Genomic DNA, 56916 nt, shown 5'->3' with positions numbered 1-56916 from the left:
GAAACAATGTAGAAGCCACTATTTTTCAGTTTGTGGTAAACATCAGAAATAAAAAGACTAAATACCGTGGTCTTATTAAAAACCGGATGTGGGCCTTTGCCCGCGGAATGTGGATAAATCTAGTGAGGATAGCCAAAAATATGGAGAAAATGTGTCCATGGAGTCCGGGTAAAGGCCAAAACTCCGCATTTTCTGTGCTTTTTCACCTTTTAAACATCAAAGATTGTTTGATTTTCTCGTTTATCATGGAGCAAACAAAAAACCCCGAATTTGAAGACAAATATAAACTTCTCAGAGCTTAATAAAAATAGGCTTTTTAGAGGTGACTCAACCTTGAACTTTAAACCTGGAACCTTAAACCAGTTCCGCTTCAAAAAGGGCAGAAAAATGCTTCTTTATTTTTTCCTTCACCTCGTCTACAGGAACCTCTTTTACGCCCAGTTCAACATTCAGTGAAGTAACTGCCTTGCCTTTGATTCCGCAGGGAACGATGTTATCAAAATATCCGAGATCTGCATTGACATTAAAAGCAAATCCGTGCATGGTTACCCAACGACTGGCACGAACGCCCATGGCACAAATTTTTCTGGCGAAGGGTGTATCGATATCAAGCCACACCCCCGTTTCACCCTTACTACGTCCAGCTTCAATACCATATTCCTTGAGAGTAAGAATAATGGTCTCTTCCAGAAGCCGGAGATATTTATGAATGTCTGAAAAGAAATTCTCAAGATCGAGAATGGGATAGCCTACTAATTGTCCGGGGCCGTGGTAGGTAATATCCCCTCCCCTGTTGATCTTATAAAAAGTGGCGTTTTTCTGCTTTAGCTGTTCCTCATTAATTAGGAGATGAGAGATATCCCCACTTTTTCCAAGGGTATACACATGAGGATGTTCAACAAACAAGAGGTGGTTTTTTGTTGCATCTGAAGTGCCTTCCCGGCGGTTTCTTATCTTCTGATCCAGGATCTCCTTAAAAATTTGCTCCTGGTATTCCCAGGTCTCTTTATAATCCCTTAAACCTAACTCCTGAAAATTTATGCGTTTGTTCAAATCTTAGTAGTATTGAGTATTGAGATCTGGATCTCTCCTATCTTTTATTATTCAAAATGATCAAGGCCGCGATCACTCCTGGAATCCAACCCGCGAGTGTAAGGATCAAAACAATAAGAATAGAACCACAGCCTCTGTCAATGACAGCCAGGGGCGGAAAAAGAACAGATAATATTACTCTCCAAATACTCATAAGCAGGTACAAAGATATTAAATTCTGCGGCAATTCTCAGGCGATCCTCTCCCCTAAAAAACAATTGATTGGTTGCCCATTAGTCTGTATCTTTGCCAGTCGAATTTTGAAATAAAAACAATGCATTTATCTGAACAGGAAATTATTCGCAGGGAAAAACTGGAATCTCTCCGAAAACTCAATATAGATCCATATCCCGCGGCACTTTATCCCGTAAATCACACCACTGCCGACATTAAGGCTGAATTTGAAGAGGATAAGAAGGTGGTCATTGCCGGAAGGCTAATGTCCCGCAGGATACAGGGGAAAGCTTCTTTTGCCGAAATTCAGGATTCTACCGGAAAGATCCAGGTATATTTTAACCGTGATGAGATCTGCCCCGGAGACGATAAAAGCAAGTACAACGACGTTTACAAAAAGCTTCTCGATATAGGAGATTTTATAGGAATTGAGGGTAAGCTTTTCAATACCCAGGTGGGAGAGAAAACCGTAATGGTTGAGAACTTCACCCTTTTAAGCAAGTCTCTAAAGCCTCTTCCGCTTCCAAAGACAGATAAGGATGGGAAAACTTATGACGAATTCAATGATCCTGAATTACGTTACCGCCAGCGCTATGCAGACCTGGTGGTAAATCCTAAAGTAAAGGAGATCTTTGTCAAGAGAACGAAGCTTTTCAATGCGATGCGGAATTTCTTCAATGACAAAGGCTATTTTGAAGTTGAAACTCCAATATTACAATCTATCCCCGGAGGAGCTGCAGCAAGGCCTTTTATTACTCATCACAACGCACTTGATATTCCGCTTTACCTTAGGATTGCCAATGAGCTTTACCTAAAGCGTCTTATTGTAGGAGGTTTTGACGGAGTGTACGAGTTTTCAAAGAACTTCAGAAATGAGGGAATGGACCGCACACACAATCCCGAATTCACTGCAATGGAAATCTATGTAGCGTACAAGGACTACAACTGGATGATGGAATTTACAGAGAATCTCCTGGAACATTGCGCAATTGCCGTAAACGGTACTACCGAAGCTACCTTCGGAAAGCATCAGGTGGACTTTAAAGCTCCATATGAAAGAGTGACTATGACCGATGCGATTAAAAAATTCACTGGATTTGACATTACAGGTAAGTCTGAAAAAGAACTTTTTGAGGCAGCTAAAGGCATGGGGATCGAAGTAGATGATACCATGGGGAAAGGAAAATTGATCGATGAGATCTTTGGTGAAAAATGCGAAGGCAGATTCATTCAGCCGACATTCATTACAGATTATCCTAAAGAGATGAGTCCGCTTTGTAAGGAACATCGTGAGAATCCGGAATTGACGGAAAGATTTGAGCTCATGGTCTGCGGAAAGGAGATCGCTAACGCCTATTCTGAGCTGAATGATCCAATCGAGCAGCGAAACAGGTTTGAAGAACAGCTGAAGCTTTCTGAAAAAGGAGATGATGAGGCCATGTTCATTGACCACGATTTCATACGCTCCCTGGAATACGGGATGCCTCCAACTTCGGGCCTCGGAATTGGAATGGACCGCTTGATCATGTTCCTTACCAACAAACAATCTATCCAGGAAGTGCTTTTCTTCCCTCAAATGAAGCCCGAAAAGAAAGCTGCAACTCCAAAACCTGAAGATTTTATTAAGATTGGGGTACCTCAGGAATGGGTGGATACAGTTATGCACGAATTTGGAACAGTTACAAAACTAAAAGAGCAGAAACCCACGCAGGTTCATCAAAAATTGAACGGACTGCGTAAAAAGAATAAACTTCCCGTAGCTGCCCTGCAGCTGGACGAGGTAGAAAAATGGTTTGAATAAAAACCCGGAAGGAATATCCAAATTACAAATCCCAAAAGTCTCTTTTAATAAGGGCATTTTTGGGAGGTATAAAAAAGGCTGTCTAAAAATCTAATTGATCGTCATTCTGAATTTATTTCAGAATCAATAATCCGATCTTCAGGATTAGAACCTGAAACAAGTTCAGGTTGACGCTATTAAAAAAATTTTAGACAGCCTTTGCTTTCCACTTTGGAAGCTTTATTTTTTTCTAGATTATTCCGCCGAGTTTTCCGGTTGTATCAGATATTCCTCCACCACCTCCTTCGGAGTCATCTTTGAGGTAATTGTCCATCTGCCCCGCCAATGCCGGAGGCATTCTATCCTTAAGAAATCCGGCTACTGTATCTACAGCGGTTTTAGCCTGAGCCTGAGTGATCCCGGCTTTTTCGGCAACTAAGTTTACGATCTTTTCCATTTTTCTTTTTTTAATTATTCCCTTAGAAGATAGAAATTCTAAAGGCCTTTAAAAAATGTAAAAGCCGGATTAACTTTAGGTTAACCTGAAGTTGTTTTCTAATTTATCGCTGGACAACCACAATGATATCTTGCTCTTGGAGCTCCAAAATTGTACCCAAGAGTGAGCTGATGAAATCCGCTGTTGCTCAATACAATTTCATTGAACTGCTGTGAATAAGTATATCCAATTAAAAAACTTCGGAATTCCACACCTGCAAAAGGTGTTACATACCTAATGTTCTCCATGCCCTCCTCCATCTTGTCCAGCCCCTGCCTGTAGGACAGGCCTGCCCATATTTGTCCGAAGTCAAAATTTCTGTATCCTTTCAGGTTAACATCGATTGCTTTTTCTCCTGTCTCCTCTGCCAGCTGAAGCATAACAGAAGGCTCCACAAACCAGTCATATGAAGGAGAAATGATATAACCTGCCGTGAGAAAATATTTCCGCTGGTTAACAGCAATATTTTCAGAATTAAAGAGCTCTCTCGTTACCGGCAGCAAATTCTTTGCAGAAAAATGTACGTAAAGATCCTTTTTAAAATAGGACATGCCGACGTCCATATTGGCATAAGCTGCAGATGTTTCTTCCTGTCCAACAATAGGATCGGGTTGCGTAAAGCTACTTTGATCCAGCCGGTGCTGAATCACCCCTGCACTTATTCCGAAGCTTAACCTGTGCAACTCCAGGTCTCCCGCCGGCAATCTCGAATGGTAAGCAAAAGTTCCGTAAGCTCCTGTTTTAGAAAAATTTCCGTTATGATCATTAAAAATTATAGCTCCAATCCCCTCTCTGTTACCCAATCTGCCATTAATGGTGAATGTCTGCATTCCCGGGGCATCATCAACATCAAACCATTGCTGACGCGCCGTGAGTCGCAGCTGACTGCGATTTGCCGCGCCGGCTAAAGAAGGATGGAGCAGATAAAGATTGTCGGTTAAATAATCGGAATAGGTAGGAATGATCTCCTGTCCCCGCATATCAAAAACATTTAGACACAGGAATAAAGTAAGTACCCAAAAAAGCGATTTTGGAAAGAAATTTATAAGATTATATGGTTTTAAATTTATCATTAGCGAATCAGGGAAAAATGACCTTTAATAGGTTCGTAACCATCTATAAAAATGTGGTACCAATAATCTTCTGCGGGTAGCTCTCTGCCATTAAAACTTCCATCCCATGAAAAACCTGCTCCTGTCCCCGTTGCCAGTAATTTTCCATACCGGTCATAAATCCTGATCTCTGAGTTACTGAAATATTCTACTCCTTTCAGCTCAAATTGATCGTTGAATCCGTCGCTATTGGGAGTGATGAATTGCGGCAGCACAATATGAGGAAATTCTTTGCTGACAGTATTACATCCTTCCAGATCTCTGACATAGGCAGTGTAAATTCCGCCGGGAATATTCTCAAATGTACCGGAGCTTTGAAAGTTGATTCCGTCCAGAGAATATTCAAATTCCCCGGTGTGTGCAGGCTGGATGATCACAGTTGTACCTTCGGAAGTGATTTTGGAGATTCCGGCGACATCAACCGCCCTTACCTGGAATTCTTTTACGGCACTACATCCATTTGCATTGGTAAGAACAACAGAATAATTCCCGGGCAGATTCACACTAATCTCCCGGCCGGAAGCTCCTGTACTCCAGTTATAACTGAAATTTCCCGCCCCTGCATCCAGATTTATCTCACCGCCGGAGCATAACTTCCGGATTTCATCTGTCACCTGCGGACTGGAAAAAACTGTCAAAGTCACAGCAGTACGGGGGCCGGGTTCACAGCTAAATCCTGTTTTTATAGCCTCTGCGTAATAAGTTCCTGCAACTTCAGGAACAAACCTCTTACCTGTCGCCAGTTGATTCCCTCCGGTTGCATTGTCAAACCAGAAAACCGTCTCATCTGCCTCTACTGTCACTTCCAGCGGCGGTATCATATCTCCTTCACAGGCTTCCCGGTCCCCAGGACTCAACGGTGCTTCAGGCGTAGTAACTATAATGACCTCAAAAGGTTCAGACGCCGAACTGCAGAGATCGTCCAAAAGGTTTACTGCATCTTCAGCTATTTTTATCCGGTAATATGTCGTGGAGCTTATTTGCGGGGAAGAAAAATCTCTGCCGGTTTCACCGGCTAGATCTACCCAATGCTCTCCATCTGCACTTTCCTGCCATTGAAAAGCATGACTGGTGTAAACGGTATTGTTGGGGGTAGCAGTTAACTCTACTGATACAGGCGAGTCGGGTTCACAAACTTCCAGCGAATTTCCGGCAGTTACTTCCGAAGATATTTCGGTAAGATCTCCACACGACCTGAAAATGATGTCATCAATAGCAAGATCATTTCCGCAGCCACCTACTCCATTATTGAACATGCGCAGGATCACGTCAGACTGGCCCACCTGGGAGCGAAACACGAGTGCATATTGTTCCCATTGGGGATTTGAGGTGCCATCAATATCGCCTGTACTACCACTGGCAAGGAGAACCGTATCTGTTTCATCCCAGATTTCGAAGCGAACGTTGATTGGAATACCAGTGCCTTCACATACATTTACACTTGCCGCATTATAAACATTCATTAAGAAGGCCGAGAATTCATATGTCGTAGCTTCACAGAGTCCGGTAATGCCCGTTTCATAGAACATTCCCGCTGTATTATCATTCGCGTTTACTATTAAAGCTTTTCCATTAGAAATAGTTCGCTGAGGAAGCGCCTGATGCCAGCTGCCGTTATTTTGACCTATTCTGCTTGAAATTGTGTATTGCCCATCATCTGGATCACCGGTAACATAATCGTAGGTAGTGATACCGGCAGGCAAAGCAGCTCCCGTTCCTAACCCGGTGCCGAAATCTTCATGAAAAATAGGATCTCCCTTACTACCCGGACAAAAGCTAAGCTGGGAAAAAGCCTGTCCGAAAACAAAGAGAAAAACAAGAAAATAGGGAACTCTCATCTTCCTTCAAAGGTACAGGAAAGCGGGGTTCTTTAAGATAATATTAGCATTTTCTTTCTATGACTTTAATCACGATTTTAAACCTTTTGCTCCTTCTACTGTCAAAGAATCAGCAAAATGCACCTCTTTTTATTTTAACAGCTTCCGGTTAGGTAACGGGAATCGGTTTTTATAAATTGGGCAATTCTTAACTAAAATTTAAATTTTAATGAACAACCGATTATTGTTCCGGCTGGTTATTGTTTTCTTTTCTTTTTCAATAACAAGCTGCGCAGTTTTTCAACCCGAAAAGGACACTAAAACTGCTGCCACAGCCAAACCCGCTGAAAAAGACAAAAATGGTATCAAACCTTACGACAAGGTAATTACCAAAAAAGCAAAAACAGATCCAGGTCTTTTTACAGTTCATCAAATTGATGACGACTATTACTACGAGATCCCGGACAGCCTTTTCAACCGCGAAATGCTAATGGTTACCAGAATTGCTCAAACTGCAACGGGCATTGGTTTTGGTGGTGGAAAACAAAATGAAAAAGTACTACGTTGGGAAAAAAAGAATAAAAATGTTCTTCTTCGTGTAGTTTCTCACAACAATTTTGCAGCCGATTCTCTTCCTATTCATGAGGCGGTAGTAAATTCCAATTTTGAACCCATACTTTTCTCTTTCAACATTGAAGCGATTCGCAAGGATTCCGTGAACAATGCTACAGTGATCAAAGTGACAGATCTTTACAAAAAAGATGTACAGGCACTTGGTTTTCCTGAAAGGAATCGTAAGAATTACAAGATCACCCGTCTTGACGACAGCAGGTCTTATATAGATACCATTAGAAGCTATCCTGAAAACATTGAAGTACGCCACGTCAAGACCTACCTGTCTTCTGAGCCGCCTTCTAATGCGAGTACTGCTTCTATTTCGGTAAAAATGAGCAACTCCATGATCCTGCTTCCTAAAGTACCAATGGAAAGAAGATATTTTGATGAGCGTGTAGGCTGGTTTACTTCCAGGCAGACAGACTATGGTCTTGAAGTACAGGAAAGTAAAACCGTTCGTTACCTTGACCGCTGGAGACTTGAAGTAAAAGATGAGGATATCGAAAAATTTAAAAGAGGCGAACTCGTTGAACCCAAGAAACAGATCGTTTATTATATCGATCGTGCTACTCCCAAGCAATGGGTGCCTTACATCAAACAGGGGATCGAAGATTGGCAGGTAGCTTTTGAGGCAGCAGGTTTCAAAAATGCGATCATCGCCAAAGATCCTCCTAGTGCAGAAGAAGATCCAGACTGGAGTCCTGAAGATGCACGTTATTCTGTAGTGCGATACCTGGCTTCACCAATTCCAAATGCAAACGGACCTCACGTAAGTGATCCACGTTCCGGAGAGATCCTGGAATCTGATATCAACTGGTACCACAACGTAATGACCCTTTTGAGAAACTGGTTCTTTGTACAGACTGCTGCTATCAATCCTGATGCTCAGGGAGTAGCTTTTAAAGATGAGATCATGGGCCGTTTAATAAGGTTTGTATCTGCTCATGAAGTAGGACATACTCTTGGACTACCACATAATATGGGAAGCAGTGTTGCTTACCCTGTAGAATCATTGAGAGATCCTGAATTCACTAAAAAATATGGAACTGCGCCTTCAATTATGGATTATGCCCGTTTCAATTATGTCGCTCAACCCGAAGATGGAGATGTAGCTCTAATGCCAAACATTGGCCCTTATGACAAATTTTCTGTGATGTGGGGTTACAAGCCAATCCTTGATCTCGAAGGCAAAGAAGAAAAGCCGGTTCTCGATTCATGGATCCTTGAGAAAGCCGGAGACCCAATGTTCAGATTCGGCGGACAGCAAGGTAGTGTGATCGATCCTACTTCTCAAACCGAAGATCTTGGTGATGATTCTGTACTTGCAAGTCAGTACGGAATTAAGAACCTTAAGAGGATCATTCCAAATCTTATTGAGTGGACTGCCGAAGACGGTAAAAACTATGATGATCTGGAAACTATGTATGGACAGGTGCTTGGGCAGTATAACAGATACATGGGTCATGTAGCTGCGAACGTTGGTGGTGTGATCAAAGAAACAAAAACCTACGACCAGGAAGGTCCGGTTTTCTTCCACGTAACTGCCGATAAGCAGAAGAAGGCAATGAATTTCCTGCAGGACGAATTATTCTCTACTCCGCAGTGGCTTATTGACCAGGAGATCTTTAACAAGATAGAGTTTGATGGCAATGTAGAGCGTATAAGAAATACGCAGGAGCGAACGCTAAACAACCTGCTCGACTTCGGAAGAATGCAAAGACTCATTGAAAATCGTGAAGTTAACGGTAACAGTGCCTATTCACTTCTCGATATGATGCAGGATCTTAGAAACGGAATCTGGAGTGAGTTAAGAAGAGGGCAAAATATTGACACTTACCGCAGAAATCTTCAGCGTGCCTACATCAACAGGATGGAATATCTAATGACTCAGGAACAATCATCGGGACGTTCGTGGGGAACACGGTCTGATGTTGATGTCGCTCAGAGTGATATTCGTCCCGTTGTAAGGGGAGAACTAAAGAATCTTCAGCGTGACCTGAGAAACAGCATTGGCAGGAGCCGTGATACCCTTACCAGGTATCATCTTGAGGATGCTTTGGAAAGAGTGAATCTTATTCTTGATCCAAATAGCTAAGAAGCATTTTTTCTGAAATATCAAAAAAGAGCCGGACGATCGTCCGGCTCTTTTCATTTTAATACCTCTCAAAAAAGAAATTTTAAGCTAGCCTATTTCAGCTCCTCTTAATCTCAGCGCATTCGCAATTACAGATACTGAACTAAAACTCATAGCCAATGCCGCGATCATGGGTGACAGCAAAATTCCGAAGAACGGGAATAAAACTCCGGCGGCAATTGGTACACCAAGCGTATTATAGATCAAGGCAAAAAACAGGTTCTGTTTGATGTTCCTCATCACCTTTTTACTCAGGGTTTTCGCCTTAACCACCCCGTGTAGATCTCCTTTTATAAGAGTGATCTCTGCGCTTTCAATAGCGACATCGGTTCCCGTACCCATGGCAATTCCAATATCGGCTTTTGCAAGAGCCGGGGCATCATTGATCCCGTCCCCGGCCATGGCAACTTTTTTTCCTTGCTGCTGAAGTTTCGTAACCTCCTCCATTTTGTCCTGTGGCAGCATTCCGGCTCTAAAACCTGATAAGTGTAATTCCTTCGCAACGGCCGAAGCTGTTACCTCATTATCCCCGGTAAGCATTATTACCTCAACTCCTGCATCAATAAGATCTGAAATAGCTTGCCTGCTGGTTTTCTTGATAGGATCTGTGATAGTTACATAACCCGCGATCTTGCCTTCCACGGCGATATAGGAAACTGTTTTTCCCTGTTCCTGTGCTTTCGTTACCTGCTGCTGAAGCTTTTCATCCACCTCAGCATTGATCTCCTGCATAAGCTTTTCATTCCCTACCGCTAGGTTTTTTCCTTCGGAAATTCCTGTAACTCCCTTTCCTGTAACCGCATCAAAATCTGAAGCTTCAGCAAACTTCACTTTCTTGTCTTTTGCGAACCGGACAGTTGCCTCTGCCAGCGGATGCTCACTCTGCGCATTTATGGAAGCCAGATGGCTGATAAGTTTTTCTTCTGAAATCTCTCCTGAAGCAACTACCTTTTCAACCGAAGGTTTTCCTTCAGTAATGGTTCCCGTCTTGTCAATGATGAGCACATCGATCTTATCCATTTGCTCCAGGGACTGGGCATTTTTGATCAGTACTCCATTCTGAGCCCCTTTCCCGACGCCCACCATAACCGACATAGGCGTCGCCAATCCCAGGGCACAGGGACAGGCAATGATCAATACAGCAATGGCATTAATTAAGGCGTACACATAACTCGGGTCGGGACCAAAAGCTGCCCATACGAAGAAGGTAATAACCGCTATGATTACTACTACCGGAACAAAGTAAGCTGAGATCTTATCTGCCAGTTTCTGAATTGGCGCCTGTGACCTGCTGGCATCATTCACCATCTTGATGATCTGGGCAAGCAGGGTCTCATCTCCTACCTTTTCAGCTTTCATGGTGAAGCTCCTGTTGCCGTTAATAGTACCCGAAGTCACTTTGTCACCTTCAGCTTTTTCTACCGGTACAGGTTCCCCTGTGATCATAGACTCGTCAATATTGGTCTGCCCCTTTTGAATGCTTCCGTCCACCGGGATCTTATCTCCGGGTTTCACCCTCAGGATATCCCCAACCTTGATCTCATCTGTATGGATTTCCTGTTCTTCACCATTGACTACTATGGTAGCTTTGTTGGGTGCCAGTTTCAGCAATTCCTTGATAGCAGAATTCGTCCGGCTGTGCGCTCTTGCTTCCAGTAACTGCCCCAGCAAAACCAGCGTAAGGATTACTGTTGCGGCTTCGAAATAAACGTGAACAGTACCATGATGGCTTAGAAACTGCTCCGGAAACCAGCCCGGGAACAGCATGCCGAAAACACTGAAAAGCCAGGCGACTCCGGCACCAATCCCAATCAGCGTGAACATATTTAGGTTCCAGGTCATTACAGACCGGTAGGCTCTTTCAAAGAACATCCAGGTGGCATAAAAAACCACCGGAATAGAAAGCACTAGCTGTACCCAATTCCAGGCCTCCATGCCCATCCAATTATAGATGGGATTGCCGGGAATCATTTCCCCCATGGCAATAAGGAAGATTGGGATGGTAAAAGCCACAGCTATTTTGAACTTTTTGAGCAGCTTATTGTAAGACTTCTTCTCAGCCGAAAGTTCGGGTTCCATCCGCACCAGATCCATTCCGCAGATGGGGCAGCTTCCCGGCTCATCTTCCTGAATTTCGGGGTGCATGGGGCAGGTGTATAGAGGTTTTTCAGCTTTGAGACTTACCTCCTCCACCAGGTCCATTCCGCAAACAGGGCAATCTCCCGGTTTGTCGTAGGTTTTATCACCCTCACAGTGCATGGGACAGTAGAAAGTGCCTGTGCCCTTACCCTTTGGTTTTTCAGGCTTTGGTGGGGCCGTAATGTCCTGCCCCGGAAGATAAATATTATAAGTACTTCCGTCCTTTCTCAGCGCTTCCTGATAAATTGATACGGGAATGGGTTTATCTGAAGTTATCACCGCCTCCGCCTTTTCAAGATCAACAGAGACATACTGCACTCCATCCACTTTATTAAGGGTTTCTTCAACATGCGACCGACAACCACTACAGGTCATTCCCGTCACCTGGTACTTTTCCTTTGTTCCCGGGGAATGAATGTGGTACCTGCCGCCGTCCTTTTGCAGCGCATCTTCAAAAACGCCTATAGGAATATGCTTTTCCATCACCACCTCAGCTTCGGCTTTTTCAAGATCTACGGCAGCATTTTTAACTCCGTCAACCTTCCGCAGAGTTTCTTCCACATGCGAGCGACAACCGTTGCAGGTCATACCGGTGATCTTGTAGGTGTGAGTCATGCCGGAATTATTCGAGTCAACTTTTCCAAAGTTTATATCATCAGCAGCAGTGGTATCTTCAGAAACCGAATCATCATTACTTGGAACTTTGGGAAAGTTCGAGTCTGCTTCAGACTTTTCTTCAGAAGTACCCGGAGCGAGAATGTGATAATTCCCACCACCTTTTTGAAGCGCTGTTTCTAGAATATCCCAGGGAATATGCTTCTCCATTTCGATCTCAGCCTCGCCCTTCTCCAGATCTACAGAAGCAGATGTTACACCCTTCACATTTTGAAGCGTTTCTTCTACGTGAGAACGGCACCCATTACAGGTCATACCGGTGACCTTATAGGTGTGAGTCATACCTTTCTCAACTTTGCCAAAGTTTTCATCATCAGCGGCAGTATTAGCCTCAGAAACCGAACTGTCTTTTTGTGGAACTTTGGCAAAGTTTGAATCTTCTCCTTCTTCCCTCTCAAAAATGTGATATTTACTGCCATCTTTCTGAAGTTCTTTTTCAAAAACCTCAATTGGTATATGTCGTTTCATTTCGATTTCAGCTTCAGCTTTCTCGAGATCCACAGCAGCATTTTTAACTCCGTCTACCTTCCGCAGAGTTTCTTCCACATGCGACCGACAACCGTTACAGGTCATACCGGTGATCTTATAGGTGTGAGTCATCCCTGGATCAACTTTGTCAAAGTTTTCATCATCAGACGCGGTAGTATCATCGTGATTCTGATCCTTCTCTTTAGGAACTTTGGCAAAGTTTGAATCTGCTTCAGACTTTTCTTTAGAAGTCCCGGGAGCAAGAATATGATAATTCCCACCACCTTTCTGTAAGGCGGTTTCCAAAATATCCCATGGAATATGCTTTTCCATTTCGACAACAGCCTCTCCTTTTTCGAGGTCGACTGCAGCATTTTTCACTCCCTCAACTTCCTGAAGCGTCTTTTCAACATGAGAACGGCAGCCATTGCAGGTCATGCCGGTGATTTGATAGGTATGTTTCATTTCTTACACTTTTACATCCCAAAGTTCGGCAGGATTCAAAGCGGAAATGTTATACAATTCTGGAAATTTGTGGTAAGATTCTAAAGCTTGTCCAGAGGAATGCGTTTGTTTTCCTTTACCTGCTTAAAATGGGTGGGAGTCAATCCCGTTACTTTTTTGAACTGCTTACTCAAATGTGAAACACTGGAATAATGGAGTTGGTGTGCGATCTCGCTGAGGGAAAGTTCGTCGTAAACCAGCAGTTCCTTTACTTTTTCGATCTTTTGGGTGATCACGTATTGTTCAATGGTCACGCCCTGCACTTCAGAAAATAGCTTGCTGAGGGCAGAATAATCCTGATGGAACTTCTCAGAAAGATGCTCCGAAAATGTCATTTTTGGAAGCTCAGCAGAATTGTGGATCAATTCCACTACAGTATTTTTTATGCTCTCAATGAGCCGGGTCTTTTTATCATCAATGAGCTCAAAACCAAAATTTTGCAGGCGTACATTCAGCAGCTCTTTTTCTTCTGCAGAAAGTTCCCGCTCCACTTCGGCCATCCCCAGCTCAACTGTAAGGGGGTGAAGTCCGAACTTCTCCAGTTCAGACCTCACCATCATGTTACAGCGGTTACAAACCATATTTTTGATAAAAAGCTTCATCTACTTCACCCTGAAAGGTATAATTATCTTTTTCTTTTCCCAGGAAAATACAATATCTCCCGTTTTTTCTCCCGTCTTATTCACCTCGTATTTAAGCACCTCTTGTGGTTCTTTTGATTCCTGAGGAGTAACATTGAATCGAAGCACGTCTTCAGCTTCATTATAATCATCCTTGCCATGTTGTTCCCAGCGGGAATTAAAGATCACGCTCCATTCATCCTGTTTTCTGGGAATTAAGAAAAATCCATATTTCCCGGCAGGTAAAATGCTTTCTCCAATCTCCAGGTCTTTATCGGTTTCAATCCAGGTGGCGTTATGTGCTCCTGCCTGCCAAACCCTGTCGAAAGCTACGAGACCTCCAAAGATAATTCGATCCCGTACACTGGGGGCCGAATAATCGATGTGTACATGCGCCCCGTCCACTATGGCCATTGCTTCGGTGTGAGGGCTAAGGCTACCACTCCTGTCTTTGACAGGTGCAGTTTCATGTTCGTGTATCTCTTGTCGCTCCTCTTTCTTCTCTTTCGACGATTCGCAAGCCGCAGTAACAGCACTAACCGCCAATAGAAGAAATAATTTATTTTTAAATTTCATAGGCCTTATATAAGATTCTGCCGGACCTAAACAGGACCGGCAGAATCTTTCTGATTACTTTAAAGTTTCTCTCACGCTACCGCACTTCAGCATCTTATCGCCGTAGTAAGGATTTCTGATCTCTTTTGAAGCCGAAAGCCATGCACCTCCCTGTCCGTCAAAGGCCATTGGGCAGTACTGCTTGTACAATTCTCCTGAACTGATAGATCCGCTTACCAATCCTTCCATAGCTGCAGAAAGGTCCAAAAATGCTGTTCTCTGAACGTTCACATCTTCAGTATTTGCAATAGTCTGCGCCGCCTTAAGTGCATCGGTATTGTTCTCTACTCCCTCAAGAGCCTCTACGAGCATCTCTCCGCCATTTTGCGCTTCCTCTGCATTAGTATTGACCAATGCAGATCTTACATGGTTATAATGTCCGTAAGCAGCTGCAATACGCTCATCACTGAACTCTACTTCGGCTTCCTGCCCGTCATCCAGGTTTCCGGCCATATCACCGGTTCCACTCATTTCATCTGTGTGTTCCTGGTGCATTTCATTCTGCATTGGCAATCCCGGTTCTTCGGCATTTTCTTTTTTAGTTTCTCCACAGGAAGCAAACATAAAAGCTCCTGCAAGTGCGAGCACTGTCATTTTTGTGTGTTTCATTTTTCTGATGTTTATAGTTAAGGTATTAATTAAGTTGTTCTACTATTTCCCCACATTTAAGCATGGCATCGCCATAATACGGGTTCCTGATTTCGGCTGTGGTGCTAAGCCAGTAAGCTCCCTTGTCGGAATTTGCCATAGGACAATAATCCACATACAGGCTTTCGCCTTTTACTCCAAAGGCCGCAACCGTTTTGATAAGCGCTTCAGAAACATAGACAAAATTTTCTCTTTGCTTCTGAATATTTTCTGCTTCCACACCAACCTCTGCATGCTGAAGCAGAAATTTCTGCTTTTCTTCCCAAAAGGCTTTCGCTTCTCCGCTTAAGGCTGAAGCTTCTGTCTTCTGAATAGCATCCTGGAACTTCTTTGTCAAATTTAAGCTTTCTTTCTCTTTTTCTTCCACCAGCGCGTCCTTAAGCTGAAGGTACACGGACACTACATTTCCCAGTTGCGCCTGGAATTTTTCTGAAGCCTGCCCGCTAAAGTCATACCCGCTATTCTGAAGATACTGTCTCACATCTTCCTGCGCAGGAGCCGAAGCTGCCACCGCCGGATTCATCATGCTGGGTTTCCCCGCAAGTTGTGCTGCCGCGTCTACAGTGAAAGTTCCATTTACCACGATCTCCTCTCCTGCTGTAAGTCCTTCCTGCACTACATAAGAATCTCCGAGCGACTGCCCCAGCACTACTTCGCGCATCACGAATGACGGACTCGTAGCTGTACCTTCATTGACGTAGACAATACTGCGTTTTCCGGTCCATAGCACTGCCGACTTTGGAACAGTTAATCCTGAAGCAACTTCAGATCCGGATGTAGTTATCACTCCCGTAACAAACATTCCGGGTTTTAATCTGGTGTTTTTGATCTCAACCCTTGCAGTGGCTACCCGGGTTTGACTGTCCAAAATTGGATCTATAAAATCAATGGTACCTTCAAAAGTTTCTCCGGGAAGAGAAGCTACAGTGAATTCAACCTTGTCACCTTTTTCAACCAGTCCTATTGTCCTTTCATAAAGATCGAATAAAACCCACATTTTTGACAGGTCAGCGATCTGGTATAGCGGCATTCCACGCTCTACGTAATCTCCGAGTTCAACCAGTTTCTCGGTGACCACTCCGCCTACATCGGCAGTGATGGTGAACCGGTCTGTTGCCTTTCCGCTTTCGAGGATGCGGTTGATCTGGTTCTCGCCGATTCGCCAGTTACGGAGCTTTTGTTTAGCGGCTTCAAAAAGTTCGGGTTGTGAATTGCGAATTGCATAAGCCTGTAAAAGTTCTTCCTGGGCAGTGATGAGTTCGGGAGAATAGACCACAGCAAGGGATTGTCCTCGACGGACTTCCTCTCCCGTGAAATTCACCAGTAACTGCTCGATCCTGCCAGGCACATGGGTTGACTGGGTATATGCATTGCGTTCGTCCACACTTACTTTCCCGTTCAACCTCAGCTCTCTTTCGCCGGCTCCACTGCCTACGGTCTGTGTCTGCACATTTGACAATTTCATGGCGTATTCGCTCATTTGTACTGCATTCGGGTTTTCACCAACATCAGCACTTTCCAGCGGAATAAGATCCATGCCACAGATTGGACATTTTCCAGGCTCCCCAGATCTTATTTGAGGGTGCATGGAGCAGGTCCATATCGTTTCCTGTCCGGCTTCGGCACTGTGATCATGAGCCGGTGCTTCTCCGCTTCCGCCAAAGAACAGCCAGCCCAATAGCATTCCAACTACCAGTGTGCCGGCGATAATGAGTATATTTTTAGTTTTTGTTGTCATAGTCAAATGTTTTACCCGATAAATAATCGATCCTTGCCAGCGCAGTGAGATAAGCAGCTTCTGCCTCTGCCACTGCCAGCTGATATTTTAAAAGTTCCTGCCGTACGCGCAACACCTCTTCAAAATTGGAGGAAGCATTGCGGTAACCGGACAGTAACAAATTGAGTACCTGTTCAGAGCTTTCTACCTGTCTTTCGTAAAGCGCTAACATCGCCTGAGCTTCCCGCACCTGAAAAACTGCCGCTTCCATTTCAGCCGATAGCTGGTTCTCCAGGCCAATCCTTCGCTGCTCATAACTTTCCGCCATAAAAGCTGCCTGCTTCCTAGCCGCTTTATACTTCCCGCGGAAGATAGGAAGGCTTACCGAAATCATTGGCATGATAGCATCCCGGCCACTGTCTTCGACGGCCATGTCCATTCGCTCTCCGATTATTACATAATCTACTCCAAGCCCTACATTGGGGAGACCTTCCTTTTGCGCCAGTTTCTCGCGGGCTTTTGCTGAGGCTTCCATTCTTTCAAGCTCTGCCAATCGGGGATTCCCTGAGACAGGGGTGTCAAAAATGACATTTTTGGCACCTGTTTCAATTTCCTGCGGAAGGATCACCTCTTCAGTTCGTGGCCTGTTCAACAGCGCATTGAATTGCACCACCAGCGATTCCTTTTTTAGTCGGAGAATATCCAGTCCGGTTACAGATTCATTCCGCATCAAATCGGCCTGCAGCACGTCAGAAAGGGCTCCACTTCCGGCGCTGACACGGGAGAGGGCGAGATCTTTGTAATTCTGAAGTATACCCAGGTTCTCCTGTTGATAGCTCAATTGTTGCTGAAGAGCATAGAGTTCATAATACTGCCGGCTTACTTCCAGAAAAAGTTGATTCCGTTCATTGAGGAATGCCTGAAATCTTGCCTCGGCCATCAGGCTGGCGACATCTTCCCTGGCTGCAAGAGTTCCAAACCATGGAAACATCTGCATCAGGGAGAAACGAGCTTCCTGTGGCCCGAGCCTTGTCTCTACCATGCTGCCGAAAGCCGTCATAGTAAGCGTAGGATCGGGCAGACTTTTGACCTGAGGTGCCTCCTGCATGGCTGCTTCAAATTCGGCGTAGGCCGCCTTTACTTCCGGATTATTTTCCGCAGCGATCTGCAGATAATCTTCCAGGGTTTGTGCTTTTATGCTTCCGAAGAAGAGAAAAAGCAGACCTGTCAAAAATGATATTTTTACAGAGTTTTTCATTCTTCAATTTTTTTAGCTTCTCTTGTAACCACAGTTTCCCTCCAGATCGCCTGTAAAACGGGCACCACAAAAATGGTCATGATCTGGATGACCATTCCACCCACAATAGGGATAGCCATGGGCACCATGATATCTGCTCCCTTTCCGGTGGAGGTCAAAACAGGATAAAGTGCTATAATGGTTACTGCAGTCGTCATCATTGCAGGTCTCACCCGTTTCTTCCCCGCTTCAAGAACTGCAGCTCTTACTGCCGGTACAGTTCGCGGATCACGTTTTTCAAAAACCTGGTGAATATATGTTCCCATAAGTACCCCATCATCGGTTGCTATTCCGAAGAGGGCTATAAAACCTACCCAAACCGCTACGCTTAAGTTGATGGTGCCCATCTGGAACAGGTCGCGCATATTCATTCCTGAAATGCTGAAGTCCATGAACCAGGGCTGCCCGTATAGCCAGATCATGATGAATCCACCGGCAAAGGCTACAAACACTCCGGAGAAGTGAATCGTAGAGGCGATAACGGTTTTGAACTGGAAGTACAGCAAAAGGAAGATAATGATCAGCGAGATAGGAATAACAATTGCCAGTCTTTTTACCGCCCGCACCTGGTTCTCATAATTTCCGGAGAATTCGAAACTGACTCCCTGCGGCACCTGTAGTTCACCGGTATCGATCTTTTCGGCGATCAATGCCTGCGCATCATTCACAACATTGACTTCGGCGTAATCCTGTTTCCTGTCAAAAAGCACGTATCCTACCAGGAAGGTGTCCTCACTTTTGATCATTTGCGGTCCCTGCACATAATTCACATCGACCAGCTGTCCAAGTGGAATCTGCACTCCGGTGGGAGTTGGTACCAGTATCTGCTCAATTTGTTCGGGAGAATTCCGCAATTCCCGTGGATACCTCACCCGCACCGGATAGCGTTCCCTGCCTTCAACGGTGGTGGTGATTTCCATTCCGCCTATAGCGGTTTCGATTGTTTGCTGTACCTGCTCAATGCTAAGGCCGTAGCGGGCGATATTCTGCCTGTTGATATCCAGCTCCAGGTATGGTTTGCCCACGATCCTGTCGGCAAAAACGGCTTCATGTTTTACTGAAGGCACCTGCTTAAGCAGCTCTTCCAGTTTAAATCCGAATTCCTGTATGGTTTGCAAATCTGGTCCGTAAACTTTAATTCCCATAGGGGCCCTCATTCCTGTTTGCAGCATCACCAATCTTGTTTCAATTGGCTGCAGTTTTGGAGCCGAAGTTACTCCCGGCAATCGGGTGACGCTTACAATCTCATTCCAGATATCATCGGGACTATTGATGTGATCCCTCCAGTTTCTGAAGTATTCCCCATCCTCGTCGGGCACCAGGTCCCGGGCAGTAAGATTACTTAGAATAGCTTCTTCGTGAGCCAGGGCTTCTCCTGATTTTAGAATAAAATTTCCATCATCATCAACTTTAAAGCGCTGCATTCTGCCTTTTTCATTCAGCATGTATTCAGGCTTGTAGTTGATCACGTTCTCGTACATGGAGATCGGTGCAGGATCAATTGCGGTTTCGGCCCTTCCCAGTTTTCCAACGGCGACCTCAACTTCCGGAATATTGGTCACAGCCATATCCAGCTTTTGCAATACCTCTTTACTGCCTTCTATTCCCATGTGAGGCATAGCAGTAGGCATCAGCAAAAAGCTCCCTTCATTTAAAGTAGGCATGAATTCTTTTCCTACTCCGGGAAATGTTTCTGAAGCTGCCTGCCAGCCTGAAGATTCCCTCATATCCCATCCGATCTTCTCAGCACCATCTGCCACGAATCCGAAGATCTTTGGAAAACCCTGCCAGATCAAAAGCCCAATTAGAATGGTTACAATTGGCAGCGCAAGAAATGTTTTTTTGTTTTCCAGACACCAGTTAAGGATAGACTCATAATATCTTACCACCGCCAGTAGTGCTGCAAGGGTGATTACCAGCAGGATGATCACGAAGAGATAATTCTCTATGATTGAATTTCGCACCCCGAGCGGCATCCAATGCGTGGTGAGGAAAAAGATCGTCACTGCAAGGATAATGAAAAGGGAGATCTCCTTTGAATATCTTCCCAGGAAACCACGGCTTTGCGGCTCCAGCAGTCTTAAGACTCCAATTACTGACAAGGCAAGTGGCAGCCACATTCCGAAAATGATCGCCAGTACAATTCCGCCGGCAATCAGACTGTAGTTCCAGATGCGGTTTGTTCTTTCTTTATTCAATTTAAAGGAGAAGAAATAATACGACAGCATAGGCAGCACGATCACCCCGAGCAAAAAGGCTGCGATAAGAGCAAATGTCTTGGTGAAAGCCAGTGGCCGGAAAAGTTTACCCTCTGCATGTTCCATAAAGAAGACCGGAAGGAAACTCACTACTGTCGTAGCCAAAGCGGTTGTCACTGCAGGTCCCACTTCAATGGTGGAATTCCTTATCACCCGCAGCAGCTTTTCCCCTCTCGCATTCCTGTTTTCATCAAACTCCAAATGCCGCAGCGTATTTTCAACAAAGACAATCCCTACATCTACCATTACCCCAATAGCGATTGCAATCCCTGAGAGTGCCACCACATTGGCATCCACTCCAAAATAGCGCATGGCAATAAAGGTCATAAGCACCGCAATGGGAAGTAAACTGGAAATAAGAATGGAGGCTCTGAGATTTAGAACCAGGATGATCACTACGATGATGCTGATGAGAATTTCATCGGAAAGTGCATTTTCCAAAGTTCCGAGAGTTTCCTGGATGAGCTGGGTTCTGTCGTAAAATGGAACTATGGTTAATTTGCTCACTGTACCATCCTGCAGCACTTTAGTCGGCATTCCGGGAGCAATTTCGGCTATTTTATCTTTTACATTGTTGATCACCGCCAGCGGATTGGATCCATAGCGGGCAACCACCACTCCGCCGGCAACTTCGGCTCCTGCCTTATCCAGCACCCCTCGTCTTTCGGCAGGTCCCAGGGTGACTACAGCAAGATCTGAGATGAGTATGGGGGTATTGTTATTTACGGCTACGACTGTATTTTCGATATCCTCCAGAGATTCTATATAGCCCAGACCTCGCACGAGGTATTCAGCTTTATTGATCTCAATGGTCTTCGCACCTATGTCCCGGTTAGAATTCCGCACTGCCATCATCACCTGATCTATTCCCAGGTTATAAGCCCTCAGCGCATCGGGATCAACATCGACCTGGTACTCCCGCACAAAACCACCTACCGAAGCAACTTCCGAAACTCCCTCCACTCCGCTTAAACCGAGTTTTACGTAATAATCCTGTACAGATCTTATTTCGTGCAGGTCCCAGCCACCGGTGACATTACCATCGGGATCACGGCCTTCAAGGGTGTACCAGAAAACCTGGCCCAAAGCAGTTGCATCGGGACCTAAAGTAGGCTGCGCGTCCTGCGGCAGCAGATTGGATGGCAGAGAGTTGATCTTTTCCAGGATTCGGGTACGGGACCAGTAGAATTCCACATCTTCGTTAAAGATGATATTGATACTGGAAAACCCGAACATCGAAGTGCTACGAATAGATTCTACTCCCGGGATACCCAGCAGGGAAGTAGTAAGAGGATATGTGATCTGATCTTCAATGTCCTGCGGCGAACGGCCGGGCCATTCGGTAAAGACGATCTGCTGGTTCTCTCCCAGATCGGGGATGGCATCCACCGGCACCGGATCTCTGGGAAGAAGATCAAAATCCCAGTCAAAAGGAGATGTGACTATTCCCCAACCTATCATAAAGATAAGCAGCAGCATGGTGACCAGCCGGTTATAAAGGAAATAATGAATTATTTTGCTAAGCATTCTTTGATATTAAATTGATTAAATGTGAACAAACACAGCAACCCCGGCGTGCAGGGTCTAAAAAATCAATTTAAAAATCAAATAAGGAAGGTCTCGTCCAGTAACTGTATGTCGTAGACGAGCAAAGGCGGTTTGTAATGAAAGAAAGGAGTTTCAGCTTGCGGCTCTCCAATAAACAACTCAAGATAGGAATAAGTAAATCCGGCAAGAAAAACCTGTTGTTCCAGGTCGAGATCATCAAAGGAGACCTTTAGTTCCTTCTGACCTTCAACCAGAATTTTTTCTTCATCACAGCATTCATCTTCAGAAGAAGTGGGCACATCGCCGTGCATTCCGCAGGTCTTAGCTTCAGAAAAAACAGCCTGATCTACCAGGATTTCTCCACAGAAATGCTTGTCCACCGTAAAAGACACGGTAGAGAACAGCACTAAAAGTGCCATTGCAAAAGATGCGGATTTCTGAAAAAACTCCTTCATACAGGTTGCTAAAATACTAAAAAATTAAATACGTGCAGTTTTTCTACTTTTTGACACCTGCAGAAAGCCTGTAATAATAGAATGCCGGCAGCAAAATAAGGATCAGCAGTGGATGTGCAAGGAATCGGCGCACGTAAAAGGCTGCCAGGTAATCCTGCGGTTGTACGTGATGCATGAGGTAAACGAAAAGCGGAAAAAGGACCACAAAGAATCCGGCGTAAATAAGCGCAGCAAATTTGATGATCCCCCTGTTTTGAAATGCCACCCATAGAATTAAGAGCGAAAGGAATGTATTTATAAGGAACCTCAGGAAAACATTAAAAAACATTCCGAAGGAATAATTTATTGTTTCACCACTTTGATACGCCCTTTCAAAAAAATACATGAAAGGATCATAAAAGAACCGGTATTCATAAAGTCTTACCAACGCCAGCACCCCTACCAGGACAATGATGATCGCGATCTTAGTGACTGCTTTCATAACTTATCTGTTTTGAATAAATAGAGATCCACAGTACCCACAGCATAAAGACTGCGCCATAGATGACAAGCGGAAAAGCTATACTGTGTAAAAAATGAGCATGCCACGGGTATTCCACAATTCCAATGGCCATAAGTGCAATCCTGAGAATGTTTGTAGCATAGATAATCACTACGCCGGCGAGAGTATATAAAAAAGTAGTTTTGGGTCTCCCCGCAAAGGCGAGCATAAAAGCGACAAAAAGAATTATAATACTGGCGGCATTACAACCCTCAATAATTCGCGCTGCAAACTTTCCGTTTACTATGAGATGCATGGTGGCTTCGGGATAACCCGACTTCAATTGTGTTTCATACCCAAGGGTAGAAACTACGGCCTCACTTTGTATTGCTACCAGGTGAGTTAAATAATCGGGATAGTGAACGGTAGATTGAAAATTCTGAAGGTAGAGATTGTAAACCAAAGCCAGCAAAAGATAGGTGCCTAAAAAGGTAAAAATGAATTTAATTACCGAAGCATATTTTTGAATGAGCTGGCGCAAAATCTGACTTATGGTTTCATCAAAAGTATTTATTTAAAACGATTCAGATAGCTGAATTTTTAAATACTTTTGCTCAAAATTGTGAACAATGTCTTTCGAAAAACTAAGAAATGAGGTCCCTTTGATCCTCGCCAATGATAAAGCTTCTGTGGAAGCAAGGTTAACCGAACTTTGTGAATTACTCAAAGCTGAAGTCGACTATTACACCTGGGTAGGTTTCTACTTTAAGAACGGCGATAAAAATGAATTAAAACTGGGTCCTTTTGCCGGAGAACCCACAGATCATACTATAATTCCCTTCGGAAAAGGCATCTGCGGACAAGTAGCTGTTTCAAACAAGAACTTCGTAGTCCCCGATGTAAGTGCACAGGACAATTATATCGCCTGCAGCATTCACGTAAAAGCCGAAATTGTAGTGCCTTTGTTCAAGAATGGAGAAAACATCGGACAGATAGATATCGATTCCAATGTGCCCGATCCATTTACTGAAGAAGATGAGCGGTTTTTGGAATTTGTGAATGACAAGGTAGCGGAGATCCTTTAAGTATTCACTCTTAGTTTCCCAAAGAAACAGGAGGTTTGGAAGCGTATAAAATAAAAGGTGCCAAAAATGACATTTTTGGTGCCTTTTATTTTTGTCTTTGCTCCAGCTCTTCCGCTTCTTTTACCGGGATAACAGTTTCATTTCTCTGCTTATTTACCTCAGAAAAACTTGATCATCCTTTACATCCCGGTCCTGATCGCTTCTACAGGATCCAGTTTAGAAGCCGAAATGGCGGGCACTATTCCGGAGATAAGACCGATAACTGCAGAAACCGCAGTTCCAATAAACATATTCCATGGAGAGAGAATGAATTCAAAGCTGCCCGTAAATTGCGAAGCAATTATTGAAGCAATCCATACAAGGAACAAGCCGATAAGACCCCCAATTACTGAAAGAATTACCGCTTCAAAAAGGAACTGAAAAAGGATAAATCTATTCTTGGCTCCCAGTGATTTTTGAATTCCAATGAGATTTGTACGCTCCTTCACACTCACAAACATAATGTTAGCGATACCAAAACCTCCTACCAGCAGCGAAAACCCACTAATGATCAATCCGAAGAAATTCATTTGGCTGGTAATGTTATCAATGAAATCGGCAAAGCCCTGTAATTGATTAACAAAAAAGTTATTGATCTCTTCTCTTCTCAACCCTCTAAAGTTTCGTAGTTGCTGAGAGAGATATGCAATATATTCGGCGTTGTCCACTCCCTCTTCAGGTTTAATGATCACCTGTGGAAAAGTATTACGATTGCTGCCGCCATAAACACGTCTTACGATATTTACAGGAACAAAAACATTAGAATCATGACTGCCTCCAAAAAGTCCGGAGCCTTTTTTCTTTAAAACACCAATCACTGTAAATTTTCTTCCGTAGAGACGAACCTGCTCTCCCATAGGATTGGCAGTTCCAAAAAGATTTTCATAAACATCATGTCCAAGAACTATCACAGGACTTCCACTCACAGATTCGGCCATATTAAAAAACCGCCCATCTTCGATCTCCAGAGCCTCTATGTCGTAATACTCGGCCGTCACAGCTCCAATTCCCACATTTGAAGCAGTCTTATCATTGTATTTTATGGATTCTGAAGATACATTAAGTCCATAAGACATCGCTTCTGTATTGGGAACGGTACGGGTTAGATATTCATACTCCTCATATGTAACATCGGGGAACTGTTGTCTTTTCCACTGGGGTACTTCTGTGGGCCCAAAGGAAAAACGGGTTAGAATAATGGTGCTGTTATCAAGTGCGCTTAAACTTCCCTTGATTTCCTTCTCTAAAGATTCAACTGCAGCAAGGACAGCAATGATAGAAAAAATACCAATGGTCACACCCAATAAAGAAAGCATGGTGCGCAACTTATTGTTTTTGAGTGCATTTATAGCAAAAATAAAGCTCTCTTTTAGGAGCCGGAGATAAATTAGCATATACCTTTGTCTCTGATATTACAGACCTGTATTTCATAAGACGCAGACTGCAAAAATTCGTTACAAAATTATTCAATAAATAAAAGGTTCAGGATTTAAATTTTATGCTGAAATGGTTACTTTTGAAACCTCAACAAAACCAACATAATGAGCGACTTAAAATCGGCAGGATCTGCACTTATTTCAGTATTCAGTAAAGACGGGCTGGAGCCTGTGGTACAGAAACTTAATGAACTGGGTGTAACCATTTATTCTACCGGGGGAACAGAAACTTTTATCAGGGATCTTGGAATAAACGTAACACCTGTTGAAGACCTTACTTCATACCCTTCAATCCTCGGGGGAAGAGTTAAGACCCTGCATCCAAAAGTTTTTGGGGGAATTTTGAACCGCAGTGAAAATGACGATGATCTCGCGGAACTTGAAAAATATGAGATCCCGCAAATTGATATAGTTATTGTTGATCTCTACCCTTTTGAAAAGACGGTTGCTTCGGGAGCTTCAGAAGAAGATATTATTGAAAAGATCGACATTGGCGGCATTTCTCTTATAAGGGCAGCGGCCAAGAATTTTAAGGATGTGATCTGTGTTTCTTCTGTTGAAGATTATTCTGAATTTCTGAAGATCATTTCCGAAGGGAATGGCAAGACAAGCCTGAAGGACCGCAAAAGATTTGCTGCAAAAGCATTTAATGTTTCTTCCCACTACGATACCGCCATTTTCAATCATCTAAATTCCGAAGAACTTGCTTTCAAAGTGAGCTTCAACGGCGGGATGGAATTAAGATACGGAGAGAATCCCCATCAAAAAGGACATTTTTACGGAGACTTTTTGGCAATGTTCGATAAGCTTCACGGTAAAGAATTATCATATAACAACCTTCTTGATGTAGATGCCGCTGTGAACCTGATGAATGAATTCCAAAATGAAGCTCCTACTTTTGCTATTTTAAAACACAATAATGCCTGTGGATTGGCCCAACGGGAAACGCTGCATGAGGCATATAAAGATGCTTTGGCAGGAGATCCTGTTTCGGCTTTCGGCGGAATATTGATCAGCAATTCCGAAATAGATGAAGCCACAGCCACAGAGATACATGAATTGTTCTGTGAAGTTGTCATAGCGCCGGGATATTCTGAAGCAGCCCTGGAAATCCTGAAAGGAAAAAAGAACCGGGTACTTTTGGTTCAAAAGGAAACAAATCTTCCCGGAAAACTGGTACGCACCTGTCTAAACGGAATTCTTGTTCAGGACAAAGATGCTAAAACCGATTCTAAAGAAGATTTAACGTACGCTACAAACAATAAACCTTTAGCCAAGGAGTTATCTGACCTGTTGTTTGCTTCAAAAATTTGCAAGCATACCAAATCAAACACCATCGTCCTGGTAAAAAATAATCAATTACTCGCAAGCGGCACAGGCCAAACTTCACGCGTAGATGCGTTAAGGCAAAGTATTGACAAGGCAAAGTCCTTTGATTTTGATTTGCAGGGAGCAGTAATGGCAAGTGATGCTTTTTTCCCGTTCCCTGACTGTGTGGAAATTGCCGGAAATGCGGGAATTACAGCTGTTATTCAGCCGGGAGGATCAATAAAAGATCAGCTGAGTATCGACTATTGCAATGAAAATAATATTGCAATGGTAATGACTGGTACGAGACATTTTAAACATTAATTTTATTACATTTACCAAACCTCAACTAATTGACTTAACATGGGATTTTTCGATTTTCTCACTGAAGAAATAGCTATAGATTTAGGAACTGCCAATACTCTTATAATTCATAATGACAAGGTTGTAGTTGACAGTCCTTCAATCGTAGCACGTCACCGCACCACCGGCAAGATCATCGCTGTGGGTAAGGAGGCAGCCATGATGCAGGGGAAAACCCATGAGAACATCAAGACCATTCGTCCTCTCAAGGATGGGGTAATCGCAGACTTCGACGCATCTGAAAAGATGCTAACAATGTTTATTAAAGAAATTCCTGCACTAAAGAAGAAGATGTTCACGCCGGCCCTGAGAATGGTGATCTGTATTCCTTCAGGAATTACCGAGGTGGAAATGCGTGCAGTTAAAGAAAGCGCGGAAAGGGTGAATGGAAAAGAAGTTTACCTGATCCATGAGCCCATGGCTGCTGCCATAGGAATTGGTGTGGATATCATGCAGCCTAAGGGAAATATGATCGTGGATATAGGTGGGGGAACTACCGAGATTGCTGTTATAGCTCTTGGAGGGATCGTATGTGACAAATCGGTAAAAATTGCCGGAGATGTTTTTACGAATGACATTGTTTATTATATGCGTACGCAGCACAACCTTTATGTTGGGGAGCGTACTGCTGAAAAAATAAAGATTCAGATTGGTGCCGCTACCGAAGACCTTGAGGTACCACCAGATGAAATGAATGTTCAGGGAAGGGATTTACTTACTGGTAAACCTAAGCAGGTCAATATCTCCTACAGGGAAATTGCCAAAGCCCTGGATAAATCCATCCTAAGGATCGAGGACGCAGTGATGGAAACTCTTTCACAAACTCCGCCTGAACTTGCAGCCGACATTTACAATACCGGAATCTATCTTGCCGGTGGTGGATCAATGCTGCGGGGGCTGGACAAAAGGTTATCACAGAAGACAGATCTTCCGGTTTATATTGCCGAAGATCCATTACGGGCAGTAGTGCGCGGGACGGGAATTTGCCTAAAAACCCTTAGTCGCTATAAGGGCATCTTGATAAAGTAGGAGTAGCTTATGCAGCAAATAATAAATTTTCTTATTCGCAATAAGAACAATATTCTATTCTTATTGCTGCTAACCTTTTCCCTGTTTTTGACCATTCAGTCGCACTCCTACCAAAAGAGTAAATTTATAAGTTCTGCCAATTTTCTTAGCGGTGGTATTTATAGCTGGACAAGCAACATTAACAGCTACTTTAATCTGGAGCAGTATAATCTAAGACTACTCGAGGAAAATGAGAGGCTGCGTACGCGGCTTGCTTCATATGAAGACACGCTTAACGTTAAATCCTTTACAGATACCTCTTCCTTTGAGGCAAGTTATATCTTCAGAGCTTCTGAAGTGATCAATAATAATTACGCCAAAGTGGACAACTATCTTACCTTAAAAAGCGGTGCCCGCGATGGCATAGAAAGAGACATGGGAGTAGTGACCAGCAGGGGTATAGTGGGAATAGTAGAAAATGTTTCCCCTAATTATTCCACAGTAATTTCTATTCTTAACTCAAATTCAAGGATCAATGCGCAACTTAAAAAATCCAATCATTTTGGGAGTCTCGTATGGAACGGAGAGGATCCCAATGTTGTGCAGTTAACCGATGTACCATCTGTCGCTCCAATTGCCGAGGGAGACACTATTATTACAGGAGGGCGCTCTCTTATTTTTCCAAAAGGGCTGCTCATTGGTTACGTGAAGAATTACTCCCTGGACCAGAGTGAAAGTTATTATAACATAGACGTCCAGCTATTCAATGATATGACTAATATCGGGTACGTGTACATCATAGAAAACACGCAACAAGCCGAAATCAGGGCCCTTCAAGATCTCTCAAAAGATGAATAGCATTGTCCTCACAAATAGCCTCAGGTTTATTATCCTGCTTTTGCTCCAGGTGCTGTTGCTTAATAACATAAACTTTCTTGGGTATATCAACCCTTACCTGTATGTGCTATTCCTGATCCTTTATCCCTTTAATGGCAATCAAACCCTGTTTATTTTTCTAAGCTTCCTTTTAGGATGGGGAGTGGATATTTTTGAAGACAGTGGCGGAATAAATGCAGCAGCCTGTCTCGTCGCAGCATATATAAGACCGGCACTTCTCAGGTTTTCCTTTGGAGTGAGTTATGATTACCAAACAATAAAATTCTCCAGCACCCAACCGGGTTCACGAATAAGCTATGTAGTAATAATGGTGCTTGTGCACCATTTTGTACTCTTTTTACTGGAATTTTTCAATTTTGCACATTTCTTGCTACTTCTTAAAAAAACATTTTTTTCTGCACTTTTTACAATAATTCTGGTGTTCCTGACGCTTGCATTATTTAACAGGAAATCAACAAGATGAGAAAAATTTTACTCTACTTAATTGTCATTACCTCCGGCCTGATCTTTCTGGCCCGGCTTTTCTATCTACAGGTACTGGACGACTCCTTCGTGGGGCGTTCCGAAAATAATGCCATTAAAGTAGTGTACGACTACCCACAGCGGGGTTTTATTTTCGATCGTCATGGAGAGCTGCTGGTGTCTAATCAGCCTTCATATGATGTTATGGTGATACCGCGCAATTTAAAACCTTTCGACACCACCGAACTCTGCAACATATTAAGCATTACTCCCGAGCAGCTGGTTAGCAGGCTTGATAAGGCGAAAATATATTCACCGCGTTTGCCTTCGGTTGTGATCCCTCAACTCACCAAGAGCGAATACGCCTACCTGGGTGAGAAAATGCGCAATTATGAAGGTTTCTACATTCAGAAGCGTTCTTTGAGGGATTATTACACAGAAAATGGGGCTAACGTACTGGGATATATTACAGAAGTCAATCAGCGAATAGTTAATGAGAACCCTTATTACCTTTCCGGTGACCTTATTGGGAAACAAGGGGTGGAAGGTTATTATGAGGAACTGCTGCGCGGGATAAAAGGGGTAAAATATATTCAGAAAGACAGATTTAACCGGGATATAGGAGCTTATAAGGATGGGATATATGATACCCTTCCAAAAAAGGGAAAAGATCTCACCATTACTATAGATGCAGAACTCCAAAAATATGGAGAACTGCTTATGGAAAATAAAAGAGGTGGTATTATAGCTATTGAACCGGCTACGGGAGAAATTTTGGCTATGGTGACAGCTCCAAACTATGATCCTGCAGAACTTGTGGGACGACAGCGTTCTGCAAATTTCACAAAGTTATATTACGACACCATAGCAAAACCGCTGTATGACAGAGCCCTTTTAGCAGAATATCCGCCGGGCTCCCCATTTAAGGTTGTAAATGCCCTGATAGGATTACAGGAGGGAATTGTAAACACTCATGAAAGATTTTCCTGCCATGGGGGATACTTCTATGGAAGAGGACGTAAAATGGGATGTCACCCTCATGCCAGTCCGCTGGATATGGTACCCGGAATAGCTCAATCCTGTAACGCCTACTTTGCCAACGTCTACAGGCGTATTATAGAAAAATATCCAACTCCCCAGGAAGGTGTAGATACATGGGCCAATCATCTGAAAAGCTTCGGCCTTGGTGATTATCTCGGATCTGATCTCTCTACTGGAAGACCGGGTAAGATCCCAACCTCGAAATACTACAATGCCATTTATAATTATCCTACCTACAAGTGGTTCTCTACAGCTACTATTTCGAATGCCATTGGACAGGGAGAGGTTTTAATGACCCCTATACAGTTGGCGAATATGACAGCAGCGATTGCGAACCGCGGGTGGTTCTATACACCACATATTTTAAAAGAGATAGATGGAAACCCGATAAAGATCAAGGAGTTCACCGAGAAAAAGTACACTACTATTGACGCAAAACATTTTGATCCTGTTATAGAAGGAATGCACCAGGTTTACAAAGCAGGTACAGCTTCTGCACTACAGATCCCGGGAATTGAGATCGCCGGTAAAACGGGTACGGCTGAAAACTTTACCAGGATAAATGGTAAAAGAGTTCAGCTCACAGACCACTCTATTTTCGTTGCCTTTGCTCCAGTTGATAATCCTAAGATCGCTATGGCAGTATTTGTTGAAAATGGTTATTGGGGTGGACGATATGCAGGACGGATCGCCGGACTTATGATAGAAAAATATCTCAAAGGAGAAGTCACCCGAACAGATATGGAAAAGTGGATCCTCACCCACAGCCTGGAAGAAGAATATGCCAAACCATACAGCGGGGAACCATTTAGAATTAACCAGTAATTATGTCCAAGACGATTTCCCAGTTCGACTGGCTTACCATTTTCATTTATATTTTACTGGTGACCATTGGATGGGTAAATATATATTCGGCCTCATTAGACGATACAGCAACTTCATTTTTTGATACCAGCCAGATCTACGGAAAACAGTTTATGTGGATCATGCTGAGCATTTTCCTTATCGTGATCCTTCTCTCCCTGGAAGCGAAGTTCTACGAACGTTTCTCCAGTGTTATTTATATCTTTTCGCTGATCTCTATCCTCGGGCTCTTTTTCTTCGGAAAAACGATTAACGGGGCTACTTCCTGGTATGTATTTGGCGGATTCTCAATTCAGCCGGCAGAATTTGCCAAAGTTGCTACAGCTCTGGCATTATCAAAATTCGTCAGTGACATTCAAACCAACATTCAGAACATAGGAGATCAGTTTAAAGCTCTGGTTATAATCGCCTTACCTGCCCTCATTATTCTACCCCAACCCGACGCCGGAAGTGCCATGGTTTATGCCGCTTTCTTCTTTCCGCTTTACAGGGAAGGACTTTCGGGAGTTTATCTGTTAGCAGGAAGCCTTGGGATCCTGGTGTTTGTGATGACATTGGTCTTTAGTCCTGTTTGGGTGTCAATAGGTGCTACTGTCATGGTTATTTTATCTTACTTCTTCAGAAAAAAGAAACGGCCGGGAGCGATAGCTTATTTAAGCATTCTTCTTATGGCAGTAGCCATCTCCTTTTCGGTTGATTATGTGTTTGAAAATGTTTTTGAGCAGCGCCACAGGGACCGGTTCAATATTGTACTGGGAAAAGAAGTTGACAATCGCGGAATAGGTTATAACACAAACCAGAGTGAAATTGCAATTGGTAGCGGAAGCTGGTTTGGAAAAGGCTGGACCGAGGGAACTCAAACCAAGGGGAATTTTGTGCCCGAACAACATACAGATTATATCTTTAGTACTGTTGGGGAGGAATGGGGTTTCGTGGGTAGCACTGTAGTCGTCCTTCTCTTCGTATTTCTCATTTTACGGATCATTCACCTTGCCGAACGGCAGAAATCTCAATTCAATCGTGTTTATGGATATAGCGTTGCCGGAATTCTCTTCGTTCATTTCTTTGTGAACATTGGGATGGTAATAGGTGTTTTCCCGACAGTAGGAATTCCGCTGCCCTTTTTTAGCTATGGTGGTTCCGGTCTCTGGGCTTTCACAATTCTCCTCTTCATCTTTATCAAACTTGATGCAGACCGGATGTCTTTCTGGTAGATTAGTATTGAGAAGTGAGATATGAGTAGTGAGATATGAGACGTAAGATCTCAGATCTGAGACCTTAGACCATTGTTGGCAGATTAAGAGGAGCCTTTCTACCCCTTGATCGTCGGGGCCCTATATATTTTTAGCTAAATAGTGAGGTAGAGAATTTCAGGTAAGCTTTATGTTTTTTCAAACGGGAACAACCGGTTACTCATTTTCAAGTACAAAAAAGTCTTGGCTCTTGACTCTTGACTCTTGGTCACTTCTTGCTTCCTGCTTCAATCTACTTTCTTAGGACCATCCTCTACCTGGTAACCTACAGAGCCTACATCAAAATTGCTTCTAAAGCTCCCACTACTCCGTACTCAATACTCAAAACTCAATACTATATACTAGAGAGCACAAAAAAAGGGCTTTCGAAAAAGCCCTTTTTGACACCTTATAATTTCAGGTTCTAATTTTTGATATTCGCCATACCGGATTTCTTGATGTTATTCATTTTCATGTCTTCAAGTACATGAACTGCTTCTTCCATATAGATATCACTGCTAAGGCTCTTATGCCATCTCTTTCTCTTCTCGGCAAGAACGGTATCTACTGCAAACAGATCTAATTCATAAGGGAGGGATTGGTAAGTTAGATTAGACTCATATTCTGAGATCTTATCAAATCTCTTAGCCTGCTCTTCATTCTGCTCCATCTCTCTTCTATATTCTTCAAAATTCAGAGGATAAATTGTATTATTTCTCTGATCTCTTATCCATTCAGCATTTTCTCTGATAAGATCAATATGCTCATTGTTTGCCATTCGTTTTTGACTATTTGAAAGAGTTTCCTCAAAGTCAATATATCCTTCCCACTCCTTAAAAGATGCTGCCTGGATCTGGTCCCACGGCAATGGGTTATTCATGTCCTTTTCCCCAATGTCTATAAAAGAATACCTGTCTGGCACCACTACGTCACTTTTCACACCTTCTAACTGAGTTGAACCTCCGTTCACCCTGTAGAATTTCTGAGTGGTGATCTTTAAGGCTCCAAGGTCTCCAAGATCACTATTCCTAACCCAGCGATTAAGGTCCAGTACATTTTGAACAGTACCTTTCCCATAAGTTTGTTTGCTACCAATAATTACAGCTCTTTTATAGTCCTGCATTGCTGCCGCTAGAATTTCTGAAGCAGATGCAGATAATTCATTTACGAGGATAACAAGAGGTCCATCCCAAAGAATTGAAGGGTCGTTATCCTTAAGTACTTCCTGTCCTTCTAATTTGGATTTTACCTGAACAATAGGACCTTCCTTAATAAACAATCCGGCAATGTCTACAACGGTTTTAAGGGAACCTCCTCCGTTATTTCTCAGATCGAGCACCAGCCCGTCCATTCCTTCTTTTTTAAGTCTAATGATCTCCTTCTTAACGTCTGAAGCTGCATTCCTTTCAGAATAATTTTCCATATCAAAATAGAATTTTGGCAGGTTGATCACTCCGTATTTGCGGGCATCTTTTTCAACCACTGCAGCTTTTGCATAAGTCTCTTCAATTTCAACTACATCCCGCGTAATCTCTACTTCTTTAAGCGTACCATCTACTTTTTTAAGAGTTAAGGTCACCTTAGAACCTTTTGGTCCTTTTATAAGATTTACGGCATCATCCAGGCGCATACCAACAACGCTGACTGCTTCTTTTTCATCTTCCTGTTTTACCTTAATGATCTCATCACCAACTTCGACTTCCTCACCTCGCCAGGCAGGTCCTCCCGAGATCACCTCTACAATTTTTACATTGTCGTTTTTCTTTTGAAGACGGGCTCCAATTCCCTCCAGCTTTCCACTCATGGCCATATCAAAACGATCTTTATCCTGTGGCGCGAAATAAAAAGTATGGGGATCAAATTCCTCTACTATAGCATTCACGTATACAGAGAACCAGTCTTTACGCTCAAGATCTGAACTAAAATCAAAATATTCCTCAAGTGAATTAAGAGTCAGTTCCCGGGCTTCTTTTTCAAGTTCGACATCAGATTTAGCAGCATAACCGGGGTCATTTTCTAACTCTCTTTCCTGTTCCTTCTTTATATCATAAAAGTTGGAAATAGCAGAAAATTTTAATTGCTTTCTCCATCTTTCCTTCATTTCTTCTTTATCCGTTGCATATCCACGTTTGCTGTAATCTGTATCCAGCTCTTCCTTTGCATTAAAATCAAAAGGTTGCTTGAGGATCTCCCTGTACATACCTTCAGCTTCGGCCATACGCTCTACAAGACGGGCATGTGTAAGATCAAAGAAATTGATCTCACTATTCTTAATTTCATCATCAATAAGAGTCTCATATTTCTGAAACTCCTCAACATCACTGGCATAGAAATATCTTTTTAAGGGATCTATAGCATTGAGATAATCTTTATATACTTCAGCAGAAAAGGCATCGTCTACTTCCCTGGCATCGTAATGGCCATTCTGCAGAACATAGGTAATGAGCTCAATTAAAGTCTTGTCTTTATTGGGATCATTAAATGTTTTGGTCGTAAAGCTGCAGGAAGCTGCGGCAAACAGCAACACCAGCACAAGTAGTTTATAATTCCTTTTCATTATGCTACGTATTTTCATCATTAGTATACTTCTACTACAGTAAAAACTATGCCAAGTTACATAGTATATCTCCTTTTTGTTAATTTACGAATATAAGGCTTTCCTCAGGATTTTAATTTATTTTAGCGACCATAAAATTTTCACAAATGTCTCAGAAAAAACCGCTCATTTTAGTAACTAATGACGACGGAATAACGGCTCCGGGAATACGGGCTCTAATAGAAGTAATGAAACAATTGGGAGATGTGGTGGTTGTAGCACCCGATAGCCCTCAAAGCGGAATGGGACATGCCATTACAATTAGTGATACCTTGTTTTGTGACCAGGTGACAGTAAAAGAAACGTATAAACATAAAGAATACAGCTGCTCGGGCACTCCGGCCGACTGCGTAAAAATAGCCACCCAGGAGATCCTGCACCGCAAACCCGATCTTTGTGTAAGCGGCATAAACCACGGCTCAAATTCCTCTATAAATGTGATCTACTCAGGCACCATGAGCGCAGCAGTAGAAGCAGGAATAGAAGGCATTCCGGCAATAGGTTTTTCTCTGCTGGATTATTCCCTAAACGCCGACTTCGAACCTTCTAAGCCATTCGTGAAGCGTATTACCCGGCAGGTCTTAAAACACGGTCTTCCAAAGGGGGTTGTCCTAAATGTCAACCTGCCAAAGCTTAAAGAATCTGAAATTAAAGGAATTAAAGTGTGTCGGCAGGCCAATGCCCGCTGGGAAGAGGAATTTGACAAGAGAACCAATCCCCAGGGAAGGGATTACTATTGGCTTTCGGGCCGATTTGTAAATGAAGATGAAGGCGAAGACAGCGATGAATATGCCCTGTCACAAGGTTATGTTTCGGTGGTTCCGGTTCAATTTGATCTTACGGCCCATCAGTTCCTTAGAGACTTAAATACCTGGGAACTGAATGATTAAAAAGGAAATTTTCATAGGATTTTTAACAGGTATAGGTACCAACCTGCTGGGAATGCTCATTTACATTCTAATATTTTCTGAGCTTTCTGTCATGGAGACAATTAAGGAGTCAGTAAAAGGAGATTTTATCGGCACATTGATCACTGCAGGTGCTATTCTTAATTTCCTGCCGTTCTTTTATTTCCTGAAAAAGGAAAAAATCTATCGTGCCCGGGGAGTCCTTATGGCCTCTATACTCGCTGCGATCGTGATTGCAATTATAAAGCTGGTATAAAATGAAGTACTACATCATCGCAGGAGAAGCCTCAGGAGACCTTCACGCTGCCAACTTAATGAAGGCACTCAAGAAGACAGATCCAAAAGCAGAGTTCAGGTTCTGGGGAGGTGATCTCATGGAAGAAGAAGGTGGCACTGCGGTTAAACATTACCGGGACCTGGCTTTTATGGGTTTCGCCGAAGTGATCATGAATCTGCGCACTATTTTAAAAAATATTTCTTTTTGCAAGGAAGACATCAAAGCCTGGAACCCCGATGTTATTATTTTTGTGGATTATCCCGGTTTCAACCTGCGCATTGCCAAATGGGCCCGAAAGGAAGGTTACAAAACTCATTTCTACATCTCTCCACAGATTTGGGCATGGAAGGAAAACCGGATAAAAGACATTCAGAGAGACATAGACGAGATGTACGTCATCCTGCCATTTGAAAAAGAATTTTATGAGGAAAAACACGGATTTAAGGTTAATTTCGTGGGACATCCACTCATAGATGCTATTGGAGATCGTCCACCGGTAGATATAAGAAAGATCAAGGCAAAGTATGGGTTGGATGATCGGCCGGTAATTGCATTGCTCCCCGGGAGCCGCAAGCAGGAGATTTCCAAGATGCTGGAGATCATGTTAAGCGTTACAGATGATTTTAAAGATTACCAGTTTGTAATCGCAGGTGCCCCCAGCCAGGAAGAAGAATTCTACAGGCCTTTTATAAAAAAGAAGAACGTGCACCTGGTAATGAACAGGACTTATGACGTCCTGGAAATATCAACTGCAGCTTTGGTTACTTCGGGCACAGCCACTCTTGAAACTGCCCTTTTAAAAGTTCCGGAAGTAGTTTGCTATAAGGGAAACTTTATCTCCTACCAAATTGCCAAACGTATCATTAACCTCGAGTATATTTCCCTGGTCAACCTTATCATGGACCGCGAAGTTGTAAAGGAACTCATTCAGAATGAGTTCAATCACAAGAACCTCAAAAAAGAGCTCACAAAAATTCTTTCAGAGGAGCAAAGAAAAAAAATATTTGCCGATTATTTAGAGCTTGAACAAAAACTTGGCGGTAAAGGAGCCAGTGAGAACACAGCACGTCTTATATATCAAAAAATTTCAGCTTCATGAAAATCTGGAAATTTGGAATTTTGTTTTTAGTTTTTAGCCTGTCCTCCTGTGGCACCCATAAGAAGGCGGGAGTTGTTTCTTGGGAAACTGAGAATAAAAAAGAACGCACTCCATTTGCCGAAATACCCGATTTTGTAGACCTCGGGGAGGAGATCATAGAAGACCTGGAGGGAGAGACTTATAATATTATCGATCACGCCCTTCAATTCTTAGGAACAAAATATAAATATGGAGGCACATCCCCTGAGGGAATGGATTGTTCGGGCCTGGTTTACACTTCATTTCTGCAAAAGGAAATAGAACTCCCGCGATCGTCAAGAGATATGGCACTTTTAGGTGAGGAACTTCAACTGACCCAGGTAAAGACCGGTGACCTCCTTTTTTTCAAAACAGACAGGCGCAAAAAGAACATTAACCATGTGGGACTTGTGGTCGAACTGGATCATGACAGGATCCTGTTTATCCATTCCAGCACCTCCCGCGGTGTCATAATTTCGGGAATGGATGAAAATTACTGGCGGGAACATTTTGTAATGGCGCGGCGCATTCTATAAATTATTATCTTGGATTAAATCCTTGAGCGATAATTAATTGAACACAGCGGTCATTCGAATCAGCCTTGTGCTGCTTATCGGTATTATTAGTGGCTTCCGCCTGGAACTGCCTCTAAAAATAGCCTTTCTGAGCCTGCTGGCGGGGCTCATTTTATTTTTTATCTCCTTTATACGAGCCAAAAAGCTTATTTTTCCCGACGCTTTCTTCGGAAGCAGTACTTTCCTGCTCTTCTTTCTTTTGGGGATCTTCTCTACGAGTCTTCATCTCCCCAAAAACCAGCCAAATCATTACCTCAATAAAGTTTCATCAGAACCCCAGCTTCTGAAGCTTCGAGTTAAGGAATCGCTCAAGTCCGACTTATACAATCACAAATTTGTTGCTGAAGTTCTTTTGGCAGGTCAACAACAAACACATGGCAAGATCCTTTTACTTCAGCCGAAAGACAGCCTGAGATCACCTTTTTTGGAAGGTCAGAAAATCATAATCGCCGCAACTCCTGAAGCAATTCCTTCCCCACTTAATCCACACCAGTTCGATTATTCTCAATTCATGGCCCGGAAAGATATTTACCGGCAGGTAAACTTACGGCAGGGAATTTACCAGGTTCTTCCTTCAGAAATAATCGGAATAAAAATAGCTGCAGCAAATTTGCGAAGGGAGATCACTGCTGCTTTACAACAAAAAAGATTTGGAAAAGAAGAACTGGCAGTAGTACAGGCATTGTTATTGGGACAGAAACAGGACATTTCTGCAGAGACCTATAATAATTTTGCAGCCGCCGGTGCCATTCATATCCTTGCTGTCTCTGGACTGCACGTGGGAATTATTCTATTAATCCTCAACAGGCTTTTCGCTCCTCTTAGAAGGCTCAAAAATGGCAGTTTTTTAAAGACTTTCCTGGTGATCATATTTCTGTGGGGGTTTGCAGTGCTGGCCGGTCTTTCTCCATCGGTCGTGCGGGCAGTGACTATGTTCAGCTTTATTGCAGTGGGCCTGGAAATCAAGCGCCGTACCGGAACGCTGAATTCAGTTTTTTTGTCCCTGCTCCTCTTGATCCTAATCAGGCCGCAGTGGATCTTTGAAGTTGGCTTTCAGCTCAGTTATTCAGCCGTAATTGCTATTGTACTTTTTCAGCCTTTACTGTCTGGTCTTTACCAGCCCTCGACAAGAGCGGGAAAATATTTCTGGGGCCTTTTCACCGTCACCCTGGCCGCACAGATAGGTGTTCTCCCGCTGAGCTTATACTATTTCCATCAGTTTCCCGGCTTGTTCTTCCTCACCAACCTGCTTATTCTTCCGTTCCTGGGCGTCATCCTCCTCTTTGGAGTCCTGGTGATCATACTGGCCCTACTGGATATATTGCCCGCCTTTGTAGTCAACACCTATGAACTAATCATTGAGATTCTCAACAGCATAGTAGGAGTTATTGCCCGGCAGGAACAATTCCTGTTTAAAGACATTCCTTTTAGTATTGCCGAAGTTCTTGGATGGTATCTTTTGATTTTAGTGCTTTATTGGCTGTGGAAATATTTCAGCTATAAAAAACTACTGTTAGGTCTTGCTTCCATCCTTGTACTGCAATTTATTTACATCTCCCAGGCATTTAAAAACGAAGATGAGCTTATCATTTTCCACCGAGGAAGGAATACATTAATTGGTAAGACTGAAAAAGATCAACTGAATCTGTATCATAAGATGGACGGTGCGGCAGGAGAAGTGAGTATCATCCAAAATTATAAAGTGGGAGAAAGCATTGCTAGGATAGAAGAAAAACCACTGCAAAATATATACTCCCACGAAGATCAATTTCTGATCCTCACAGACAGCAGCGGAATCCTTCCGGCAGTAGTCCCTTCAAATTTTCATTTACTACTCTCAGGTTCACCCAGGATCAATCTTGAGCGTGTCCTGGAACAGGTAAAACCTGCAGCAGTAATTGCGGACGGAAACAATTACAGGTCACTGGTGGCAAGATGGGAGGAAACAACACGTAAATCTGGTATCAGGTTCCATTACACCGGAAAGGATGGGGCGTATATTATAAGATGAGGCTTAGTTATAAAATCTTGGATAGCTTAATTTTTTTAAATAAAATGCCCTCCTATTTATAGAGGGCAGTATATTTTTTAAGAAATGAAATCTTAATTAGCAACCACAAATTCGTTCTTAAATGACTCGGAATAGGCTTTAAAAGCTTCAGGGGTCGTGATCTTCTTGTAATCTTCCTCAACAAATAACTTCAGGAATAATTCCAGTTGGTGCGGAGTGCGGTAACCAGGAATAGGGCCTATCAGGTTTCCTTTTTCATCAAAAAATACAAGACTTGGATAGCCGGTGATCTTCATCGCACGGGCAAACTGGTGAGTGCTGTTTCGGCCTTTCCTGTCCGGGTTGTATTCAGGATTAGTAAAAGTATGCTCACGGTAGTTTACAACCTCTGTACCTTCAGCATTGAACTTTACCGGGTAATAGTGTTTATTGATGTACTTTATTACATCCTCATTAGTGAAGGTGTTTTTGTCAAGTAACTTACAGGGGCCACACCAGATTGTATAGGCATCCAGGAAAATTTTCTTTGGGTTCTTCTTTTGAGCCGCCAAAGCTTCATTCATGGTCATCCACTTGATCTCCTGGGCAATGCCCGAAGTCATTGCAAAAATCATGATAACCACAAAGAGTATACATTTTTTCATGCTTTTTCTTTCACCTACGCAATAGTCGTACCTAAGTTATAAAAATTACGCCCTCCAAAAGAGAGGGCGTAAAAATAATAAATTTGAATAGTTTTATTTAACCCCGTGCATAAGCTTCTTAAGCAACGGATTCAACAGCGCCACCAGTACTCCTGCCCCAATCGGCACTATGGTAAATATGAGGAAGAACGTTGAAAGGCTGTATTGTTCAGTTATTTCATCGATCATTCCCCCAAAAGAACCAGCAAGTTTATTCCCAATGGCAATAGCCAGATACCACATTCCAAACATAAATGCGATCATCCTCGCCGGCACCAGTTTACTTACATAGGACAGACCCAGTGGAGACAAACAAAGTTCTCCAAGGGTATGGAAAAGATAAGCCAGAATAAGCCAGATCATGCTTACTTTCGCACCTTCGGCCAGGCCTGAAGATCCAAATGCGAGTAATCCAAACCCTATTCCCAACAAGACAAGTCCAAAGCTGTACTTCCATGCTGCAGAGGGATTATATTTACTTTCCCACCATTTGGAGAAGAAAGAAGCAAACACGATGATAAAGAATGAGTTAAGAATACTAAACCAGGATACAGTGATCTCTGTAGCATCACCTGAAAATTCCCTTACCAGCATCCAGATCACGATCGCCCATATAATTCCGAAGCAAACTACCAGTACTACATTAGATCCCAAAACCTGCTTATAGGTCTGCTTCCAAAGCAGGTAGAGCACCCATGTAATGATCATAAGCGGTACTACCGTGAGAAGGGTATTGACAATATTGAAGACGGTAGCTCCCCCTCCAACTAAAACCCTATCGACAGAATCCCTGGCAAAGATGATAAGCGAGGTCGCTCCCTGTTCAAAAGACATCCAGAAAAACACTGTAAAAAAGGCAAAAATGACCACAGCAATTAACCTGTCTCTAACAACTTTTGCATATCGGGCAATCCTGGAGATCACCAGTACAAGAAAAAGCACGAGCCCAATAAGTGCGAGCCCGAGAGGTCCTGAAAAAGGTTCTCCCTGGAAATCGAAAGGCATGACTGCCGGCAACAAATTCAGATTTGCTATTCTTGATACCGGATCATTAATAAGATAAAGAAAACCAATAACAGAAGTTGCCAGAATCAATATCTTGTCAAGAGTCGTAAAAGGGTTATGGGAGTGATCTTTTATTCCTGATTCCTCTTCTTTTTTAAGTTCTTCAGCTTTTTTCTTCCTGTCAGGCACTCCCCCTATATTTCCAAAAAGAGGTTTAGCAAGCCAGAACTGAAGCGTACCAAGTAACATGAAAATTCCTGCAAGACCAAAGCCCCAGCTCCATCCTACTCTTTCGGCTAAATATCCGCACAGCATCATTCCAAAGAATGCTCCGGCGTTTACCCCCATATAAAAGATAGTGTAGGCACCATCTTTTTTATCGGGTTTCCCGTCATACATTTCAGAAATAATGGAGGTAATATTTGGTTTGAAGAAACCAGTTCCTATCACCAGTAAAGCAAGTCCGAAATACAGAGAGAATTCTGTTTCTACGGCCATGGAGGCATGTCCTAGAGTCATGATTGCCGCACCTATGACAACGGCCCAGCGATACCCGGTGATCTTATCGGCAATAATTCCCCCGGCAATAGGTGTTAGATAAAGTAAGCCGGCATAGGTTCCAAACAGGGCTCCTGCATTTTCTGCACTCCAGCCCCAGCCGGGATTATCCACCCCTACTATTGCCATGGTAAGGAAATTGATAAGCAGCACTCTCATACCGTAGAAGGAGAATCGCTCCCACATTTCGGTGAAGAAAAGCACAAACAGGCCGGCAGGATGGCCTAAAACTTTTGATTTAAAAAAATCATTCTCTGCCGCTGGAACCGTAGCTGCCATTACCTCTTTCTTTTAGAATCTTCTTTTTCTACAAGATCTTCATCTCCGAGTTCAAAATTTTCCTGTTGCGGAAGTTCTCTCTCTTCATCTTCAACCCCGTGAGTAAGGCGCTTCAGCGGCTTGAGCATCAGCAATACTAGCACAGCAAAGGCAACGGTAAATATGGTGATCCCAAGGAAAATGGTGCCGTCTCCGGCTTCCGAAGAAAATTCACCTACAATTCCTGCAAGTTTATTTCCGAGTCCGGTAGCTGCGAAATAAACCCCCATCATTAGAGATGCATATTTCACCGGTGCAAGTTTAGTAATAAAGGATAATGCTACAGGAGAGGAACTTAATTCCCCAATGGTATGGAAGAGATAAGCAAGTACAAGCCAGTACATCGCTGATGCACCATCATTTTGGAATTCCATAGAAGCGAATACCATGAACACAAACCCAATCCCCATAATAATAACCCCTATTGCCATTTTAAAAATAGAGGATGCTTCTTTACTCTTTAATTTTCTCTTAGCCCAGAAGTTCGCGACTATTACCCCAAAGATGATGATAAAAAGTGCATTCAGAGACTGGAACCAGGAAGCAGGAACTTCACTACCAATAAGCGGCAAACTAAACGGCAAAGTTCTGTCTGTCTTTTCCAGTGCGTAGATGTTCATCAAACCTCCTGCCTGTTCAAAAGCTCCCCAAAATACAATTACCAGTATGAATGAGAGCAGCATTACCACATAACGGTCTTTCATGACCTGTGTAGTAAGATCCTTATATACCATAAGCATCATGGCGGTTACCAGCGTAAGGAAAATAAACAGGAATCCATAAGCTATGTCTTCGACAACCAGCCAGTAAATTGAAAATGCAAAAAGGGCAGCAGATATTGCCAGCTGCAAAGGAGATTTAAAAAGGGACGAAAACATGCCTCCAAAAGAAGCTCCTTCATCTCTTTCTGCCTTAGAAAGCAGGTTACCCACTTCCACAAGATATTTTTGTCCCCACAGGTACACTAAAAGACCGAGTGCCATTGCGATCCCCGCAAGACCAAAGCCCCAGTGCCATCCTATATTTTCTCCGACATAACCGACGATCAAACTCGAAAGAAAAGCTCCCAGGTTGATCCCGATATAGAAAATGGTAAATCCTTTATCCCGGCGAATATCACCCTCCTTGTAAAGTCCACCTACCATAGTAGAAATATTAGGTTTAAGCATCCCGACTCCGGCGATTATAAGTCCCAGACCGGTATAGAAAGCCCACATTTCTTCAACTGCCAAAATACCATGACCGGCTACCAGTATGATCCCGCCCCAAAGGACGGCTTTTTTCTGTCCCAAGAGTTTATCGGCAATAATTCCTCCCGGAATAGAAGCCACGTAAACAAGCATGGTATACCAGCCGTAAAGGGCCAAAGCTTCCCCGTTGGACCAACCAAGACCTGCATTTCCTCCCTGTGTTGCACTCACCAGATATAATACAAGTATGGCGCGCATTCCATAGTAGGAAAAGCGCTCCCACATTTCTGTAAAAAATAAAACATAAAGACCTACCGGGTGACCAAATAATTCCTGGTTCTTCGGTGCTGTTGCTGCGTTTGCCATTATAGGGATGATTTTATATTAGGATTAACTTTTAAATTTTCTTCAATAAATCTGGTCATGAGAGTATAGAGATGCAAACGGGTGTTGCCGCCGTAGATCCCGTGATTTTTATCGGGATAAATGGCCCAGTCAAACTGTTTGTTCGCCTGTACCAGGGCTTCTATCATCCTCATGGTATTCTGCACATGTACATTGTCATCTCCGGTTCCATGTACCAGTAAATAAGCTCCTTCAAGCTTTTCAACATGGTTGATTGGCGAATTTTCATCATATCCCGAGGGATTCTCCTGCGGAGTGGTCATATATCTCTCTGTGTAGATCGTATCATAAAACCTCCAGCTGGTTACCGGAGCAACGGCAATAGCCATTTTATAGACATCATTCCCTTTTAAAATGGCATTGGAAGACATAAAACCACCATAGCTCCAACCCCATATGCCAATATTCTCTGCATCTATATATTCCCGGCTCCCAAGAACACGTGCCGCTTCAATCACATCCTCTACTTCATATTTTCCTAATTCTTTCTGAGTGACCTTTTTAAAAGCTGCACCTTTATATCCTGTGCCACGTGGATCGATCCCCACTACGATATATCCTTTGCCTGCAAGCATTTGATACCAGTAATCATTTGTACTGTGGAAACGATTCGCCACTTCCTGTGAACCGGGCCCCGAATACTGGGCAATAAAGAGCGGATACTGCTTTGAAGGATCAAATTCAGGAGGTTTCACCATCCACATATTCAATTCATTGTCGTTGACAGGAAGAGTTGAAAATTCCTTCGGACTGAAATTAAACTGTTTAATTTGATTCAGCAGTTCCTTATTGTTGAGGATCTCTCGCACCAGCTTTCCGTCCTTTGCACGATGTAGTGAAAATTCAAACGGAGTAGTTGCACTATTGTAGCTATTAATGAAGTAAGTGTAGTCGGCACTAAAGTCGGCACTGTTCTGCCCTACCTTGTTTGTAAGCTGTTTTTTGTTTTTACCATTGGCCTTTATTGAAAAAACATCCCGATTAATACTTCCGTTCTCTGTACTCTGGTAGAAAATTGTTTTTGATTTAGGATCAAACCCGTAATAATTTGTCACTTCCCAATTTCCTCTTGTAACCTGGTTTTTCAGTTTTCCATTCTTATCATAATGATAAATATGGTTCCAGCCATCCTTTTCACTGGTCCAGATAAAACTGTTGTCAGCCAGAAAAGTAAGATTATCGGTAACATCCACATAAGCTTCATCCTTTTCGGTAAGTACGATGTTTGCATCATTTGTACGGGCGTTGACAAAGAACAATTCAAGTACGTTTTGATGACGATTAAGCACCTGTGCACTTAATATGTTGGCATCATTGGTCCATTTTATACGCGGAATGTAAAAATCATTGTAATCCCCAAGATCTATATTTGAGGTAGATCCTTTCTGAAGGTCGTATATATGCAGCGAAACTTCAGAATTTGCTTCTCCGGCTTTAGGGTATTTGAAGACTGTTTGTGTCTGATAAAGTTCCTGTCCATAAACATCCATTGAGAATTGGGGAACATTTGACTCATCGAATCTCAAAAATGCGATTTTGTCACTGTCTTTATTCCACTGAAAAGCACGGACAAAGGAGAATTCCTCTTCATAAACCCAATCGGCCACACCGTTAATGATCTTATTCAACTCCCCGTCTGTAGTGACTTGTGTTGTTTCACCTGAAGCAAGATCTTTTACGTATATATTATTTTCGTAAACGTAAGCAACTTTTTCTCCATTGGGAGACAGGGTTGGCTCCTTGATCTTACTTTTAGAAATTTTTTGGAGCTGTTCAGTCTGAAGGTCATAAACGTAAAAAATTCCGCGGGTAGAGTGACGGTAAATAGGTTCAATTTCAGTTCCCAGGACCAGTTTATTTTCGTTGTCACTAAATTCATAACCCGAAAAATACTTTATGTCATTAAGATCTCCACTGTTAAGAATAGTGCGGGTCTTATTTCCTGTCTCATAGGAATAAACATCAATAGAGGATGTGCCGCTCGCACGGTCAAAATTCAGGACTACATACTCCTTACCGTTGTTGAGAGATCGAAGGGATTCCATTCGCTCCTGGCGGAAAGTCCCTCCCCATATATCTTCAAGTGTTATTTGTTTTTTTTGTGCGGTAAGTACGGTGGTGGCCGAAAGAAAAAAGGCCAGAAGGCCGTAGGTCAACTTCATTATTTGTGATTAAAATATTGGCTTGCCAAGTTTAATAAAAATTCAGGTAAAAAACAGATTTTCGCCTGTTAAATCATAACAAGATGTTAAAGAAAATTAAGGTTCCCAAACCATGAAAAAATTTATATTAGTGGGAAAACCAGAAATTTGATGATTTTCCCGCTATTCTGTTTGTAGTTGTATCTTTGCCTTTCCAATTTTTGCAAAATGATCGATCCAATTCCTGGGTTTTCAAAACTCACTAAAGAGGAGAAAATTCAATGGCTTGGCAGGACCTACCTCGCCGGCAATACTGATGCTGAAAATATTCTGAAACAATACTGGAATCCAGACTCCAGGCTGCAGCAATTACACGAAGAATTCACAGAAAATACACTCTCCAACTACTATCTCCCTTTTGGACTTGCTCCCAATTTCCTTATTAATGGGGAAAGAATGGCTATTCCAATGGCAATTGAGGAAAGTTCTGTGATCGCCGCCGCCAGTAAAGCTGCAAAATTCTGGGGGAAGCACGGAGGTTTTAAGGCTGAAGTTTTAGGGACGCGTAAGATAGGTCAGGTTCATTTCATGTTTAATGGTAAAAAGAACAAACTGCAGGATTTCTTCAGAAAAGTAAAGCCGGAGTTACTTGAGGCAGTTGAACCTCTCACCAAAAATATGAAAAAGAGAGGCGGCGGAGTGGTGAACCTGGAACTTAGGGATAAAACTGAACTTTTGGGAGGTTATCACCAGCTGCACGGCACCTTTGAGACCAAGGACTCCATGGGTGCGAATTTCATCAATTCCTGCCTGGAGCGATTTGCTGAAACCTTTAAAGCTGAAGCCGGGAAATATGAAGCTTTTTCTCCTTCCGAAAAAGAGATCGAGATCGTAATGAGCATACTATCGAATTATGTACCGGACTGCCTGGTGAGAGCTGAAGTTTCCTGCCCTGTAGAAGAACTTGCAGATCATGGTATGAGCGGGGAAGATTTCGCCGCAAAGTTTGTTCGGGCAATCAAGATTGCTGAAGCAGAACCCTATCGTGCAGTAACACACAATAAGGGAATCATGAACGGCATCGATGCCGTAGTTCTTGCCACAGGAAATGATTTTAGAGCCGTGGAAGCCGGGATCCACGCATATGCTTCAAAAGACGGAAGATACACCAGCCTTACCCATGCCGATGTGCGCAACGGCGAGTTCAGGTTCTGGATGGAAATTCCGCTGGCGCTTGGAACTGTAGGTGGATTAACGGGCTTACATCCGCTTTCCAGGATCGCACTGGAGATCCTTCAAAAACCATCGGCAGAAGAGCTGATGAAGATCGTTGCGGTTGCAGGACTTGCCCAGAATTTCGCTGCCGTGAGATCATTGATCACTACGGGAATTCAGCAGGGGCATATGAAAATGCACCTTATGAATATTCTAAATCAGCTAAATGCTAATTCAAAAGAAAAAGAACTGCTGGTGACACATTTCAAAACACATAATGTATCTCATAGTGCAGTCGAAGAACAACTGGATAAACTAAGAAGTTAATGCAAAAATTCCACAGTCACGGAAAATTACTGATAAGCGGCGAGTATCTTGTCCTGGATGGTGCCACAGCTCTGGCACTCCCCACAAAACCTGGGCAAAGCCTGGAAGTGGTGGAGATTGAGGAACCGGTGATCAAGTGGAAAAGCATCGACAGCGAAGGAAATATTTGGTTTGAGGAGAATTATAAAATGTCTGACTTGCAGGCTTCTTCAAACAAATCAACAGCCATTAAAGATGAGGTTTCAAAAATGCTATTTTTGACACTCTTTTCGGCAGCACAGAAAAACAAAAAAGTTCTTAATAAAGCAAACGGTTATCAAGTAACTTCCACAACCGAATTTCCTCTTGATTGGGGACTCGGCACCTCCTCCACCCTTGTCGCCAACATTGCAAAATGGTTTGATATTAATGTTTTTGAGCTCCTTGCAGACACCTTTGGAGGCAGTGGGTATGACGTAGCGGTGGCACTTCATGGCAGTCCTGTTACCTTTGAAAAACAAGGTGCTGAAAACAGCATTTTAAAGACCTCTTTCGACCCTCCTTTTAAGGATCAAATATTCTTTATACATCTCAATCAAAAACAGAACAGCAGAGAGTCCATAAAACATTACCGGGAGCAGGAAAAAAGATCTTTGGACACGGCAATAGAGAAAATATCGGCCCTAACTCACAGCATAATAACCTGTACCAGCCTAACAGAATTTAACCTGCTGCTAGAGCTGCATGAAAATATCATTTCACAACAAACAGGCCTGCAAAAGGTAAAATCCAAACTCTTCCCCGACTATCCCGGGGCAATAAAAAGTCTTGGAGGCTGGGGCGGAGATTTTATTCTGGCTACAGGTAATGCAGAGGATATGGAATATTTTAGAAAGAAGGGATATAACACCATTCTTGCTTATTCGGATATAATACTTCAGTAGGATCACAAACGACTGTCACACTGAGCCAGTGACCGCAGGGAACGACGATCGAGTGCTTAGGTGTAAAAAAATTAATTGTTCTTTAAACAAGACCAACTAAACTAAAAAAGCCCTTCCGATGATCCGAAAGGGCTTTTGATTTATTTAGCGGGCAAGATCCTAGTAGAATCTGGCGCGATTATCTTCAATCTCTGCAGTTTCTTTCAAGGCTTCAAAAACTTCTGTATTCACAGTAGTTCTTTTTGCCGCAGCTTCTCTTGCCGCATAAGATCTATACGAATCAAGCTGTTGCGCCTGATTTTTCTGAAGTGTCTTTACAACAAAAACACCTTTTTCACCTGCAATCGGTTGACTCACAGCCCCCTCTTCAAGAGCAAATGCAGCTCCAACAACCTTTGGCTCGCTACCTACACCCGGAAGTGTGGGGCTGTTTCGGTTTACAGCGTTAGCAGTATTCACCTCAACATTTTGACTCTGGGCTATTTGCTGAAGATCATTACCTGAAATTCTCTTCTTAATGATCTCTGCTTTCTTTTGTTTCTGAAGGATTGGAATTACAATTGAAGAAGCAGATTCCGCAGATTTAAGGCCTTTATCATTTCTTGCGGTAACCTGTGCTACTACATAACCTGTCGGCACTTCAAATCTTTTAATATCTCCTACTTTTACTCCATCTTCAAAAGCCCACTGTACAATTCTTCGTTGTGGTCCTATTCCGGGAATGTTTTCTTCAAGCTGCTGAATATCCTTAACCGGTCTAACCTGCATATCTCTTTCTTTGGCAAGATCTGAAAAGTTCCCATCTCTGGCAGCAAGTTCAAATCTTGTAACGTCGGCGAAAAGGTCATTTAGAGATTTTTCTGAAGGCTGAATGGCTCGGGATACAGTAGCAAGCTTTACAGCTTGTTCTTTATCTGTCTGTTCCTGAATATGAATTACGTGATAACCAAACTGTGTTTCCACTACTCCTACAGTTCCTTCGTTGTTGGTAAATACGAAATCATTAAAAGCAGGCACCATAGTTCCGGGGGTAAACCAACCAAGATCTCCTGCATCTTCTTTATTTGAAGCATCTGCAGAATATTCTGAAGCAAGCTCTGCAAATTGGTCGCGATTATTTCTTACCACATTAGTAATACTATCAGCTAATTCTTTTGCCTGCTGTTTGGTTCTTGTAACCTGACCTCCAACAGGAGAACCCTGCCATGCTACAAGGATATGACGGGCTTTAGCAGAGTCAGGGATCTGAGCCGTTTCCACAACTCTTGAAATTCTCCAGGCTCCGTTATATTTATATGGTCCATAAGTCTCTCCTTCTCCCAGATTGAATAGAGCATCTGCATGCTCTGATGGCAACTGACTCTTAAAGACGAAATTATTAGCAAACTTTTGATCTGAAGTTTCATTTACGAAAGTTTCCCAATCTCTGGTGCCGGCAAATCCCGCAACAGTATCATTGCTGTTGGTAGCAGCGTTAAATTCCACACGGTTTTTCAACAGGCCTTCAAGATCTGTTCTCACTTCCTGCTCATCTTCAGGAGAAGCCTGCTCTTCAAAATAAACATATTGAATGTCACGACTGGCTTCAGAACCAAATTGCCCCGGATTAGCCTTGATGTAATCTCTAATCTCATTTTTAGAGACTTCAACTTCAGAATCATCAACAGAAGTATAAGGAATCTGAACAAACTCCATATCTACATTATCGTTGGCAAATCGATAAGCCTGCTCTCCCTCAAGAAGGGTGGCTCCCACACCGGCTCTAACCAGGTTAAGATAGATCTGCTCCCTCGCAGTCTCGGCAATACCGGTTTCATAATCTAACCACTGCTGATAAGCTTGTGGAGAAGTAGACTTAAGAGTAGCCACATATTCGCGCAGTTTATTCTCATCAAACATTCCTGCCTCGTTTGTGAAGTTTGGATTATTACCCATATCTCTTCGAAGCATATCCTTTACCTGGGCTTCTTCCACGCGAATTCCAAGTTTTTCGAACTGCTCCTGTAGGAGGGTTCTGCGAACATTCATATCCCACACCATATTCACTGCCTGAGCAGTAGAAGCGTTTGGACCCAAATTTCGCTGGTAGGCCTCTACCTGTCTTGCAAACTGCTCTCTTTCTATGTCCTCTCCATTAATAGTTGCAATGGTATTTTGCGATTTCTGAGAAACCATACCACCATTCCTGATCACATCGGCCAGAACGAATGAGAAAAGCGCCAAAGCGATAATTACGATCAGGAAGACCGAACGCTGCCTTATTTGATTTAATACTGCCATTATTTATATTGTTAATTCTAAAATATAGGGGGCGAAAATAACGTTTTTAGCTTTATTAAAAAAACTATAAATCTTCAAAATTAGGGAAAAACAAAAATTTAATCCCGCTGGTTTACAATAACCTCCACCAGCTCGATTTTTGTATTGGAGACTTCTTTGATATGGAATTTAAAATTGTCTATTTCAACGACTCCGTCCTTAGGAGGAATCTCTTCTGTATGATCAAGAATATAACCTCCAAGTGTTTCGTAATTCTCACCAATAGGAATGTCGAGTTTGTAAGCTTCATTCAGGTAATCCACCTCCAGCCGGGCAGCAAAAAGATACCTGTTCTCATCAAGTTTTTCTTCAATAAGCACTACAGGGTCATGTTCATCTTCAATTTCTCCAAATAATTCTTCCACTATATCTTCAACAGTCATCATTCCGCTGGTACCGCCATATTCATCTATAACCACGGCAATGCTTTTTCTTTTCTTTATAAGAATATTAAGCACATCCTTGACCAGCATGGTTTCGGGCACGAAAACTACCGGCAACAGGATAGATTTTATTGTTTCGGGTTTTTTAAAAAGTTCAAAGGAGTGGATATATCCTATGATATCGTCAATATTCTCACGATACACCAGGATCTTTGACAGACCTGTGGCGGTAAAAGTCTCCACGAGCTCTTTTGGATCTGTAGTGATCTCCACTGCTACAATCTCTGTTCGTGGGATCATCACCTCCCTTGATTTTACTTCAGAAAATTCCAGGGCATTCTGGAAGATCTGGATCTCGGAATCTACTTCCTGGTCATGCTCCACCCTTTCCATCTGCTCATTGATATAGTTTCCCAGTTCTACTTTAGTAAAAGCCAGTTGCACTTCGTCTCCTTCAGTTTTAAAGAAACGTTTCAATATCAAGTCTGATATCCAGATCACAAATGAGGAGATAAAGCTGAAAAGAATATAGAACAGGTAAGCCGGTACTGCAAAGAACTTCAGTAGAAAATTGGCATAGATCTGAAAAAATACCTTCGGAAGAAATTCTGCAGTTAGCAGAATAATTAATGTGGAAATTATAGTTTGGGTAAGTAAACTTAGATCTGTTAGCAAATAGATCACGATTTCATTGCTGAAATAAGTGGGTTCAAGCAGCTCCATCAAAAGATCACCCATAAAAAAACCATAGACTACCAGGGCTATATTATTACCCACCAACATGGTTGCAATAAACTTTGAAGGTTTGCGGGTGAGCCGGGTAAGAATTTTTGCCAGGAAATCATTCTGCTTCTTTTCGATCTCTACATGGATCTTATTCGCAGAAACATAGGCAATCTCCATCCCCGAAAAAAATGCCGAAAGGATCAGGGAACAAAGGATGATTATTATTTCAAAAGCCATTGAGCTTATTTCTTCCTGTTACCGTATTTATGCCTGAAGTGTCTCCTGAAAAAGAACATAAATATTCCAATTACAACGAAGCCCAGGAAAAGGTAAGCCTGACTTCTCTGCTCATCCCAGATCATATACGCTTCATAAAGAAAAAAAGCAGCGGCTGCCAGGTAAGCGAATTCGAAAAATTTGGAAAATTTCATCATTTTTTTTCTTCTTCTAAAATTTGGACCCCTACATTGGACCTTGAGCGGAAATTACTGAATTCCTGATTACTATCAAAACCCTGACCTTCATTGAGAGCTCCGTTCTTAAAACGAATGGTGTTCGGCCTGTCAGTAAATACCCAGTTATTGTTTTGGTCCCAGTAAAGTTGATCTGCAGTTAGTTCTGTGCTGTCACTTGTAACCACCACTACATTCCCCTGAAGATCTATAAGACCGGTGTCATTGTAAACAACCCCGTAATTAGCCGTAACTGTATTCTTCTTTTTTTCTTCATCAATGAATTCCACCACAAGTCCGTTAGGGAATTCCCTGTAAGGAAAGGCTTTATTTGAATAATCTAACATTTTCTCACTTCTAAGAGTAGCCACAACCTTGCCGGAATCGGTATATTTTAAATTGATCCCTGCACCAATTGCCTGGGGTGCGTCTTCGGGCATCTCCATTTGCTGAACCCCCTTAAGGTTACCCTCACATGAAAAAAGCATTGTCACGAAAAGGATCGTGACAATGCCTGTAAAAATATTCCTGTATGTAAATTTCATATTACAAATTAGGTACGCGTACGCTTTCTCCTATCCAGCAACTAAAGGTAATGGTTTTACCCTGCATGTCATTCTGGAAGATATCGCTACGCTGGGGAGCTCTTCCTCTGTAGGCAGCTGCAGTTTCATTTGCAGTGCTGCTTATTGAAGGATCTACCCTACCGGCTCTATCTGCATATTCTGCTGCTTTCCAGTATACCGCTCTCTTTTCAAAAGCTGTATCTCCACAGTTATTGGCACTCTGTGCGATCATACTTGAGATTTGAAGGTATGCTCTACCAAAAGATGGTTTTGAATCTAGAGCCTTTCTATAGAAGTTTCTGGCCTGTCCAAATTGCCCTTTTTCCTTGTACTGGTTTGCAATTCTATAGTAAATATTAGCTCTTGTACTTGGGTCTTTTTGAAGCTGAGCGGCCTGATTATAGTATTCAAGCGCTTTAGCCTGCTTTCCTTCAGATTCTGCCAATTGACCTAATGAATAGGCAGAACTAGCAGATGGCTCCAGTTTGTGAAGTGCTTCAGAAACCTTTACAAAAAGAGGATCCTCTGTACAATCCTTGGCAGACAACCTGCTGTTTACACGCTTCAACCATTCTGTATCACCTTTTTTAGCTTCAAAGTCTTTGCTGTATAATGGGATTAGGTTATCACAATCTGCACGCTGACCTAATTTGGCATTGATACTACCTTTTACAGTACTATAAGCCTTAAGGTTAGTTTCATAAGCATGAAGTCTTTTTTGCTCCTTATCTGTCAACTCTTCTCCTGCTTCCTGCTTCTCCATAAGTTTAGCAAGACCTTCGGCAGTTTCATTTTCCTGCTCTTCAAGTTTTGCAGTCACCACATCATACATGTCAAAAACATCCTGAAGATCTTTTTTACCTGCATCCTGCAGCTCTACCAGCAAATAGAAGTAAGTATAAAGAGAACGGGCATTCAAACTATTAGGATCTGCTTTGAAAGCTCTGTCAAAAGCTTCGAATTGCTCCTCTGTAGTACCCATTTGCACATCATACATAAGCTGTGCGATATCTGCATTTACCTTACCGGCATCAGTTTTAGCCGGGAAATGCTGAAGACGCTCCTTGTAAATATTGATCAGCTCCTGAGCAACAGCTTTCTTTTCACCTTCGGGTGCTTTCTCCAGTCGGTCTTTAAGAATTCTTTCCCCATACTGGAAAGTGGCGATATGATATGTTGGACAATCTTTCCTAAGGGTTTCAATACGTGGCCAGGCAGCATCATAGTTATTGGCTTTAGCATCGCTATAGGCCAGAGCCGCAGTAGTAGCACAGTCCTGGTTAGCCTGCGCCTGCAAAGCTCCTGTACCTAGCAGAACCCCCGAAAGAAAAAGTATTAGCTTGGTTTTCATGATATAAGATTTATTCTATTAGTAGTTTGTGTTTATTCGAATCTTCGTTGGATAAACCATCTGTCATTCAATGAGAGGCTTATCATGGCATTAAAAAAGTTTTCCTGAATCAATCCTGAACTTGTTGTACCGCGCTGTCCATACTCCAGCCCCAGATTAACATTGGAAATCATTCCTCCTGCTGGCAAACCTAATCCAAAAGCTATGCCAAACTCATTAATCGCTTCTCCATTCAGCGCCAGCCCGGTTTCTTCATAACGTAGTCCTCCCCGGTACACAATACGACTCATGTAACTGGTAAGGGAATTATAATTTGGGATATAATATCCTCCAAGCCTGTATTTGGCTGCAGTGGAATAAGACGCGCCTTCCGGCTCCAAAGATCTGTTACTAAAATCCCCGGCCTCTGTCGAAGTGTATTCCCCACCCAGGAACCATTTTCTTGGCTGCCCAATTCCGGCACCTACGCTGTAGCTTGCCGGCAGGGTGAGATCGGTATCTTCAAGTGGAACATCACGGGCATCTACTGTGAGTTCCTGTCCTTCTGCTCCAAAAAGCAAGGTAGCCAGCTCCCTTCTGTTTTCTGAAGTGATATTTGTTTCCGGAGAATAATAAGTACCGAATTTAAACTGCAGCTTATCGTTTAGCATCCTTTCATAGTCCAGGCCAATTTTATAACTAAAGCCGCCAAGGTCTGAACGGTTAATTTCACGGGTCCCAAACTGAAGTTCATCCCGAATAAGAATATTCTTATTCTGAATATTTCCGAAGTTATAGCTCACGTCCACTCCCAGACTAATGTTTTCATTGAAAGCGTATCCTGCCGAGAGAAATACCCTGTTAAGTCCTCCCTTACCCGAATAGCGGTTTGCCCTTAATTCCGGTTCATTGATGTCAATGATATTATAACCAACTGCAGTATAAGGGATCAATCCAAAACCAAAGCCAAATTTCCCGGCGGGAATTCCTATAGCCAGATAATCAAGAGAAGTAGTATTAGAGCTGCCAGATTCAGAATCAGATTTCATATCCACACTCACATTACTCGCTCCTATTGTATAGGTTGTTAACCTGAGCCTTCCATAAGCTGCAGGGTTCTGAAGATTCACATGAATACTGTCTGAAAAAATACTTAGACCACCCATTGATTTGTTCTCTACAGTCCCTCCAAAAGTATTAAGCCCCAGCCCGTAGAATGAATAGGGAGAGGAGGTGCGCTCCTGAGCGGTCGTAATCACTGAAAATAAAATGAATACGATTATAAAAAATCGTTTTGTCATTGATCGATATTAAATTCGAGAATAAAGTTTAAGCCTTCCAATAAGAAATTGGAATTGGCAAATATGCCATTTTTTAAGTTTACAGACAAAAAAGTTGCGTCCCCACCAGTAATTATTGTGACCAAATCCTCATATTTTTCTGAATAGGCTCTAATGATGCCTTCGATCTCCATAAATGTACCATTCACAACTCCCGACGTGATAGAAGAAACAGTTGAATTCCCAATGAGGTTATGATCTTCTCCTGCTTCAACTAAAGGCAGGTTTGCTGTAAAAGTATTAAGAGCTAAAAATCGCATTTTTAAGCCCGGTGAAATTCCGCCTCCCAGATATTCTTCAGCCGCATTTTTAAAGTCAAAGGTAATACAGGTTCCTGCATCAATTACGAGCACATTTCGCGACGGATACTGACTAACAGCGGCAGCAACAAGTGCTTTTCGATCATTGCCGAGGGTTTGGGGAGTGGTATAAAGATTTTTAAAGGGTAATGGTGTTACTGCCGAAAGCTCCAGTAATTTTGTCTTTTCCAAAACTTCGGAAGGCAAATCTACTTTGGCTGCTGAAACATTTGAAACCATGATTTTTTCAATGTTGGGGTACTGCCGAAAAAATTCTGAAGCTATTTGGGACACCTCGGCATTGGGAATGATTGTCTTATTTCGAAGTTCATCCTGCTGAAAAACAGCCAGTTTTGCAAGGGTATTACCGATATCTATAATGAGGTTCATGAGCGGGTGCTTGAAAAAGCTAAAATACAAAAGCATTTTTTTTCATTTTCCTTTGGGAGATATTAAATTTGAATCTATATTTGCACCCGCTTACTACAAGGTAAGCCGCTTTAAGCACTGGTGCCTTAGCTCAGTTGGTAGAGCAAAGGACTGAAAATCCTTGTGTCCCTGGTTCGATTCCTGGAGGCACCACCATTAAAGTTAAAGCCCCTTTTGGAAACAAAAGGGGCTTTTTTAATTTCTTAGATTATGCATTTTCTCTATATTTTATACAGTTCCTTAGCTGATAAATATTACACAGGTGAGACACATGATGTTCCAGCAAGAATAGAACTGCACAACAGTCATAAAAATCTGAAGGCATTCACAAAAGCAGCATCAGATTGGGAGAGCAAACTCATCTTTAAATGTGAAGACAAAAAGGAAGCAGTATTCCTGGAGCGTTTTATTAAAAAAATGAAGAGCAGAAAGTTTATTGAAAA

Annotated in this window: 46 protein-coding genes and 1 tRNA gene; 19 read left to right on the top strand and 28 right to left on the bottom strand. The window is 42.7% G+C overall.

What is annotated here, in order from left to right:
• A partial coding sequence (locus G564_RS20590; protein ID WP_029037810.1) for a hypothetical protein occupies window positions 1-302 on the top strand: 302 nt, incomplete at its 5' end.
• A 52-nt stretch (window positions 303-354) separates the two neighbouring features.
• On the opposite strand, the gene lipB is transcribed toward G564_RS20590, so the two are convergent.
• Together lipB and G564_RS20170 are read right to left on the bottom strand one after the other, a co-directional pair.
• A complete protein-coding gene (gene lipB, locus G564_RS0111595) occupies window positions 355-1053 on the bottom strand; it encodes a lipoyl(octanoyl) transferase LipB (protein ID WP_029037809.1) in 699 nt (232 codons plus the stop codon).
• A 37-nt stretch (window positions 1054-1090) separates the two neighbouring features.
• Window positions 1091-1246: a YqaE/Pmp3 family membrane protein gene (locus G564_RS20170; protein WP_084625633.1), complete on the bottom strand. Its 156-nt coding sequence runs from the start codon at window positions 1244-1246 to the stop codon at window positions 1091-1093.
• Between the two features lie 120 nt (window positions 1247-1366).
• On the opposite strand from G564_RS20170, the gene lysS reads away from it, so the two are divergent.
• Window positions 1367-3067 (top strand): lysine--tRNA ligase, encoded by a 1701-nt coding sequence (gene lysS / locus G564_RS0111585; protein WP_029037808.1) that lies wholly within the window; start codon window positions 1367-1369, stop codon window positions 3065-3067.
• A 229-nt stretch (window positions 3068-3296) separates the two neighbouring features.
• Here lysS and G564_RS19165 read toward each other — a convergent pair whose 3' ends face one another.
• The 3 genes from G564_RS19165 to G564_RS0111570 all read right to left on the bottom strand — a co-directional run bounded on the left by G564_RS19165 (window position 3297) and on the right by G564_RS0111570 (window position 6492).
• Window positions 3297-3503 (bottom strand): HU family DNA-binding protein, encoded by a 207-nt coding sequence (locus G564_RS19165; RefSeq protein ID WP_037373919.1) that lies wholly within the window; start codon window positions 3501-3503, stop codon window positions 3297-3299.
• A gap of 98 nt (window positions 3504-3601) precedes the next feature.
• A complete protein-coding gene (locus G564_RS0111575; RefSeq protein WP_084625632.1) occupies window positions 3602-4615 on the bottom strand; it encodes a PorP/SprF family type IX secretion system membrane protein in 1014 nt (337 codons plus the stop codon).
• Complete coding sequence (locus G564_RS0111570) at window positions 4615-6492, bottom strand: T9SS type B sorting domain-containing protein (RefSeq protein ID WP_029037806.1); 1878 nt, start codon at window positions 6490-6492, stop codon at window positions 4615-4617. The genes G564_RS0111575 and G564_RS0111570 overlap by 1 nt, the downstream gene beginning before the upstream one ends.
• A gap of 208 nt (window positions 6493-6700) precedes the next feature.
• Here G564_RS0111570 and G564_RS0111565 point away from each other — a divergent pair, with 208 nt between their 5' ends.
• Entirely contained in the window at window positions 6701-9181 is a 2481-nt protein-coding gene (locus G564_RS0111565; RefSeq protein WP_029037805.1) for a zinc-dependent metalloprotease, read from the top strand.
• A gap of 87 nt (window positions 9182-9268) precedes the next feature.
• Here G564_RS0111565 and G564_RS0111560 read toward each other — a convergent pair whose 3' ends face one another.
• The 10 genes from G564_RS0111560 to xrtF all read right to left on the bottom strand — a co-directional run bounded on the left by G564_RS0111560 (window position 9269) and on the right by xrtF (window position 23186).
• A complete protein-coding gene (locus G564_RS0111560) occupies window positions 9269-12967 on the bottom strand; it encodes a heavy metal translocating P-type ATPase (protein ID WP_084625631.1) in 3699 nt (1232 codons plus the stop codon).
• Between the two features lie 80 nt (window positions 12968-13047).
• A complete protein-coding gene (locus G564_RS0111555; RefSeq protein ID WP_029037803.1) occupies window positions 13048-13608 on the bottom strand; it encodes a helix-turn-helix domain-containing protein in 561 nt (186 codons plus the stop codon).
• Window positions 13609-14202: a DUF2911 domain-containing protein gene (locus tag G564_RS0111550; RefSeq protein WP_029037802.1), complete on the bottom strand. Its 594-nt coding sequence runs from the start codon at window positions 14200-14202 to the stop codon at window positions 13609-13611.
• Window positions 14203-14256: 54 nt separating this feature from the next.
• Window positions 14257-14850, bottom strand: a complete 594-nt coding sequence (locus G564_RS19960; protein WP_051205429.1) for a DUF3347 domain-containing protein — start codon at window positions 14848-14850, stop codon at window positions 14257-14259.
• A gap of 25 nt (window positions 14851-14875) precedes the next feature.
• Window positions 14876-16627 carry an efflux RND transporter periplasmic adaptor subunit gene (locus G564_RS0111540; RefSeq protein WP_029037801.1) on the bottom strand — a complete coding sequence of 584 codons (1752 nt, stop codon included), beginning with the start codon at window positions 16625-16627 and terminating at the stop codon, window positions 14876-14878.
• Window positions 16611-17864, bottom strand: coding sequence for a TolC family protein (locus G564_RS0111535; protein WP_029037800.1), 1254 nt, complete (start codon window positions 17862-17864; stop codon window positions 16611-16613). The genes G564_RS0111540 and G564_RS0111535 overlap by 17 nt, the downstream gene beginning before the upstream one ends.
• Window positions 17861-21688 (bottom strand): efflux RND transporter permease subunit, encoded by a 3828-nt coding sequence (locus G564_RS0111530; RefSeq protein ID WP_029037799.1) that lies wholly within the window; start codon window positions 21686-21688, stop codon window positions 17861-17863. The genes G564_RS0111535 and G564_RS0111530 overlap by 4 nt, the downstream gene beginning before the upstream one ends.
• A 77-nt stretch (window positions 21689-21765) precedes the next feature.
• A complete protein-coding gene (locus tag G564_RS0111525; RefSeq protein ID WP_029037798.1) occupies window positions 21766-22164 on the bottom strand; it encodes an HYC_CC_PP family protein in 399 nt (132 codons plus the stop codon).
• Window positions 22165-22207: 43 nt separating this feature from the next.
• Window positions 22208-22645, bottom strand: coding sequence for an exosortase F system-associated membrane protein (locus G564_RS0111520; protein WP_029037797.1), 438 nt, complete (start codon window positions 22643-22645; stop codon window positions 22208-22210).
• Window positions 22629-23186, bottom strand: a complete 558-nt coding sequence (xrtF, locus tag G564_RS0111515; protein ID WP_029037796.1) for an exosortase family protein XrtF — start codon at window positions 23184-23186, stop codon at window positions 22629-22631. The genes G564_RS0111520 and xrtF overlap by 17 nt, the downstream gene beginning before the upstream one ends.
• An 88-nt stretch (window positions 23187-23274) precedes the next feature.
• Here xrtF and G564_RS0111510 point away from each other — a divergent pair, with 88 nt between their 5' ends.
• On the top strand, window positions 23275-23730 hold the full coding sequence (locus G564_RS0111510) for a GAF domain-containing protein (RefSeq protein WP_029037795.1): 456 nt from the start codon (window positions 23275-23277) through the stop codon (window positions 23728-23730).
• A 179-nt stretch (window positions 23731-23909) separates the two neighbouring features.
• Here G564_RS0111510 and G564_RS0111505 read toward each other — a convergent pair whose 3' ends face one another.
• Window positions 23910-25163 carry an ABC transporter permease gene (locus tag G564_RS0111505; protein WP_029037794.1) on the bottom strand — a complete coding sequence of 418 codons (1254 nt, stop codon included), beginning with the start codon at window positions 25161-25163 and terminating at the stop codon, window positions 23910-23912.
• 147 nt (window positions 25164-25310) lie between these two features.
• Between G564_RS0111505 and purH the strand changes: the two genes are divergently transcribed.
• The 6 genes from purH to rodA are packed head-to-tail and all read left to right on the top strand — an operon-like array spanning window position 25311 to window position 32362.
• Window positions 25311-26837, top strand: coding sequence for a bifunctional phosphoribosylaminoimidazolecarboxamide formyltransferase/IMP cyclohydrolase (gene purH, locus G564_RS0111500; protein WP_029037793.1), 1527 nt, complete (start codon window positions 25311-25313; stop codon window positions 26835-26837).
• A gap of 39 nt (window positions 26838-26876) precedes the next feature.
• Complete coding sequence (locus G564_RS0111495; RefSeq protein ID WP_029037792.1) at window positions 26877-27905, top strand: rod shape-determining protein; 1029 nt, start codon at window positions 26877-26879, stop codon at window positions 27903-27905.
• 9 nt (window positions 27906-27914) lie between these two features.
• Entirely contained in the window at window positions 27915-28742 is an 828-nt protein-coding gene (gene mreC / locus G564_RS0111490) for a rod shape-determining protein MreC (RefSeq protein ID WP_029037791.1), read from the top strand.
• Window positions 28735-29244 (top strand): hypothetical protein, encoded by a 510-nt coding sequence (locus tag G564_RS0111485; RefSeq protein ID WP_029037790.1) that lies wholly within the window; start codon window positions 28735-28737, stop codon window positions 29242-29244. Before mreC ends, G564_RS0111485 begins: the two co-directional genes overlap by 8 nt.
• Window positions 29241-31109, top strand: a complete 1869-nt coding sequence (gene mrdA / locus G564_RS0111480) for a penicillin-binding protein 2 (RefSeq protein WP_029037789.1) — start codon at window positions 29241-29243, stop codon at window positions 31107-31109. The genes G564_RS0111485 and mrdA overlap by 4 nt, the downstream gene beginning before the upstream one ends.
• Window positions 31110-31111: 2 nt before the next feature.
• Window positions 31112-32362 (top strand): rod shape-determining protein RodA, encoded by a 1251-nt coding sequence (rodA, locus tag G564_RS0111475; RefSeq protein ID WP_029037788.1) that lies wholly within the window; start codon window positions 31112-31114, stop codon window positions 32360-32362.
• A 442-nt stretch (window positions 32363-32804) separates the two neighbouring features.
• Here rodA and G564_RS0111470 read toward each other — a convergent pair whose 3' ends face one another.
• Window positions 32805-34937, bottom strand: coding sequence for a carboxy terminal-processing peptidase (locus G564_RS0111470; protein WP_029037787.1), 2133 nt, complete (start codon window positions 34935-34937; stop codon window positions 32805-32807).
• Window positions 34938-35083: 146 nt separating this feature from the next.
• Between G564_RS0111470 and surE the strand changes: the two genes are divergently transcribed.
• From surE to G564_RS0111445, 5 genes are read left to right on the top strand one after another with little or no spacing between them, the layout of a single operon-like run.
• The gene (gene surE / locus G564_RS0111465) at window positions 35084-35866 is read left to right on the top strand and encodes a 5'/3'-nucleotidase SurE (RefSeq protein ID WP_029037786.1); all 783 of its coding nucleotides are present in this window, start codon (window positions 35084-35086) and stop codon (window positions 35864-35866) included.
• Entirely contained in the window at window positions 35859-36140 is a 282-nt protein-coding gene (locus tag G564_RS0111460; RefSeq protein ID WP_029037785.1) for a hypothetical protein, read from the top strand. The genes surE and G564_RS0111460 overlap by 8 nt, the downstream gene beginning before the upstream one ends.
• Window position 36141: 1 nt before the next feature.
• The gene (gene lpxB / locus G564_RS0111455; protein WP_029037784.1) at window positions 36142-37260 is read left to right on the top strand and encodes a lipid-A-disaccharide synthase; all 1119 of its coding nucleotides are present in this window, start codon (window positions 36142-36144) and stop codon (window positions 37258-37260) included.
• A complete protein-coding gene (locus G564_RS0111450; protein WP_037373916.1) occupies window positions 37257-37814 on the top strand; it encodes a C40 family peptidase in 558 nt (185 codons plus the stop codon). The genes lpxB and G564_RS0111450 overlap by 4 nt, the downstream gene beginning before the upstream one ends.
• Window positions 37815-37851: 37 nt before the next feature.
• Window positions 37852-39864 carry a ComEC/Rec2 family competence protein gene (locus G564_RS0111445; RefSeq protein WP_029037782.1) on the top strand — a complete coding sequence of 671 codons (2013 nt, stop codon included), beginning with the start codon at window positions 37852-37854 and terminating at the stop codon, window positions 39862-39864.
• A 92-nt stretch (window positions 39865-39956) separates the two neighbouring features.
• Here the strand turns inward: G564_RS0111445 and G564_RS0111440 are convergent, their stop codons facing one another.
• From G564_RS0111440 to G564_RS19155, 4 genes are all read right to left on the bottom strand, one after another.
• On the bottom strand, window positions 39957-40508 hold the full coding sequence (locus G564_RS0111440; RefSeq protein ID WP_029037781.1) for a thioredoxin family protein: 552 nt from the start codon (window positions 40506-40508) through the stop codon (window positions 39957-39959).
• A 93-nt stretch (window positions 40509-40601) separates the two neighbouring features.
• Window positions 40602-42389, bottom strand: a complete 1788-nt coding sequence (locus G564_RS0111435; RefSeq protein WP_029037780.1) for a peptide MFS transporter — start codon at window positions 42387-42389, stop codon at window positions 40602-40604.
• A complete protein-coding gene (locus G564_RS0111430; RefSeq protein ID WP_029037779.1) occupies window positions 42389-43984 on the bottom strand; it encodes a peptide MFS transporter in 1596 nt (531 codons plus the stop codon). Before G564_RS0111430 ends, G564_RS0111435 begins: the two co-directional genes overlap by 1 nt.
• On the bottom strand, window positions 43984-46185 hold the full coding sequence (locus tag G564_RS19155) for a S9 family peptidase (protein ID WP_037373914.1): 2202 nt from the start codon (window positions 46183-46185) through the stop codon (window positions 43984-43986). Before G564_RS19155 ends, G564_RS0111430 begins: the two co-directional genes overlap by 1 nt.
• A 207-nt stretch (window positions 46186-46392) precedes the next feature.
• On the opposite strand from G564_RS19155, the gene G564_RS0111420 reads away from it, so the two are divergent.
• Both G564_RS0111420 and G564_RS0111415 read left to right on the top strand, forming a co-directional pair.
• Window positions 46393-47706, top strand: a complete 1314-nt coding sequence (locus G564_RS0111420) for a hydroxymethylglutaryl-CoA reductase, degradative (protein ID WP_029037778.1) — start codon at window positions 46393-46395, stop codon at window positions 47704-47706.
• Window positions 47706-48629, top strand: coding sequence for a GYDIA family GHMP kinase (locus tag G564_RS0111415; protein WP_029037777.1), 924 nt, complete (start codon window positions 47706-47708; stop codon window positions 48627-48629). The genes G564_RS0111420 and G564_RS0111415 overlap by 1 nt, the downstream gene beginning before the upstream one ends.
• A 159-nt stretch (window positions 48630-48788) precedes the next feature.
• Here G564_RS0111415 and G564_RS0111410 read toward each other — a convergent pair whose 3' ends face one another.
• The 7 genes from G564_RS0111410 to G564_RS0111380 all read right to left on the bottom strand — a co-directional run bounded on the left by G564_RS0111410 (window position 48789) and on the right by G564_RS0111380 (window position 56434).
• A complete protein-coding gene (locus G564_RS0111410; RefSeq protein ID WP_029037776.1) occupies window positions 48789-50909 on the bottom strand; it encodes a peptidylprolyl isomerase in 2121 nt (706 codons plus the stop codon).
• 98 nt (window positions 50910-51007) lie between these two features.
• Window positions 51008-52294: a hemolysin family protein gene (locus G564_RS0111405; protein WP_029037775.1), complete on the bottom strand. Its 1287-nt coding sequence runs from the start codon at window positions 52292-52294 to the stop codon at window positions 51008-51010.
• Window positions 52295-52299: 5 nt separating this feature from the next.
• Window positions 52300-52491, bottom strand: coding sequence for a hypothetical protein (locus G564_RS0111400; protein WP_029037774.1), 192 nt, complete (start codon window positions 52489-52491; stop codon window positions 52300-52302).
• Window positions 52488-53054: an LPS export ABC transporter periplasmic protein LptC gene (gene lptC, locus G564_RS0111395; RefSeq protein WP_029037773.1), complete on the bottom strand. Its 567-nt coding sequence runs from the start codon at window positions 53052-53054 to the stop codon at window positions 52488-52490. Before lptC ends, G564_RS0111400 begins: the two co-directional genes overlap by 4 nt.
• 1 nt (window position 53055) lies before the next feature.
• The gene (locus G564_RS0111390) at window positions 53056-54426 is read right to left on the bottom strand and encodes a hypothetical protein (RefSeq protein WP_029037772.1); all 1371 of its coding nucleotides are present in this window, start codon (window positions 54424-54426) and stop codon (window positions 53056-53058) included.
• A 32-nt stretch (window positions 54427-54458) separates the two neighbouring features.
• Window positions 54459-55706, bottom strand: coding sequence for an outer membrane beta-barrel protein (locus tag G564_RS0111385; protein WP_029037771.1), 1248 nt, complete (start codon window positions 55704-55706; stop codon window positions 54459-54461).
• Entirely contained in the window at window positions 55703-56434 is a 732-nt protein-coding gene (locus tag G564_RS0111380) for a type III pantothenate kinase (RefSeq protein WP_029037770.1), read from the bottom strand. Before G564_RS0111380 ends, G564_RS0111385 begins: the two co-directional genes overlap by 4 nt.
• Window positions 56435-56553: 119 nt before the next feature.
• On the opposite strand from G564_RS0111380, the gene G564_RS0111375 reads away from it, so the two are divergent.
• Both G564_RS0111375 and G564_RS0111370 read left to right on the top strand, forming a co-directional pair.
• Window positions 56554-56629: transfer RNA gene (locus tag G564_RS0111375), tRNA-Phe, on the top strand.
• 54 nt (window positions 56630-56683) lie between these two features.
• Window positions 56684-56916: GIY-YIG nuclease family protein (locus G564_RS0111370; RefSeq protein WP_029037769.1), on the top strand; the 233-nt coding region annotated here is incomplete at its 3' end.

Origin of the sequence: Salinimicrobium xinjiangense DSM 19287, assembly GCF_000423585.1 — a bacterium.
Taxonomy (GTDB): Bacteria; Bacteroidota; Bacteroidia; order Flavobacteriales; family Flavobacteriaceae; genus Salinimicrobium; species Salinimicrobium xinjiangense.
Note: the sequence above shows the minus strand (reverse complement) of the source record. Positions and strands in the feature narration are given on the sequence as shown.

Bases quoted from the DNA above. Each gene is read 5' to 3' on its own strand.
- G564_RS20170 (WP_084625633.1), bottom strand. From the start codon at position 1,246: ATGAGTATTTGGAGAGTAATATTATCTGTTCTTTTTCCGCCCCTGGCT.
- lysS (WP_029037808.1), top strand. From the start codon at position 1,367: ATGCATTTATCTGAACAGGAAATTATTCGCAGGGAAAAACTGGAATCT.
- G564_RS19165 (WP_037373919.1), bottom strand. From the start codon at position 3,503: ATGGAAAAGATCGTAAACTTAGTTGCCGAAAAAGCCGGGATCACTCAG.
- G564_RS0111575 (WP_084625632.1), bottom strand. From the start codon at position 4,615: ATGATAAATTTAAAACCATATAATCTTATAAATTTCTTTCCAAAATCG.
- G564_RS0111570 (WP_029037806.1), bottom strand. From the start codon at position 6,492: ATGAGAGTTCCCTATTTTCTTGTTTTTCTCTTTGTTTTCGGACAGGCT.
- G564_RS0111565 (WP_029037805.1), top strand. From the start codon at position 6,701: ATGAACAACCGATTATTGTTCCGGCTGGTTATTGTTTTCTTTTCTTTT.
- G564_RS0111560 (WP_084625631.1), bottom strand. From the start codon at position 12,967: ATGAAACATACCTATCAAATCACCGGCATGACCTGCAATGGCTGCCGT.
- G564_RS0111555 (WP_029037803.1), bottom strand. From the start codon at position 13,608: ATGAAGCTTTTTATCAAAAATATGGTTTGTAACCGCTGTAACATGATG.
- G564_RS0111550 (WP_029037802.1), bottom strand. From the start codon at position 14,202: ATGAAATTTAAAAATAAATTATTTCTTCTATTGGCGGTTAGTGCTGTT.
- G564_RS19960 (WP_051205429.1), bottom strand. From the start codon at position 14,850: ATGAAACACACAAAAATGACAGTGCTCGCACTTGCAGGAGCTTTTATG.
- G564_RS0111540 (WP_029037801.1), bottom strand. From the start codon at position 16,627: ATGACAACAAAAACTAAAAATATACTCATTATCGCCGGCACACTGGTA.
- G564_RS0111535 (WP_029037800.1), bottom strand. From the start codon at position 17,864: ATGAAAAACTCTGTAAAAATATCATTTTTGACAGGTCTGCTTTTTCTC.
- G564_RS0111530 (WP_029037799.1), bottom strand. From the start codon at position 21,688: ATGCTTAGCAAAATAATTCATTATTTCCTTTATAACCGGCTGGTCACC.
- G564_RS0111525 (WP_029037798.1), bottom strand. From the start codon at position 22,164: ATGAAGGAGTTTTTTCAGAAATCCGCATCTTTTGCAATGGCACTTTTA.
- G564_RS0111520 (WP_029037797.1), bottom strand. From the start codon at position 22,645: ATGAAAGCAGTCACTAAGATCGCGATCATCATTGTCCTGGTAGGGGTG.
- G564_RS0111510 (WP_029037795.1), top strand. From the start codon at position 23,275: ATGTCTTTCGAAAAACTAAGAAATGAGGTCCCTTTGATCCTCGCCAAT.
- G564_RS0111505 (WP_029037794.1), bottom strand. From the start codon at position 25,163: ATGCTAATTTATCTCCGGCTCCTAAAAGAGAGCTTTATTTTTGCTATA.
- purH (WP_029037793.1), top strand. From the start codon at position 25,311: ATGAGCGACTTAAAATCGGCAGGATCTGCACTTATTTCAGTATTCAGT.
- G564_RS0111495 (WP_029037792.1), top strand. From the start codon at position 26,877: ATGGGATTTTTCGATTTTCTCACTGAAGAAATAGCTATAGATTTAGGA.
- mreC (WP_029037791.1), top strand. From the start codon at position 27,915: ATGCAGCAAATAATAAATTTTCTTATTCGCAATAAGAACAATATTCTA.
- G564_RS0111485 (WP_029037790.1), top strand. From the start codon at position 28,735: ATGAATAGCATTGTCCTCACAAATAGCCTCAGGTTTATTATCCTGCTT.
- mrdA (WP_029037789.1), top strand. From the start codon at position 29,241: ATGAGAAAAATTTTACTCTACTTAATTGTCATTACCTCCGGCCTGATC.
- rodA (WP_029037788.1), top strand. From the start codon at position 31,112: ATGTCCAAGACGATTTCCCAGTTCGACTGGCTTACCATTTTCATTTAT.
- G564_RS0111470 (WP_029037787.1), bottom strand. From the start codon at position 34,937: ATGAAAAGGAATTATAAACTACTTGTGCTGGTGTTGCTGTTTGCCGCA.
- surE (WP_029037786.1), top strand. From the start codon at position 35,084: ATGTCTCAGAAAAAACCGCTCATTTTAGTAACTAATGACGACGGAATA.
- G564_RS0111460 (WP_029037785.1), top strand. From the start codon at position 35,859: ATGATTAAAAAGGAAATTTTCATAGGATTTTTAACAGGTATAGGTACC.
- lpxB (WP_029037784.1), top strand. From the start codon at position 36,142: ATGAAGTACTACATCATCGCAGGAGAAGCCTCAGGAGACCTTCACGCT.
- G564_RS0111450 (WP_037373916.1), top strand. From the start codon at position 37,257: ATGAAAATCTGGAAATTTGGAATTTTGTTTTTAGTTTTTAGCCTGTCC.
- G564_RS0111440 (WP_029037781.1), bottom strand. From the start codon at position 40,508: ATGAAAAAATGTATACTCTTTGTGGTTATCATGATTTTTGCAATGACT.
- G564_RS0111435 (WP_029037780.1), bottom strand. From the start codon at position 42,389: ATGGCAGCTACGGTTCCAGCGGCAGAGAATGATTTTTTTAAATCAAAA.
- G564_RS0111430 (WP_029037779.1), bottom strand. From the start codon at position 43,984: ATGGCAAACGCAGCAACAGCACCGAAGAACCAGGAATTATTTGGTCAC.
- G564_RS19155 (WP_037373914.1), bottom strand. From the start codon at position 46,185: ATGAAGTTGACCTACGGCCTTCTGGCCTTTTTTCTTTCGGCCACCACC.
- G564_RS0111420 (WP_029037778.1), top strand. From the start codon at position 46,393: ATGATCGATCCAATTCCTGGGTTTTCAAAACTCACTAAAGAGGAGAAA.
- G564_RS0111415 (WP_029037777.1), top strand. From the start codon at position 47,706: ATGCAAAAATTCCACAGTCACGGAAAATTACTGATAAGCGGCGAGTAT.
- G564_RS0111410 (WP_029037776.1), bottom strand. From the start codon at position 50,909: ATGGCAGTATTAAATCAAATAAGGCAGCGTTCGGTCTTCCTGATCGTA.
- G564_RS0111405 (WP_029037775.1), bottom strand. From the start codon at position 52,294: ATGGCTTTTGAAATAATAATCATCCTTTGTTCCCTGATCCTTTCGGCA.
- G564_RS0111400 (WP_029037774.1), bottom strand. From the start codon at position 52,491: ATGATGAAATTTTCCAAATTTTTCGAATTCGCTTACCTGGCAGCCGCT.
- lptC (WP_029037773.1), bottom strand. From the start codon at position 53,054: ATGAAATTTACATACAGGAATATTTTTACAGGCATTGTCACGATCCTT.
- G564_RS0111390 (WP_029037772.1), bottom strand. From the start codon at position 54,426: ATGAAAACCAAGCTAATACTTTTTCTTTCGGGGGTTCTGCTAGGTACA.
- G564_RS0111385 (WP_029037771.1), bottom strand. From the start codon at position 55,706: ATGACAAAACGATTTTTTATAATCGTATTCATTTTATTTTCAGTGATT.
- G564_RS0111380 (WP_029037770.1), bottom strand. From the start codon at position 56,434: ATGAACCTCATTATAGATATCGGTAATACCCTTGCAAAACTGGCTGTT.